53 protein-coding genes, 1 tRNA gene and 3 pseudogenes (2 of these 57 only partly in view) are annotated in these 57,316 nt (G+C 47.9%); 21 read left to right on the forward strand and 36 right to left on the reverse strand.

Annotated elements, in window-relative coordinates; translation table 11 throughout:
* The 3 genes in view from A4G20_07285 to A4G20_07295 are tightly spaced (at most 9 nt apart) and all read left to right on the forward strand, a layout consistent with a single transcriptional unit that may run on beyond the window.
* Positions 1-1,110 carry the 3' portion of a hypothetical protein gene (locus A4G20_07285; GenBank protein ID QIW16146.1) on the forward strand. 609 nt of this gene lie to the left of the window's left edge, so the window shows 1,110 of its 1,719 coding nt (coding positions 610-1,719); its start codon lies beyond the left edge, outside the window; its stop codon occupies positions 1,108-1,110.
* Positions 1,111-1,119: 9 nt separating this feature from the next.
* Positions 1,120-5,067 carry a tubulin-binding protein gene (locus A4G20_07290; protein QIW16147.1) on the forward strand — a complete coding sequence of 1,316 codons (3,948 nt, stop codon included), beginning with the start codon at positions 1,120-1,122 and terminating at the stop codon, positions 5,065-5,067.
* Positions 5,067-6,806 (forward strand): thiol reductant ABC exporter subunit CydD, encoded by a 1,740-nt coding sequence (locus A4G20_07295; GenBank protein QIW16148.1) that lies wholly within the window; start codon positions 5,067-5,069, stop codon positions 6,804-6,806. The genes A4G20_07290 and A4G20_07295 overlap by 1 nt, the downstream gene beginning before the upstream one ends.
* A gap of 75 nt (positions 6,807-6,881) precedes the next feature.
* On the opposite strand, the gene A4G20_07300 is transcribed toward A4G20_07295, so the two are convergent.
* The 4 genes from A4G20_07300 to A4G20_07315 all read right to left on the reverse strand — a co-directional run bounded on the left by A4G20_07300 (position 6,882) and on the right by A4G20_07315 (position 10,801).
* The gene (locus tag A4G20_07300) at positions 6,882-7,967 is read right to left on the reverse strand and encodes a lytic transglycosylase (GenBank protein ID QIW16149.1); all 1,086 of its coding nucleotides are present in this window, start codon (positions 7,965-7,967) and stop codon (positions 6,882-6,884) included.
* A 104-nt stretch (positions 7,968-8,071) separates the two neighbouring features.
* Complete coding sequence (locus tag A4G20_07305; GenBank protein QIW16150.1) at positions 8,072-8,977, reverse strand: ribosomal protein S6 modification protein; 906 nt, start codon at positions 8,975-8,977, stop codon at positions 8,072-8,074.
* Positions 8,974-9,696 carry a nitroreductase A gene (locus A4G20_07310; GenBank protein QIW16151.1) on the reverse strand — a complete coding sequence of 241 codons (723 nt, stop codon included), beginning with the start codon at positions 9,694-9,696 and terminating at the stop codon, positions 8,974-8,976. Before A4G20_07310 ends, A4G20_07305 begins: the two co-directional genes overlap by 4 nt.
* Positions 9,697-9,781: 85 nt before the next feature.
* A complete protein-coding gene (locus A4G20_07315; GenBank protein ID QIW16152.1) occupies positions 9,782-10,801 on the reverse strand; it encodes a fructose-1,6-bisphosphatase, class II in 1,020 nt (339 codons plus the stop codon).
* A 172-nt stretch (positions 10,802-10,973) separates the two neighbouring features.
* Here A4G20_07315 and A4G20_07320 point away from each other — a divergent pair, with 172 nt between their 5' ends.
* The 4 genes and pseudogenes from A4G20_07320 (at position 10,974) to A4G20_07335 (ending at position 13,194) form a co-directional block, all read left to right on the forward strand.
* Positions 10,974-11,222: a bifunctional antitoxin/transcriptional repressor RelB gene (locus A4G20_07320; GenBank protein ID QIW16153.1), complete on the forward strand. Its 249-nt coding sequence runs from the start codon at positions 10,974-10,976 to the stop codon at positions 11,220-11,222.
* 337 nt (positions 11,223-11,559) lie between these two features.
* Positions 11,560-11,778, forward strand: coding sequence for a cell division protein ZapB (locus A4G20_07325; GenBank protein QIW16154.1), 219 nt, complete (start codon positions 11,560-11,562; stop codon positions 11,776-11,778).
* A gap of 53 nt (positions 11,779-11,831) precedes the next feature.
* Positions 11,832-12,416, forward strand: a complete 585-nt coding sequence (locus tag A4G20_07330; protein ID QIW16155.1) for a thymidine kinase — start codon at positions 11,832-11,834, stop codon at positions 12,414-12,416.
* A pseudogene (locus A4G20_07335) lies at positions 12,413-13,194 on the forward strand (tRNA pseudouridine(38,39,40) synthase TruA). The gene A4G20_07330 and the pseudogene A4G20_07335 overlap by 4 nt, the downstream one beginning before the upstream one ends.
* Before the next feature lie 108 nt (positions 13,195-13,302).
* Here the strand turns inward: A4G20_07335 and A4G20_07340 are convergent.
* The gene (locus A4G20_07340) at positions 13,303-13,635 is read right to left on the reverse strand and encodes a hypothetical protein (GenBank protein ID QIW16156.1); all 333 of its coding nucleotides are present in this window, start codon (positions 13,633-13,635) and stop codon (positions 13,303-13,305) included.
* 157 nt (positions 13,636-13,792) lie between these two features.
* Here A4G20_07340 and A4G20_07345 point away from each other — a divergent pair.
* Positions 13,793-14,588 (forward strand): annotated as a pseudogene (locus A4G20_07345) (transposase).
* Positions 14,589-14,922: 334 nt separating this feature from the next.
* On the opposite strand, the gene A4G20_07350 reads toward A4G20_07345, so the two are convergent.
* The 4 genes from A4G20_07350 to gpmA form a co-directional block, all read right to left on the reverse strand.
* Positions 14,923-15,255 (reverse strand): hypothetical protein, encoded by a 333-nt coding sequence (locus A4G20_07350; GenBank protein ID QIW16157.1) that lies wholly within the window; start codon positions 15,253-15,255, stop codon positions 14,923-14,925.
* Positions 15,256-15,286: 31 nt separating this feature from the next.
* Positions 15,287-16,948 carry a cysteine/glutathione ABC transporter ATP-binding protein/permease CydC gene (locus A4G20_07355; protein ID QIW16158.1) on the reverse strand — a complete coding sequence of 554 codons (1,662 nt, stop codon included), beginning with the start codon at positions 16,946-16,948 and terminating at the stop codon, positions 15,287-15,289.
* 99 nt (positions 16,949-17,047) lie between these two features.
* Entirely contained in the window at positions 17,048-18,238 is a 1,191-nt protein-coding gene (locus A4G20_07360) for a sugar transporter (GenBank protein ID QIW16159.1), read from the reverse strand.
* Positions 18,239-18,427: 189 nt separating this feature from the next.
* A complete protein-coding gene (gene gpmA / locus A4G20_07365) occupies positions 18,428-19,111 on the reverse strand; it encodes a phosphoglyceromutase (GenBank protein QIW16160.1) in 684 nt (227 codons plus the stop codon).
* A gap of 148 nt (positions 19,112-19,259) precedes the next feature.
* Between gpmA and A4G20_07370 the strand changes: the two genes are divergently transcribed.
* From A4G20_07370 to A4G20_07380, 3 genes are all read left to right on the forward strand, one after another.
* A complete protein-coding gene (locus tag A4G20_07370) occupies positions 19,260-20,468 on the forward strand; it encodes a hypothetical protein (protein ID QIW16161.1) in 1,209 nt (402 codons plus the stop codon).
* A gap of 1 nt (position 20,469) precedes the next feature.
* Positions 20,470-21,315, forward strand: a complete 846-nt coding sequence (locus A4G20_07375; protein ID QIW16162.1) for a hypothetical protein — start codon at positions 20,470-20,472, stop codon at positions 21,313-21,315.
* 441 nt (positions 21,316-21,756) lie between these two features.
* Positions 21,757-22,368, forward strand: a complete 612-nt coding sequence (locus A4G20_07380; GenBank protein QIW16163.1) for a transposase — start codon at positions 21,757-21,759, stop codon at positions 22,366-22,368.
* A gap of 287 nt (positions 22,369-22,655) precedes the next feature.
* On the opposite strand, the gene A4G20_07385 is transcribed toward A4G20_07380, so the two are convergent.
* The 12 genes from A4G20_07385 to A4G20_07440 form a co-directional block, all read right to left on the reverse strand.
* Entirely contained in the window at positions 22,656-23,183 is a 528-nt protein-coding gene (locus tag A4G20_07385; GenBank protein QIW16164.1) for a hypothetical protein, read from the reverse strand.
* Between the two features lie 97 nt (positions 23,184-23,280).
* Positions 23,281-24,270, reverse strand: a complete 990-nt coding sequence (locus tag A4G20_07390; protein ID QIW16165.1) for a hypothetical protein — start codon at positions 24,268-24,270, stop codon at positions 23,281-23,283.
* An 89-nt stretch (positions 24,271-24,359) separates the two neighbouring features.
* Entirely contained in the window at positions 24,360-25,202 is an 843-nt protein-coding gene (locus A4G20_07395; protein ID QIW16166.1) for an undecaprenyl-diphosphatase, read from the reverse strand.
* Between the two features lie 11 nt (positions 25,203-25,213).
* Positions 25,214-26,311: a histidinol-phosphate transaminase gene (locus tag A4G20_07400; GenBank protein QIW16167.1), complete on the reverse strand. Its 1,098-nt coding sequence runs from the start codon at positions 26,309-26,311 to the stop codon at positions 25,214-25,216.
* A gap of 152 nt (positions 26,312-26,463) precedes the next feature.
* Complete coding sequence (locus A4G20_07405; protein QIW16168.1) at positions 26,464-27,543, reverse strand: phosphoserine transaminase; 1,080 nt, start codon at positions 27,541-27,543, stop codon at positions 26,464-26,466.
* Between the two features lie 29 nt (positions 27,544-27,572).
* Positions 27,573-28,709, reverse strand: coding sequence for a cystathionine gamma-synthase (locus A4G20_07410; GenBank protein QIW16169.1), 1,137 nt, complete (start codon positions 28,707-28,709; stop codon positions 27,573-27,575).
* Between the two features lie 168 nt (positions 28,710-28,877).
* A complete protein-coding gene (locus A4G20_07415; protein ID QIW16170.1) occupies positions 28,878-29,690 on the reverse strand; it encodes a 4-hydroxy-tetrahydrodipicolinate reductase in 813 nt (270 codons plus the stop codon).
* A 210-nt stretch (positions 29,691-29,900) separates the two neighbouring features.
* Positions 29,901-30,206 (reverse strand): hypothetical protein, encoded by a 306-nt coding sequence (locus A4G20_07420; GenBank protein QIW16171.1) that lies wholly within the window; start codon positions 30,204-30,206, stop codon positions 29,901-29,903.
* Positions 30,193-30,621, reverse strand: a complete 429-nt coding sequence (locus tag A4G20_07425; protein ID QIW16172.1) for a nucleotidyltransferase — start codon at positions 30,619-30,621, stop codon at positions 30,193-30,195. The genes A4G20_07420 and A4G20_07425 overlap by 14 nt, the downstream gene beginning before the upstream one ends.
* 8 nt (positions 30,622-30,629) lie before the next feature.
* The gene (locus tag A4G20_07430; protein ID QIW16173.1) at positions 30,630-31,322 is read right to left on the reverse strand and encodes a tRNA N6-adenosine(37)-N6-threonylcarbamoyltransferase complex dimerization subunit TsaB; all 693 of its coding nucleotides are present in this window, start codon (positions 31,320-31,322) and stop codon (positions 30,630-30,632) included.
* A 124-nt stretch (positions 31,323-31,446) separates the two neighbouring features.
* Complete coding sequence (locus A4G20_07435; protein ID QIW16174.1) at positions 31,447-32,514, reverse strand: 3-deoxy-7-phosphoheptulonate synthase; 1,068 nt, start codon at positions 32,512-32,514, stop codon at positions 31,447-31,449.
* 178 nt (positions 32,515-32,692) lie between these two features.
* Positions 32,693-35,134 carry a DNA gyrase subunit B gene (locus tag A4G20_07440; GenBank protein ID QIW16175.1) on the reverse strand — a complete coding sequence of 814 codons (2,442 nt, stop codon included), beginning with the start codon at positions 35,132-35,134 and terminating at the stop codon, positions 32,693-32,695.
* Between the two features lie 173 nt (positions 35,135-35,307).
* On the opposite strand from A4G20_07440, the gene A4G20_07445 reads away from it, so the two are divergent.
* The 3 genes and pseudogenes from A4G20_07445 to A4G20_07455 all read left to right on the forward strand — a co-directional run bounded on the left by A4G20_07445 (position 35,308) and on the right by A4G20_07455 (position 36,759).
* The gene (locus tag A4G20_07445) at positions 35,308-35,667 is read left to right on the forward strand and encodes a histidine triad nucleotide-binding protein (protein QIW16176.1); all 360 of its coding nucleotides are present in this window, start codon (positions 35,308-35,310) and stop codon (positions 35,665-35,667) included.
* Complete coding sequence (locus A4G20_07450) at positions 35,667-36,020, forward strand: hypothetical protein (protein ID QIW16879.1); 354 nt, start codon at positions 35,667-35,669, stop codon at positions 36,018-36,020. The genes A4G20_07445 and A4G20_07450 overlap by 1 nt, the downstream gene beginning before the upstream one ends.
* Positions 36,017-36,759: pseudogene (locus A4G20_07455) on the forward strand (hypothetical protein). The gene A4G20_07450 and the pseudogene A4G20_07455 overlap by 4 nt, the downstream one beginning before the upstream one ends.
* 152 nt (positions 36,760-36,911) lie before the next feature.
* Here the strand turns inward: A4G20_07455 and A4G20_07460 are convergent.
* Entirely contained in the window at positions 36,912-37,733 is an 822-nt protein-coding gene (locus A4G20_07460) for a short-chain dehydrogenase (protein QIW16177.1), read from the reverse strand.
* A complete protein-coding gene (locus A4G20_07465) occupies positions 37,733-38,302 on the reverse strand; it encodes a nitroreductase (protein ID QIW16178.1) in 570 nt (189 codons plus the stop codon). Before A4G20_07465 ends, A4G20_07460 begins: the two co-directional genes overlap by 1 nt.
* A gap of 86 nt (positions 38,303-38,388) precedes the next feature.
* Here A4G20_07465 and A4G20_07470 point away from each other — a divergent pair, with 86 nt between their 5' ends.
* The gene (locus A4G20_07470) at positions 38,389-40,254 is read left to right on the forward strand and encodes a signal peptide peptidase SppA (protein QIW16179.1); all 1,866 of its coding nucleotides are present in this window, start codon (positions 38,389-38,391) and stop codon (positions 40,252-40,254) included.
* A 55-nt stretch (positions 40,255-40,309) separates the two neighbouring features.
* On the opposite strand, the gene A4G20_07475 is transcribed toward A4G20_07470, so the two are convergent.
* The 4 genes from A4G20_07475 to A4G20_07490 all read right to left on the reverse strand — a co-directional run bounded on the left by A4G20_07475 (position 40,310) and on the right by A4G20_07490 (position 43,172).
* Entirely contained in the window at positions 40,310-40,585 is a 276-nt protein-coding gene (locus A4G20_07475; GenBank protein ID QIW16180.1) for a hypothetical protein, read from the reverse strand.
* 5 nt (positions 40,586-40,590) lie between these two features.
* On the reverse strand, positions 40,591-41,076 hold the full coding sequence (locus tag A4G20_07480) for an acetyltransferase (protein QIW16181.1): 486 nt from the start codon (positions 41,074-41,076) through the stop codon (positions 40,591-40,593).
* Positions 41,077-41,157: 81 nt separating this feature from the next.
* A complete protein-coding gene (locus A4G20_07485) occupies positions 41,158-42,525 on the reverse strand; it encodes an adenylosuccinate lyase (protein ID QIW16182.1) in 1,368 nt (455 codons plus the stop codon).
* Between the two features lie 17 nt (positions 42,526-42,542).
* On the reverse strand, positions 42,543-43,172 hold the full coding sequence (locus A4G20_07490; protein QIW16183.1) for a lysogenization regulator HflD: 630 nt from the start codon (positions 43,170-43,172) through the stop codon (positions 42,543-42,545).
* Positions 43,173-43,368: 196 nt separating this feature from the next.
* Here A4G20_07490 and A4G20_07495 point away from each other — a divergent pair.
* Positions 43,369-43,454: transfer RNA gene (locus A4G20_07495), tRNA-Leu, on the forward strand.
* Positions 43,455-43,759: 305 nt separating this feature from the next.
* On the opposite strand, the gene A4G20_07500 is transcribed toward A4G20_07495, so the two are convergent.
* The 6 genes from A4G20_07500 to A4G20_07525 form a co-directional block, all read right to left on the reverse strand.
* Positions 43,760-44,374 carry a hypothetical protein gene (locus A4G20_07500; GenBank protein ID QIW16184.1) on the reverse strand — a complete coding sequence of 205 codons (615 nt, stop codon included), beginning with the start codon at positions 44,372-44,374 and terminating at the stop codon, positions 43,760-43,762.
* Positions 44,375-45,337: 963 nt separating this feature from the next.
* Entirely contained in the window at positions 45,338-45,760 is a 423-nt protein-coding gene (locus tag A4G20_07505; GenBank protein QIW16185.1) for a hypothetical protein, read from the reverse strand.
* Positions 45,761-45,932: 172 nt separating this feature from the next.
* Complete coding sequence (locus A4G20_07510) at positions 45,933-46,511, reverse strand: hypothetical protein (protein ID QIW16186.1); 579 nt, start codon at positions 46,509-46,511, stop codon at positions 45,933-45,935.
* A 59-nt stretch (positions 46,512-46,570) separates the two neighbouring features.
* A complete protein-coding gene (locus tag A4G20_07515) occupies positions 46,571-46,765 on the reverse strand; it encodes a hypothetical protein (GenBank protein QIW16187.1) in 195 nt (64 codons plus the stop codon).
* 140 nt (positions 46,766-46,905) lie between these two features.
* A complete protein-coding gene (locus A4G20_07520; protein ID QIW16188.1) occupies positions 46,906-47,298 on the reverse strand; it encodes a membrane biogenesis protein in 393 nt (130 codons plus the stop codon).
* 60 nt (positions 47,299-47,358) lie between these two features.
* Positions 47,359-48,360, reverse strand: a complete 1,002-nt coding sequence (locus A4G20_07525) for a nucleoid-associated protein YejK (protein ID QIW16189.1) — start codon at positions 48,358-48,360, stop codon at positions 47,359-47,361.
* A gap of 145 nt (positions 48,361-48,505) precedes the next feature.
* On the opposite strand from A4G20_07525, the gene A4G20_07530 reads away from it, so the two are divergent.
* The 4 genes from A4G20_07530 to A4G20_07545 all read left to right on the forward strand — a co-directional run bounded on the left by A4G20_07530 (position 48,506) and on the right by A4G20_07545 (position 52,927).
* Entirely contained in the window at positions 48,506-49,048 is a 543-nt protein-coding gene (locus tag A4G20_07530) for an adenine phosphoribosyltransferase (GenBank protein QIW16190.1), read from the forward strand.
* A gap of 162 nt (positions 49,049-49,210) precedes the next feature.
* Positions 49,211-51,253, forward strand: a complete 2,043-nt coding sequence (locus A4G20_07535; protein ID QIW16191.1) for a DNA polymerase III subunit gamma/tau — start codon at positions 49,211-49,213, stop codon at positions 51,251-51,253.
* A gap of 8 nt (positions 51,254-51,261) precedes the next feature.
* Positions 51,262-52,161 carry an ABC transporter gene (locus A4G20_07540; protein QIW16192.1) on the forward strand — a complete coding sequence of 300 codons (900 nt, stop codon included), beginning with the start codon at positions 51,262-51,264 and terminating at the stop codon, positions 52,159-52,161.
* A 1-nt stretch (position 52,162) separates the two neighbouring features.
* Positions 52,163-52,927 (forward strand): ABC transporter permease, encoded by a 765-nt coding sequence (locus A4G20_07545; protein ID QIW16193.1) that lies wholly within the window; start codon positions 52,163-52,165, stop codon positions 52,925-52,927.
* Between the two features lie 263 nt (positions 52,928-53,190).
* Here A4G20_07545 and A4G20_07550 read toward each other — a convergent pair whose 3' ends face one another.
* Together A4G20_07550 and A4G20_07555 are read right to left on the reverse strand one after the other, a co-directional pair.
* Positions 53,191-53,727: a disulfide bond formation protein B gene (locus A4G20_07550; protein ID QIW16194.1), complete on the reverse strand. Its 537-nt coding sequence runs from the start codon at positions 53,725-53,727 to the stop codon at positions 53,191-53,193.
* Between the two features lie 13 nt (positions 53,728-53,740).
* Positions 53,741-55,282 carry a Na+/H+ antiporter NhaB gene (locus A4G20_07555; protein ID QIW16195.1) on the reverse strand — a complete coding sequence of 514 codons (1,542 nt, stop codon included), beginning with the start codon at positions 55,280-55,282 and terminating at the stop codon, positions 53,741-53,743.
* A 167-nt stretch (positions 55,283-55,449) separates the two neighbouring features.
* Between A4G20_07555 and A4G20_07560 the strand changes: the two genes are divergently transcribed.
* Positions 55,450-56,169 carry a fatty acid metabolism regulator gene (locus tag A4G20_07560; GenBank protein ID QIW16196.1) on the forward strand — a complete coding sequence of 240 codons (720 nt, stop codon included), beginning with the start codon at positions 55,450-55,452 and terminating at the stop codon, positions 56,167-56,169.
* 350 nt (positions 56,170-56,519) lie between these two features.
* On the opposite strand, the gene A4G20_07565 is transcribed toward A4G20_07560, so the two are convergent.
* Positions 56,520-57,316, reverse strand: the 3' portion of a protein-coding gene (locus tag A4G20_07565) for a 2-isopropylmalate synthase (protein ID QIW16197.1). The gene runs 742 nt beyond the window's last position; the window shows 797 of its 1,539 coding nt (coding positions 743-1,539); its start codon lies beyond the right edge, outside the window; the stop codon is at positions 56,520-56,522.

Consider the following 57,316-nt stretch of genomic DNA (forward strand, 5'->3'; position numbering starts at 1 on the left):
ATCCTGCGTATTCACACCGATGAAGACTATTTAATGAACGATTTAAGCAAGATCACCAGCGACTACTCCTCCAGCAAGTGGTTTAGCTCGGTCTTGGTTGAACCTCATTTAAACGAGCAGGATAAAATCGTGGACTTGGATTTACTCTTTGTGCCACAAAAACGCAATTTGGTCGAGGTCGGGATTGGTTTTGCCACCGATGATGGCCCTCGCCTGCAACTTAACTGGAAAAAGCCCTGGCTCAATAACCGTGGCCATAATATTGAAAGTGCCACCTATATTTCCAAGCCTGAACAGCGTTTTGAGTTCGCCTACAATATTCCCATTAAGGAACAGCCCCTTAATTACTACTACCAATTTTCAGGCAGCCTGGAGCGGGAAGACCGTAACGACACCAAATATACGGGGATTTCTGCCGCTGCCCAACGCTTTTGGACCCACGAAACGGGCTGGTCTTTTTCAGGTGGTTTGAAAGCCCGTTACGATGCCTTCCAACAGGGCAATCAAGAAAAACAGAAGACCCTCTTGGTCTATCCAACTGCCTCCCTTAACCGCACCCGCACAGACGGCAACCGCTACCCACTTTGGGGCGACAGCCAAAAACTGACGGTGGACTATGGCACAAAATTGGTGGGATCGGATGTGGATTTCTACCGCATCAAGGCCTCCAGCGCTTGGGTACGCACCCTGGCCCAAAACCACCGTTTCTACCTGCGGGCAGAAGTGGGCTATCTTAATTCCAAAAACTTTGACCGCATCACACCTGCCCTACGCTACTTTGCCGGCGGAGATATGAGCGTGCGGGGCTTTGGCTACCGAGACATCTCGCCACGGGGCAGCGATGGCAAACTCACAGGCGGCTCCCACCTCATGACCAGTGCAGCCGAATACCAATACCAGGTTTACCCCAACTGGTGGGCAGCGGCCTTTTATGATACCGGCCTGTCCGCCCGAGATTTCAAGGGGGCCAACCTCCATTCTGGCGCAGGCCTGGGCGTACGCTGGGCCTCGCCCATTGGGGCCATCAAGCTAGATATAGCCACTCCTGTGCGTTCGCCCAATAATGAAAAGGGCATTCAGTTTTACATCGGCCTCGGCTCAGACTTATAGAAGGTGATTATGACAGAAACCACCCCAGTAACCGATCAAGAAAGCACAACGACAAGCACACCAAGGCCCACCAAAAAGAAAAGCAAACTGCGTTGGCTGGGCTATTTCTTGCTTGTGCTTTTAATTTTAACCCTCGCACCCATCATTTTCTTGGCCACAGGCTACGGCCAACGCACGGCCTTGGGCTGGGCAGACAAGTGGGTTGATGGCCTGGCCATTGGTCAAATTGAAGGCAGCCTGCAAGAGGGCTTGAGCCTGAAAAACACCCAATTTGTGACTGAGGGTGTGAATGTTAATGTGGCCGAAGCTGATTTGCATATCGGCTTTGCCTGCCTGCTGGACAAACAGGCCTGTGTAGAAAATCTAGCCCTGAAAAACCCCAAAATCATCATCGACACCAGCAAGCTGCCGCCCTCCCAAGCCAAGGAAAATTCCGAGCCTTTGGGTGAAATCAATCTGCCCATTGGGGTTGCCCTTAAAAACCTGTCTGTTGATAACCTCCAGCTTCAAGTCGATCAGATGGATCTAAGCCTGGCTCATTTCCGCTCGGGCGTGTCTGGCCAGGGTAAGCTCATTACCCTTGCCCCAACCGAAGTCCAGGGCCTGACCCTATCACTTGCTCCTAGCCAAACTGCCGAAGAAGCAGTCCAACAAGCGGCTGAAAAAGCCCAAAAACTTGCAAATCCACCCAAGCGGGAGCCGATTGACTGGGCGGCCATCAAGGCACAACTGGCCCAACCCCTCTTAAAGCCCCTGGAGCCTATCGTCCTGCCGCTTGATTTTGCTATTCCGCAATTCAGTGCCAAAGACATCAACATTGAACAGAAAACCCGTGATGAAAAGGGCGACTTGATTGCACCGACTAGCCTTGTCAAGGTTGCTTCAGCAGACTTGGTTGCCCATTCTAATGCCCAAGAAATCAAGCTGGACACCCTTGAGGTCAAGTCCGACCGAGGCAATCTGTCTGGCCAGGGTTTGCTAAATTTAAGCGGAACCTACCCGCTTGCCTTTGAGATCAAGGCTGATTCGCCTGCCTTCCCAGAGCAAAAAATCCCGGCCAGCCAGGCCGATTTAAAGCTGTCGGGGGAACTCTTTGGCAGTACTCAACTGACCCTGGCCAGCCAAGGGGCAGTCAAGGCCGACCTTAAAGGCCAGGTTCAGTTAAGCCAGCCTAAAACACCTTTTACGCTTGAGCTGACAAGCCAAGAACTGGCCTACCCTTTTATGCCTGAAAAGGGCCAAGACCGGCTGAAACTGAGCAATTTAGACCTAAATTTATCAGGCAACCTGCTTAACTACCAACTCAAGGGCGGCGTCAAGGCCGCAGGTATGGGCCTGCCGCCAAGTAGCCTAAGCATCAAGGGCCAGGGGGAAATCACCCACTTCCAAATTGAAGATCTGACCCTCAAGGCACTAGACGGCCAGGGCCAACTGGCAGGCCAAGTGGATTGGACAGACGGGGTTGAGTGGCAAAGCGAGGTAAAGCTCGACAGCCTCAACACCAAGGCCATCCTGCCAGACTGGGCTGCCACTCTGTCAGGCAAGCTAGCCACCCAAGGCTTTGCTGGCCGAGGCGATCAGGGCGAGGCCTGGTCGGTTGAGGTCGGCCAAATGGACTTAAAGGGCACACTCATGCAAAAAGCCTTGCAGCTGCAAGGCCAGCTGACCGCCAACCACCAAACCCTGCTCAATGTGCCAGGTGCCACCCTGATTTATGGGGAAAACCGCATTGGGCTGAAGGGTATCTTAGGCGATAAATCTGACTTTCAGGCCGACATCAAGGCGCCTAATTTGGCTGGCCTGGTGCCTAATCTGAAAGCCAGTGCCAACGGGCTTATCAAGCTCTCTGGCAAGGTGACTGAACCCAATTTAGATTTGGATCTCACCGCTAGCAATGTCAGCTATGATGATCTTAAGCTGCAAAACCTAACTGCCAAGGGCAAGATCACCACCCAAAAAGAAATCCTAGGCGATCTGGAAATTGGCCTCAAGCAATTTAGCCTGGGCGAGATCAAGATTGAACAGGCCAATCTGACGGCTTCAGGCGGCGAGAAAAACCACACCCTCAAGCTGACCTCCAAGGGCCAGCCTGTGGGGGCAAATTTGCAAATTTCTGGCAAATTTGACCGCTTGCAAGAGCTTTGGCAGGGCCAGCTCAGCAATGTGGCCGTCCAATCGCCAGTGGGCGAGTGGAAAAACAGCCAATCGGTTAATGTCAGCTATAACAACAAGCAGATTATGGCTGATATTTCTGCCCACTGCTGGAATAATCCGAAACTGGTCAATATCTGCTTCCCGCAGGCCTTTAAGGCAGGTGTGGAGGGCAAGGTTCCCTTTGAAATCAAGGCCTTTGATCTGGCCAACCTCAAGGACTATCTAGAAAATAACACCCAAATCAGTGGCCTGGTCTCTGCCAAGGGCGATGCGGCCTGGTTTAAGAACAAGGCTCCTGAAGTCAATGTGGAGCTAAATTCCCAGGCCATCAAGGTGGTTCAAAAGCTGGAGGGCAAGATCTTCCCGCTTAGCCTGACCCCAGTCAAAATCAAGGCCAATATGGCCAATAACGAGTTAAGGCTCAACACTGATATTCGCATTGACAACAATGGCAAGATTGACACCGATGTCCAAATTAAAGACCTGGCCCAAACCCGCCAACTTTCTGGCAATGTCAATATCGACAAGCTAGATTTGAAACTCTTGGCCCCTCTGCTCACCCCAGGCGACCGCGTCAATGGCTTCCTTAATGCCCGCCTGCGCTTGGGCGGCAATGCCACTGCCCCTCTACTCTTGGGCAACTTGAGTTTGAGCCAGCTTAGTGCCCATTCCAATATTATGCCCTTTGAGGTGATTGGCGGCGGGCTGAGTGCCGACTTCCACGGCACCAGCTCCACCCTGACCGGCAGCATCAAGACCAAGGAAAGCGAGCTGAAACTCAAGGGCAATGCCGACTGGAAACGGCTGGATGCTTGGCACACCCAAATCAGTGCCGAGGCCAACCGCTTTAGGGTAGATGTGCCTAATATGGCTAAGGTGGATGTCAGCCCCAACATTCGGGTGACGGCCACCCCTAAAGAACTGCTCTTAGAGGGCAAAATTGATATTCCATGGGCCAGAATTGAGGTGGAAGAACTGCCAGACAGCGCCGTTGCAGTCAGCAGCGATGAGGTGATTATGGACAGATCGGTCACCAAACGCACCGCCGCCCAAATTGCCCAAAGCCTGCCGCAACCTAATACCGGCATGGCCGTGCGGGGCAATGTGGAAATCAATATCGGTGATGATGTCAGACTGGCAGCCTATGGCCTTAAAACCGAGTTGGTCGGCAAGATCAACGTCCGCCAAGGCTCACGAGGCCTAGGCTTGTATGGGCAAGTGAACCTGAAAAACGGTAGCTTTGCCTCCTTCGGCCAGGATTTGGTTATCCGCAAGGGCGTGATTTACTTTGCCGGCCTGCCATCCCAGCCAAGCCTTAACATTGAGGCCATTCGTAACCCTGAAGCCATTGAAGATCCAAATGTGACCGCAGGGGTACGGGTGACTGGCTCTGCCGATTCGCCTGAGGTCAAGATCTTCTCTGAACCGGCCATGTCGCAAAATGAAGCCCTGTCCTACATTATGACAGGCCGCGGCCTAGACAGCGATGGTGCGTCCAGCAACTCCATTGCCGCCGCCCTCATTGGCCTAAGCCTGTCGAAAAGCTCCAAACTGGTGGGTGGGGTTGGTTCGGCCTTTGGTATTAACGACTTGAGCGTAACCACCGCCGGGATTGGCGATAATACCAAGGTGGTGGTCAGTGGCAGCCTTAACCCAAGATTTAGGGTAAAATATGGCGTGGGGATTTTCGCCCCGCTGACTGAATTAACCCTACGCTACCGCCTGGCTCCAAGCCTTTATTTACAATGGATGTCCAGCGTTAATCAGGCGGTGGATCTCTTCTATAGTTTTGAGTTTGACTAATGGATAAACAAAGACAAAAACACCTGCAAAAATGGCTGAGAGGCCAACAAAAAATCGTCAAAAAATGGCTCATGCTCAATGTGCTGTTGGGCAGTATCAGTGGCGGCCTGATGATTGCCCAGATGGGGCTTTTAGCCACCATCTTGCACCGTATGATCATGGAAAACCAAGGCCCCAGCCAATTTATGGGCCTGCTTGGCCTGCTCCTGGCCTGTTTTGCAGGCAGAGCGCTTCTGACCTGGCTGCGGGAACGTGCTGGCTTTAAGGCAGGCCAGACCCTGCGGCTACATCTGCGGGAGCAGGTTATCAAGAAGTTAGCCCAAGTCGGCCCTATGACCATTAACCAAAAGCCGGCCGGCTCCTGGGCCACCATTATGCTAGAACAGGTGGAAAACCTGCACAACTTCTATGCCCGCTACCTGCCACAACAGTTTCTGTCCCTGATTGTGCCGATTCTGATTCTTTGTGTCATCTTCCCGCTTAACTGGGCAGCGGGTATCATTCTCTTCGCCACCCTGCCGCTTTTGCCCCTTTTTATGGCCCTGGCAGGGATTAAGGCAGCCGAGGCCAATCAGCGTAATATCGGGGTGCTTTCCCGCCTAAGTGGCCAATTCCTAGACCGCCTCAAGGGCCTGGAAACCATCCGTCTCTTCGGCCAGGCAGAAAGCCAAACCCAGCAAATCTACCAACGCACTGAGGAATTTCGCCAAAGCACCATGGATGTGCTCAAAATGGCCTTCCTGTCCTCGGCCGTGCTGGAATTTTTCACTGCCATTTCCATTGCGGTTATGGCCGTTTATTTCGGCTTTACCTATTTGGGCGACCTGGAATTCGGCTCCTACGGCCTGCCGGTCAGCCTCTTTATCGGCTTCTTCGCCCTTATGCTGGCTCCAGAATTTTACCAGCCCCTGCGGGAACTGGGCGTTTACTACCACGACAAGGCTGCCGCCGTGGCCGCCGCTGATGCCCTAGAAACCTTCTTAAATGAAGACATCATCACCCAAAACCAGGGCTTGCAAGATTTTGACCCATCCCAACCGCTTGTGATTGAAGCCAAGGACTGTGTGATTCTCTCGCCCCAAGGCAAGGCCCTGACTCAGGCCCTTAACTTCCGCCTAACCAACCAAAAACAGGTGGCCCTGGTCGGCCAAAGCGGGGCGGGCAAGACTTCACTCATGAATATGCTTCTGGGCTTCCTGCCTTATGAAGGCAGTGTATTAGTCAATGGCGTGGAATTACGAGATCTAAATATGAAGGCCTGGCGGGCCAACTTAGCCTGGGTGGGGCAGAACCCCCAACTCATCAAGGGTAGCCTCAAGGACAATATTCTCCTGGGCAACCCAGAGGCCAGCCAAGACCAAATCGCCCAGGCCCTGGCCCTGTCTAAGGCTGATGAATTTGTCTATCGTCTAGGCCTGGATCACCAAGTGCAGGACAGCAATGCCGGCATTTCCGGCGGCCAGGCCCAGCGGATTGCTATCGCCCGTGCCCTGCTCCGCCCTTATCAACTGCTTTTACTAGACGAACCAACAGCCAGTTTAGATATGCAGTCTGAACAGGCGGTGCTGGAAGCCCTGCATAACTTAAGCGGCGGGCACACTCGGCTCATGATCACCCACCGCATTGAAGACTTGAAACAGTGCGATGAAATTTGGGTCATGAAGGAGGGGCAGATTGTCCAGCAGGGCAGGTTTGAAGGGCTGGAAAAAGAAGGATTTTTTGCGGAACTTCTAAATTAAAGCATAATAAATAAAAGCCTTGCTCATGCTTCTTTTCGGAATATGAGCAAGGCTTTTTATATTGCCTGCTAGGCCTTACAAACCCACACCCGCCTGAATACGGTCTGCAAACTTACCAATACTAATAGCAAAATTGTTGGAGCGGTTCCAGTCAATTAAAGTACGGTAATTATTGGACACCAAAAAGGCTCGGCCTGCTTCCTTATCTGGGCGAACTAGCCAGAGCTTGGTGCCGTTTAGGGCTGCCAACTTGGTCATTTCTTGACTGGTTGGATAAGCCACATAGAGGCCCAAGGCCTGCCACTGGGCCAGGCTCTTGGCCTTGTTGTCTTCAATGCCTGACAGGCTCAAGTCCATCGGTTGGGCCAGTTTAACCTCCACGCCCCAAGGGCGGGTTTTATCCCAGCCCACAGTGGAGAGGTAATTGGCAATGGAGGCAAACACATCGTAATGCTCCTTCCAAATATCCTTTCTGCCATCACGGTTCCCATCTTGGGCATATTTGAGATAGGAGGTCGGCATAAACTGAGTTTGGCCCATGGCACCCGCCCAAGAGCCCTTCATTTCCTGCCGGGTCAGGGTTTTATTATCTAGCATCTTCAGGGCATTAACAAACTCACCAGCAAAAAGCTTTTCTCGACGGCCGTCAAAGGCTAGGGTGGCCAGCACAGACAGAACATCAAAATTGCCTTGATAGCGGCCGAAGCTGCTCTCCATGCCCCACAGGGCCATCAAATATTCCCGAGGCACGCCATATTTTTGGCTGGCCTTGGTTAGTTGCGGCTGATATTGCCACCAGAGTTCCACCGCCTTATTGACCTTGGCCTGGGTTAAGACCTTGTTAAGATAATTAGTTACCCCATTAGGATTAGGTGGAAGCGGAGGCAGGCTAGGATCACGCCGTCTGCCAGCCTGTTCACGGTCTAACTGCACCGCCCGATAAATATAGTTAATTTGGCCCTGCTGATTAAGGGTAGAGGCTGATACCCCCTGGCCCGCAGCCTTGCTTTTGAGAAAGTTTACATAGTCGTTAAAATGCTGGAGATCCCGACTTTTCGGATAGGTAGCCGACATATCAAGCGCATCAAAACGGCCATTATCACTGGAGCAGGCGGTTAATAAGAGGCTGCCAAACAGGGCAGCGAAAATGTTTTTTTTCATTTCGTTCTCGTTGGGTTAAAAAGATAGCGCCAGCCTCTAGGCTGGTGCTGGATAATACTTAAGGGCTGAGGGAGGCAATACTCCCTAAGCACAAGCGGTTCGCTTTAGTCAATTTTTTGCAAGAGATGTTCAATCATAAGCCCAGCAATATCCACTTTGCTAACCTGCTCTATCATCTCAAGGCCAGGGCTGGCATTGACCTCCAGCACCATGGGCCCATGATGGGAACGAATTAAATCTACCCCCGCCACATCCAAGCCGATTGCCTGGGCTGCTCTTAAGGCGATATTTTCCTCTTCCCTACTCAAAATCAAGGCCTCTGCCGTGCCGCCCTGGTGGATATTGGCCCGAAAGTCGCCTGCCTGTCCAATTCGCTTCATGGCCGCCACCACTTTACCGCCCACCACGAAGGCCCGAATATCCTCTCCTTGAGCCTCCTCAACAAAGGCTTGGACTAAGCAATCTACCTGGGCCTGTTTCAGGGTGTCTAATATACTGGCCGTACTTGATGGACGTTCACTTAAAATAACTCCAACCCCCTGGGAGCCTGATAAGGTCTTGATCACACAAGCTTCTCCCAATCCCTCAAGCCCTTGGGCAGGGTTAAAGAGGTCGCCCATCAAGGCACTTGACGGCACGGGCAAACCAGCTACCACCAAGGCTTGCAGGCTCTGCCATTTGTCCCGAGCCAAACCAAAGGCTTGAGCGCCATTCAAGGCAGGAATGCCCTGCCCTTCCAAATGACGCAGCACATTCAGGCCCATTTGGGTACTGGCCGTGCCAAAGCGGGGCAAGACCCCAGTATAGCCCTGCAAGCGGTAGGGTTGGGGGCGATTTTTGCAAAACGCCTCGCCCTCTTGGTAGTAAAGGGCTAGCTGACCTTCTTGAAGAAGCAACTGGCAGCGGTTAGGATCCAGAATATCCATATCCCAACCACGTTCAGCCGCCGCAGCCTTTAAACGTTGGCAACTATAAAGGCGAGGTTCTCGGCAAAGGGTTAGCAGTTTCATTTTTTGAGCAAGCCTTGCTTGTGGAAGAAGGGCAAAATATGGGGGCGAACCGGCTGGTTCAAAGCCTTTTCCAGGCCCGCTTGCCAGACTAATGCTGTGCCTGTTCGCTCTAGGTAATATTGGCTCAGGGTTTGGTTGTAGCTATCCAAAACCTGCTCGTCCAAGTTTTCAGGATAGGCATTTTCATAGCAAAAAAGAGCCTGAGGCAAGCGAGGTTTAAGGGCAGGATCGTGAGCGGGATAGCCCAAGCACAAGCCCACCAGCGGCACACAATATTGGGGCAGTTTGAGCAGATCTGCCACCTGCTCAATTTGGTTACGCAGGGCGCCAATATAGACCCCACCCAGACCAAGAGATTCTGCCGCCAGCAGGACATTTTGGGCAAAAATCCCCGTATCCACCGCCCCAATCAGGCTAACCTCAGCCCAATCTAGTTGGGCATTTGGGCAGATCTGCTTGTGCTTTTGAAAATCTATGCAGAAGACCCAAAATTCGGCACACTCGGCCACATATTTCATCCCCGAAGCAGAGGCCAATTCTGCCCGCAGGGCTGCATCTGTTACTCGAATAACCGATACGCATTGCAGATTATTGGAAGTGGACGCCCGACTACCCGCCTCTAAGAGGGTTTGCATGATATTTGGTGCAATGGGTTTGTTTGTAAACTTACGGATGGAACGGTGGGCAAGAATGGTGTCTAGGGTTGGTTTGCTTTGCATGATTTTCCTCTTGGAATAAGGTGCCAATACTGCACCTTTTCGCTTCAATAAATGATTTAAAATATCTGATGGCAGGTTCTAGCCCCTACAGATCCAACAAATCCGCCAAATCCGTATCCTTGCGATCTAAATAATGGAAGGACTGCAAGCGGCGAATGGTACGGCTCTTACCCCGAATAAGTAGGGTTTCTGTGGTGGCCGTGTTATCTTTGCGGTGGATGCCCTTGAGCAAGTCGCCATTGGTAATGCCTGTAGCACAGAAAACCAGATTATCATCTCGCACCAGCTCTTCTAGTTTCAAGACCTGATTGACCGCCACCTGCATGGTCTGACAGCGAGCCAGTTCTTTTTCAGCCAGGGCCAAGTTCTCTGGGGAGTTGCCCTTAACCTGATTACGAGGAAGCAAGCGGGCCTGCATATCCCCGCCCAAGGCCCGCACCGCAGCGGCAGCTACCACGCCCTCAGGCGCACCACCAATGCCGTAGAGCAAATCCAACTCTCCATCTGGCAGGCAGCATTGAACGGCTGCCGCCACATCGCCATCAGGAATGGCCATGACCCGCACACCCAAACGCTGAATATCGGCAATCACCTTTTCATGGCGGGGCTTGGCCAGGATTGCCACAGTCAGTTGAGACAGGAGCTTGCCCTTTTTAGAGGCCACTCGGCGCAGGTTTTGTTCCAAAGGCAGGCTTAAATCAATCATGCCCTTGGCCTCAGGCCCCACCACCAGTTTTTCCATATACATATCGGGGGCTTGCAAGAAGGTATTTTTCCCGCCTGCAGCCAAGACTGACAGGGCATTGGCCTGGCCCATGGCGGTCATACGGGTGCCATCAATGGGATCAACCGCAATGGTCACCTCCTCGTCTTCAGGGGCTGAACGGCCGATTTTCTCGCCGATATAGAGCATAGGTGCCTCATCAATCTCCCCTTCGCCAATCACGACTTCACCACGAATTTCCATCTGATTAAGCAAGAGCCGCATGGCCTTGACCGCTGCGGCATCTGCTGCATCTTTATCGCCCCGCCCCAACCAACTATAAGCCGCCAAGGCTGCTGCTTCAGTGACACGGGAAAACTCAAAAGAAAGTGTACGTTTCATTTTTTACCTCACATTAAATTTTTTCTATTTTATCAGGCTGGCAAACGGTTGCGTTAATGATTTTTTTGAATTTGCAGATTTTTGTAGAAAAATGACCGCTTGTTCTTCATTGAATATCGCTTGCAGCTGTTTTACGTTTGTTTTACACTAGAGAAAAACTTTAGGAGATAATATGGCAAACTTAAATATCCGTGTTGATGATAGAATTAAACAAGAAGCTTTTTTAGCCTTTGATAACCTGGGTCTTAGTCCGTCTGACGCTATTCGTAGCTTTTTAGCTTACGTTGCTGATACGGGAAAAATGCCTGTAAAGCAGGTCATTATGACGGATGAAGAAGCAGAGCTTTATATCTTGGTTAAAAAACGTTTGAGTGAACCACATAAAATCAAAGATACCACCCTTGATGATTTATTCTCATAGCCCTTACACGGATTTAGGGTCTATTGATGTTTCCAGCATAAAATCAATCTATTTATTGCCTAGCACGGCAGAGCCGTACTAGGTTACGCATAATTCAGCCCCTTTGGGGCTGTGTACTGAAGAGCAGCAAAGCTGCTCAACCATGCTTAACCCAGTACGGCTCTGCCGTGCTGGGGATAAAAGATTAGATAACTTTTCTTTTTTATATATTTAAAACATCAACAGCCCCTAATCCCAGGCCAAATTTTTTGTCAAAAATGCCAAACTTTTCGATGAAAAGCCTGTCTGACTTAGGTATAATCAACCCACTTCATACAATTTTTTAGAGGAACTCCTTATGTCAGTTGAAATTTTAGACCAACTCGAGAACAAAATTAAACAAGCTGTTGAAACCATCCAATTACTTCAACTCGAAATCGAAGAATTAAAGGGCAAAAACGATGACGCCAACCGCTCAAATGAGGCCCTTCGCCAAGAAAATGATCAGCTCAAGGCCGAGCACCACAACTGGCAAGAGCGTTTACGTTCACTTTTAGGTCAAATCGACAACGTTTAATCTTTTTTGACGATAAACGGCTAATCACAAGTTAGCCGTTTTTCTTTTAGGCTATGGCAAAACTTTACTTTTACTACTCATCCATGAACGCAGGCAAGTCCACTACCCTGCTGCAATCATCTTATAACTACCAAGAACGGGGCATGAACACCTTAGTTTACACTGCGGCTATTGACGATCGCTATGGCGTAGGCAAGGTAGCCTCTCGCATTGGGATTTCGCAAGAAGCCCTGCTTTTTAGGGCAGATACCGACTTGTTTGCCGATATTTCCCAGCATTTAAGCCAGCAAACCCTGCACTGTATCTTGATTGATGAAGCCCAGTTTTTAACCAAGCAACAGGTCTCTCAATTAAGCGAAGTGGTGGATAGGCTCAATATTCCTGTGCTTTGTTATGGTTTACGCACTGACTTTCAGGCAGAACTCTTTGAAGGCAGCCGCTATCTCTTATCCTGGGCCGATCAGCTAGAAGAACTCAAAACCATCTGCTATTGCGGCCGCAAGGCAAACTTTGTTATTCGCATGAATGAAGAAGGCCAGGCCATTGCCGATGGCGATCAGATCCAAATTGGCGGCAACGACACCTATCTTTCAGTCTGCCGCCGTCACTACAAGGAAAAATTGGGTAAATTGCTATGAAAATCGCCCTAGGCATTGAATACGATGGCAGCCAGTACTTTGGCTGGCAGCGGCAGGAAGCCGTTTCAAGCGTACAACAAAAACTGGAAGAGGCGCTTTCTATTGTGGCCAACTCTCCTGTTGAAGTCTTTTGTGCCGGCCGCACCGATGCAGGTGTACACGGCACAGGCCAGGTAGTGCATTTTGAAACAGCGGCCATCCGCCCCCTGCAAAGCTGGTGTTTTGGCACCAATGCGCATTTGCCTGCGGATATTGCCGTCAAATGGGCGGCTGAAGTGCCTGAAGATTTCCACGCCCGCTTTAGTGCGACAGCCCGCCGTTATCGTTACATTATCTATAACAACAATCTACGTTCGGCCATCCTACCCGAGGGGTTTCCCACTACCATATTCCGCTTGACCATGAAAAAATGCACCAAGCAGGGCAAGACTTATTGGGCGAAAATGATTTCACCTCCTTCCGTGCTGCCAAGTGCCAGTCCCACAGCCCTTGGCGCAATGTTCACCACCTTAATGTCACCCGCCAAGGCAACTATATTATTGTCGATATTCAGGCCAATGCCTTTGTTCATCACATGGTACGCAATATTGTCGGCACCTTGATTGAAATTGGTGCCGGCAGACAGCCCATTGAATGGGCCAAGTGGCTGCTGGAACAAAAAGATCGCACATTGGCTGCGCCTACTGCCAAGGCGGAAGGTTTGTATTTGGTGGAAGTGCATTATCCAGAAACCTTTGGTATTCCTAAAATGGAGCTTGGGCCGTTATTTCTTTTATAACTTCTTACCGACAGCAACTTCATCATAATCGATACGAATATTCAAGGGCATTGCCCCCTGTAAATTTGGTATATAGGACAATTTTTCTGGTAAATTTATTTGAAAATATTACAAATTATCACTTTTCAAGGAGCTGTTTTGTGCTTTGCAGGCCGCTTCTACAAGAGCAAAAAAATCGTTAAAGTCATTAAAAAGTACATAAATAAGTACTGGATCATTTTCTTCATCAGAAGAAGATATTGGTACTTTTCGTTCTTTATTTGAACTATACTCGTGAAGAAAGGTTCTATTCCAATAATAAACTTTGCCTAACTTGTCTAATAAAAAGAAATTCCCTCCTGAATCTTCTGCGATAATAATGCAATCAAGGTTATTCTTAATTTCTTCTGGCATAGTAGACAAAATAGTTGCTAAAAAGTGGCTTAAAGCCTTATAGTACAAGGCTTTAAGCCCCCTTTTTGAAAAATGAACAAAAAACTGCCCTTTCTGCCAAAGCACGAATATCAAGAAACATGGCAAACAAAATAATATTCAGCGTTATTATTGTAATCAATGTAATAAAACCTTTACCCATCATAAGAAATTAGATCCAATAAAGATCTGGGATGATTACACTTCAGGAAAACAAACCTATCAACAGCTTGCCAATAAGTATCATTGTTCGGTTAGAACAATCCAAAGATATATTGATAAAGCCCCTAAAACATTATTACATCCACCTCAAAGCACATCGCTTAATATAATTATGGACACTACCTTTTTTAAGCGTAATTTCGGCGTATTAGTGTTAATGGATTCTCATACAAAGAAAGTGGTATTTCACTGTTTTGTAAGAACAGAAAAAGACGTTTACTATAAGCTGGCACTTAATAGATTGAGAGAAAAAAGCTATATAATACAATCCATTACTTGTGATGGTAGGCGAGGCCTGATGAAGGACTTGTTCAATGCACCTGTACAGATGTGTCAATTCCATATGGTTGCAATAGTGATGAGAAAACTCAGGAAGAAGCATCAATCACAAGCGGGAAAAGAATTAAAAATTATTGCAAAAACACTGGTAGAGAGTTCAAAAAATGAATTTTACAAACGCCTTCATTATTGGCATTTAAAACATGAAGAGTATTTAAAAGAAAGAAGTGATAAGCCAAATGAAAAGGGATATTTACCTTATAAGCATCGTAGTGTTAGAGGGGCTTATGCAAGCCTTAAATGGTATATGAAATATTTATTTTACTTTTGAAGAACGGTCAGATTTAAATATAGAAAGGACAACAAATAGGCTTGAAGGGCTATTTAAACATATGAAGCGACAGTTAAATAATCATAATGGATTAAGCAAAAAACATAAAGCCATGTTTATAAAGGATTTTTTGAATAAAAATAGCTGCTAACATTTTAGAAAATAAACATTAGCAACTATTTTGTCCACTTGGCATAGTTTTTGACGAATCAGCAACTATTTTGTCTACTATGCCTTTCTTCTAAATATTCTGCATTGTAGTCAAGCAAAGAGGGGATATCAAAGATGGTAGAGATATCAATAAGATTATCATCAAGAAAATCTACTGTAAACTCAGCGTAGCTTTGCTTTCTTCTCTAACCGCTAAGCCACCATACGTTAATAAAAATTGCTTATAACCGAGAGAGAACAAAATTCAAATCTTGCTCTAACTGAAGAATACTCGCTTACGTGTTTGAAGGATAAGTATAAAACATCTGTTGCCTCTATAAAAAATCATCAAATTCTCTATAAAAATTTATTCCTTTTATAAGGCTATCAATATCCTTATCACTTTTTTCATAAATATGAGCCAAATCCCCCACCGTCATCCAAGTGCGTAAATGTAAGTTTTTAACCCTTAGTGGCATTTCAAGATCTTCATCATCTAAATAGATCTCATATTCCTCTAAGCTATCTATATAATCATCGCTAATATAATAAAAAGCACAGTTTTTGGGATCTGTATTCCATACATCTATGTTGGCATAAAGCCATTCTGATGAAGAAAGCGAATTTAATTCACTCAAAAGCTGAGATAAAGAAGCGTATTCTTGCATAACAATCCTCATTTAAATAAACATATAAGGGCTACACCAATTCGCCCTTATCCACCCTTAAAACCTGATCAAAGGCGTCCAGCCCATTTAAGCGGTGGGTAATCATCAAGAGGGTTTTACCTTGGCTGTGGGCTAAGATGAGCTTGAGGATCTGCTGTTCCGTTTCTCTATCCAAGCCCTCTGTGGGTTCGTCTAAAAGCAAGATCTCTGCTGAACTCAAGAGCAGGCGGGCCAGGCCCAGGCGGCGTTGTTCCCCGCCTGAAAGCGGTCTGCCACCCTCGCCCAGCCATAAATCTAGGCCAGTTTCTTGGTTGAGGTAACCCAGCCCCACCTTTTCTAACATTGCAACCAATTCTTGATCGGAGGCCTGAGGCTTGCCCATCTTGAGATTATCCCGCAGGCTGCTGCTGAAAATATGTACCCGCTGGCTGAGGGTGGCCGTATGTTGGCGCAAGGTGGCTTCAGGGTAATCGCTAATTTTGCAAGAATTGAGCCAAATTTGGCCGCTTGTTGGGTCGTAATTGCGGGTTAAGAGCTGGAAAATGGTCGATTTACCGCTGCCCGTCTTGCCCAAAATAGCTACTTTTTGACCTGCTGTGATCTGAAAGTTCATTTTATGTAAGACCTGCTCGCCCTGGGGATAGGCAAAATCAACATTCTCAAAAACCACAAGCGCTTGATTTTCCTTGATTTCTTGCCAATCTGCCCTGCCCTCAAATTTGACTAATGGCTCTTGTTCGGTAATTTCACTCAAGCGTTCTGCCGCTGTAATCACCTGGCCTAAATGCAAGAAGGCAATCCCAATGGGCATAAGGATCTCAAGTGAGGCCAAGACACAAAAGACCACCAGGGCAATCAGGGCTTCAGGGTTGTCCGCACTTGGCACATTGATGGAAGTGGCCGCCAACCAAATGGTTAGGCAGACCAAAATACCATTGGCCAAAATCAGCAAGGCATTGGACAGGCCAGATAGCTGGCTTTCCTTGCTTTGAGCAGCTAACCATTCTTGTTCAGTTTGGCGAAGTTTATCACTGGCCTTTTCTTGTAGGCCAAAGAGCAAAAATTCGGCATTAAGCTGGATCCACTCAATAAATTGGCTGCGGTAGGCTGCTCGAGCCTGCACCACGGTCTTGCCCGATTTCTGGCCTAGGCGGTAGAAAAGGGTCGGAAAAATGGCCAGCAGGAGCAAGAGGCTGCCGCAAATCACCAAGGCAAGCTGTGCGGAAATAAAGCTCAAGCCCAGGCCCATAAAGGCAATGACGGCAAAGGCGCTTATAAAGGGCGACATAAGGTTGAGATAGAGAGTGTCGAGGGTATCGACATCGGCCACCAATCGGTTAAGCAATTCGCTATTGCGGTAGCGGTTTAGGCCTGCGGGGCTAAGTGGAATGAGCTTGCGGAAGACAGCCACCCGCAAATTGGCCAGGACTCGGAAGGTGGCATCGTGGGTGACCAAGCGTTCAAAATAACGGGACACCGTCCGCCCAATGGCCAGGCCCCGCACGCCTGATGAAGGGTAGAAAAAGTTAAAGAGTAAACTCGACCCCACCAAGGCAGAAGCCGCCAAGAACCAACCCGACAGACTAAGCAAGCCGATACTGGCCGCCAGACTGGTGATGGCTAAAATAATGCCTAGGCTCAAACGCCCTAGGTGGTTTTGATATAAGCGTAAAAAAGGCAAGAGAGAACGCATTGTTTTTCCTTTCCATTTTATGATAGCGCCAGCGTCTTCGCTGGTGCTAAGGTTTTAAGCGATAAGGCACAAGCATGGGCGCTTGCGCCATCAAGAAATTTATCTTGAGTTAATCAATACAGGCGGCCTCACCCACACCTTCAGCCCCACAAAAATCATCAGAGCCAAGCAGGCCAAGCCCCCGCCCACCAGGCCAATTTGGGGCAGGCCCAAATGCTGCATAACCTGGTTACCAATCAGCGCCCCGCCGCCAATGCCGATATTAAAGATACCTGAAAAAATAGCGGTGGCTACATCGGTGGCATCAGGGGCCAACTGTAGCACACGGATTTGCAGGGACAAATAAATGCAAGACAAACACATTCCCCACACAAAAACCAGGGCAAAAATGGCCGCCATGTATTGGCTAAAAGGCAAAAGCGCTAACTGGCATAAGGCCAGGCCTGCCAGGGCGCTGATAAGCAGGCCATTAGGGAATTTTGGGCTGAGTTTGCTAAAGAGCACACTAGCCACCACGCCAGACAGGCCAAAAACCAAGAGCAAGAAGGTTGCAGTACTGGCTGCCATTTGGCTGACCTGCAAGACAAAAGGCTCAATATAGCTATAGGCCGTAAAATGGGCCGACACAATCACCATTGTCACCCCATAAAGGCCCAGCAGCATAGGCCGTTTGGCCAAGACTGGCAGGCTGGCCAGCGATCCTGCATTTTTGCTAGGCAAATGAGGCAGGAGCTTGATCATCAAGATCATAACCACAAAAGCAATCAGCCCAATTAAGCCAAAGGTGGCCCGCCAACCGAGCTCCTGGCCAATAATCCGCCCCAGCGGCAGGCCCAGCACCATGGCCAAGGCACTGCCCAAGGATAGCAGGGCAATGGCCTGTTGTTTCTTATCTTTAGGCGCCACCCGCACCACCAAGGAGACCGTAATGGCCCAAAAAAGCGAGTGAGTTAGGGCCACACCAATTCGAGCCAGCAGTAGCACCCAGAAATTCCAGGCAAAAACGGTTAAAATATGGCTGGCGATAAAAATGGCAAAGAGCTTAATCAAGAGGCTCTTGCGTTCTAATTTGGCGGTGGCCAGCATAAAGGGCAACGAGGCCAGGGATACCACCCAGGCATAAACCGTAATCATCAGGCCCGTGTGGGAGACGGCCATATCAAAGCTCTGGGCGATGTCTGACAAGAGCGCCACAGGGATAAATTCTGTTGTATTAAAAATAAAGGCGGACAGGGCGAAAATCAGCACCCGTAAAAAGGCAACCGTCCGCTGGGTTTGTCGAAGCGACATAGGGGTTCCAAGTAAATAAACCTAGGGTAACAAGTTACCCTAGGTTAAATATAATTCCGCCCCTTTGGGGCAGCGAATGAAATAAGAACAAGGCTTCACTGATGACGCTAGCCTCCAGGCTGGTGCCTTATATATCAATGAATTATCAGCACCAGCCTGGAGGCTGGCGCTATCTTATGTTAGGTTTGCTTATAAATAAAACTTCTCAATAAAGTTTAATTTATCGTCTAATTTTAAGACTAATGGCTGGCCTGTTGGGATTTCAAAATCCATGATTTCTTCATCAGAAATACCGATGATGTGTTTGGCCAAGGCACGAAGTGAGTTACCGTGGGCGGTGACTAAAACACGTTTGCCTGAAAGCAGGGCTGGGGCAATTTGATCTTCCCAGAATGGCAACACACGCTCAAGGGTGATTTTGAGATTTTCTGCGTTTGGCACCACATCTTTTGGCAGGTTGGCATAACGACGGTCGTTATGGGCAGAATTTGGATCGGCTGGATCTAAATCTGGAGGGGATACATCATAAGAACGACGCCAAATGTGGACTTGCTCATCGCCGTATTTTTCAGCAGTTTCTTTCTTGTCTAAGCCCTGTAAAGCACCGTAGTGACGCTCGTTTAAACGCCAGTTTTTGACTTGTGGGATCCAAAGTTGGTTGGACTCTTCAAGCACGATGTTACAGGTTTTAATGGCACGGGTTAAAACAGAGGTGAAAGCGATGTCGAACTCATAGCCCGCTTCTAATAATTTCTTACCCGCAGACTTGGCTTCTTCCACGCCACGCTCGGTTAAATTCACATCACGCCAGCCTGTAAATAGGTTTTTGGCATTCCACTCACTGAAACCGTGACGAATAAAGACTAGTTCCATAAAAGACTCCTCATTGGATGGTTGAAAATAAAACTGCCCCAATTCTATACCAAAATCAGGGCGGTTTTGAATATATTTTTGATAAAAGCTGATCTTTCGCAAACAAAATAATACAATAAGGCCAGTTTCAAGATTTTGGAAAACACAGATGAAAAAAATTGCCCTCTATTCTCTTATCTTAGGCCTTGTGGCCGCAGCCCCCAGCCTGCAAGCCAACGACCTAAACAAGATTCAAGAACAGATTAAAGCCCAGCAGAGCAAGATTGCCGAGCAGCGTAAAAAGCGTGATGCCCTGCAATCCACCTTAAAGAGCCAAGAAACGGAGATGAATAAGGTTATCAACCGTTTGAAGGAAACCGAACTTTCCCTTAGCGAGATCCGCAAGACCATCGCCACCACCGAAAAGGAAATCAAGGCCCTTGAAAAGCAGGAAAAGGAGCAGAAAGAGCGGCTCAAGGAACAGCTAGACTCGGCCTACCGCTCGGGCATCCACCCTTCCATTTTGGAGCGGCTCTTGTCTGACGATGCCAAGGAGGCCGACCGCATGGGGGCTTATTATGAGCATATCAACCAGATTCGGGTGGAAACCATCCAAGCCCTACGCCGCACCCAGGCCCAGCTTAAGGAGCAGCGTGATGCCCTCAAGGCCCAACAAGCCGGCAAACAAACCCAGCTCAATGCCCAGAAAAAACAGGAAAAGGATCTGAAAAAGGTGCAGGCCGAGCGTGAAACCACCATTCGTTCCATCGACAAAACCCTAGAACGTGATGCCGACCGCCTTGATGCCCTGAAAAGCAACGAGGCCGCCCTACGCAACCGCCTGGCCCAGGCCGAAAAAGAGGCCAAGCAAGAGGCCGAACGCCAAGAAAAACAAGCCCTGGCCAACCTAGAAAAGAAAAAGAACAACGAGGAAAAACGAGCAGCGACCGAGAAGGAAAAACAAGAAGTTAAGCAACAGGTTCGGGCACAAACCAGCAGCGGCACGGGCTTGGGCAAAGCAGCTAAACAATATCCAATGCCTGTGAGCGGCAAAATCGTCACCCAGTTTGGTGGCTACTGGCACGGGATTGTGATTCAAGCCCCAAGCGGCACGCCTGTGCGAGCCATTGCAGACGGGCGGGTTATTAACACCGAGTGGATCAATGGCTATGGCCCGCTGGTGGTTATTTCCCATGGGAACGACTATTTGACCTCTTATGGCTATAACCAGGCGGTTCACGTCCGCAAGGGCGACAGGGTGAAGGCAGGGCAAGTTATTGCCTCTGTGGGCAACTCAGGCGGCCAACGCCAGTCGGGGCTTTATTTCGATATTCGTCATAAGGGCGTGGCTCAAAATCCTGCTAGGTGGTTGAAATAAGATGTACAAGCGGTTATTTTTAGCGATTTTTTTGCAAATTTTTGCCCTTTTAAGCCCGCTTGCCTGGGCGGGCAAACTGGCCATTGTGATTGATGATATTGGCTATCGGGCCAAGGAAGATGCGGCTATTTATGCCCTGCCCAAAGAGGTATCGGTGGCCATTATTCCTGTTGCCCCTTCTGCCACAGCTCGAGCCAAAGAGGCCTATGCACAGGGCCGAGATGTTATCATCCACCTGCCCATGCAGCCCCTCAAAGATCAGCCCATTGAAGCAGGCGCGCTTAAGGTAGGCATGAGCCAGGAGCAGGTCAGTAACCTTATTCAGGCAGCCCAAAAGCTGGTTCCCCATGCCATTGGCCTAAACAACCACATGGGCAGCCGAGCCACCGCAGATCAAGCCCTGATGAACCATTTAATGGCCAGCCTCAAGGCAGAAAACCTGGCCTTTTTAGACAGCAAGACCAACGGCAAAAGTGTAGCCTACCAAACCGCTAAAAACCTGGGGCTAAAGGCCTTGGAGCGGCATATCTTCCTAGACGACATCGACACCCTTGTCAACACCCAGGCCCAGTTTCAGGCTGCCGTTAATTACGCCCGAAAACACGGCACGGCCATTATGATCGGCCATCCCCGCAAGCACAGCATCAGCGCCCTGCAAGCCGGCATCAAGAACCTGCCTAAAGAAGTGGAACTGGTCTCCCTCAGCCAGCTTTGGGATGCCCAAAGCCCAAGCCAGGTTGAGCCTAAGAAACCCTTTATTATGCGTTTCGACCTAGCACCCGCCCCAACTTCACAAGCGCCCTTTGATAATGCAACGCCCTTGTTAAGGGGCGTGCCGAGGGAGTAGCTACCGCTTTGATGGCGCCAGCGTCCTCGCCACAAGTGTTTCAAAACAGGCATATAGGACAAAATAGTTGGTAAAAAGTGGCTTAAAGCCTTATAGTACAAGGCTTTAAGCCCTCTTTTTGAAATATGCACAAAAAACTGTCCTTTCTGCCAACATTCCCCGATCCAGAAGTATGGCAAACAAAATAATGTACAGCGTTACAAATGTCTTAGCTGTAATAAAACATTTACCTTTAAGAATAAATTAGATCCTGAAAAAATTTGGCTTGATTATTCATCTGGAAAACAAACACAAGTACAGTTAGCAGAAAAATATTCTTGCTCTTCTCGAACTATTCGAAGATATTTAGAGAAGCACCCTAAATCCTCCTTAAATAAACCTCAAAATACATACTTGAACTTAATTATTGATACAACATTCTTTCACCGAGATTTTGGTGTAATGGTGTTTATTGATAGCTCTACAAAAAAGGTGGTTTATCACCAAATAGTCAAAACAGAAAAAGATATCTATTACAAGAAGGCCATGAACCGTTTAAGGGAAAGAAATTATATTATTCAATCAGTTACCTGTGATGGGCGTAGAGGCCTCTTAAAAGATTTGTTCAATACACCAACACAGATGTGTCAGTTTCATCTTGTAGCAATCGTAATGAGGGCATTGAGAAAAAAACATCAATCACATGCAGGAAGAGAATTAAAAAGTATTATTAAGACGCTTAAAACCAGCTCTAAAAATGAATTTTATTTAAAAATATATGAATGGAAGAGAAAACACCAGGAGTTTTTAAGTGAACGGTCAGATAAACCAAATGAAAAAGGGAAATACCCTTATAAACATCGAAGTGTAAGAAGTGCTGCTGCGAGTATTAAGCGTTATTATGAATATATTTTTACTTATGAGAAATATCCTGAATTAAATATTGAAAAGACAACAAATAGGATTGAAGGTTTATTTAAGGAACTAAAAGACAAATTACGTCCGCACAGCGGTTTAACAAGAAAGCATAAGATCTTGTTTATACAGGACTTTTTGAACAAAAAGAGTTGGTAAGGATCTGTTAAAATAATCTTTACCAACTTTTTTGTCCTATAGAGGCATAAAGTGCAAAAAGACCAACTATTTTGTCCTATATGCCTCAAAACATTAGAACACAATTAAACGTGAATGGTAGGGACGCATTGCATGCGTCCGTCTCTATTTCAAAGCCTCATAAAAATCAATCAGTTATTTTTATATCGCAACGGACGCATGCAATGCGTCCCTACAAAAGGTTATTTAAGATCAAGGATAAAAAGTTTTGAAAACTTGTAGCCTATAGGCTAGCGCTATCTGGAGCCTTACTTCCACATTTTTTCTATAATTTCCTCTTCGGAAAGTTGATACCATTTGCCGTTTTTATCTTGTTCTCTGTAAAAATAATTGGGTTTATACGTTTTTTTAAAGTTTATTTCTAGAAATTGGTGAAAATATTGATGTTGATAAAACATAAACGGTTTAAATTCCTCTTGAAAGTCACTTTCGCTTTCAAAATCCTGGGTGCAAATAATATGCACAAGGGCGAGTAAATCTGCTTTAGTCAAATCGGTATGTTTTTTAGGAGCAGGTAATGCCACATCAAAAGCCAACACTTCAATACCGTTATCTTCCCACCATTCCCAGAGCCATACATCGGATAAATCCTTGCCTGTGAACTGGCTAAGTTCCTGTTCCATTTTTTTATATTCAGTGTTAAAAACTTCCTCAGGCGTCTCTTCGCTTTGAGCATCCCAAAATACCTCATATTCTTTTAACCGCCTTAAAACAAGTGGATACAAGCGCTCGGCTGTTTCCCAATCAGGCTGAATTGCTTTGCGTAACGTGTTCATTTTATTTTCCTTATTTAAGATTAAACATACCAAGCCCCAAAGACACAAGCGGTCAATTTTGCAAAAAAATCTGCAAAATCAACCGCTTGTGCTTTATTTAATCATCTTCAGAAAAATCCAGATTGTCGTCTTCTTCCTCAAAAACCTCTAGGCTGACACGTAGAAGCTTATTGGTAAAGTTGCTAAATAACACTCTGAGGCTAAAGTCTTCAAAATCCCACACTGCATAGCCATCATTCACTTCGGAATCAAATATCCTTGGTTCTTGTGCGATTTTCTCCTCTAATACCCTTGGGCTATCATTAAAATCTAGCCCCAAGGGCAGCGCTCCTTGCCAGCCGATGGAATCCATTTCTCGATTGGCATAAAGGGTTACTCCCTGTAAGAACAGTTCATCATCTAAACTCATGACCGCTAAAGTTACACCATAAGTTTTTAAAAGATCGATTTGGTTATAGTCGTATTCGATAGCTTCTTCTAACATCTCCTGCGTGAAATGCCCTTGCCAAAGGGCCATAAAATCGCTCTTGATAGGCTTATCCAAATATTGTGCCAAGACTTCCCACGAAGGCAGGGTCTGCTTTAAAGGAGGCGGCAGGAGGTGGATAACAACCCGCTCGGCCAGTTGGCTGGCTTGATTGTAATTCACGGTGATCAGATAACCATCAAACTCCCAAACATCCGAATGTTCAGACTGGCGGAGCTGGCCTGTTGCGGCCTGCATTTTTTTCAATACAGCCGCCCTATCGTCCTGCCAAGTGATGTCGTAAGGTAAGGCACCTTCATAGGCCTCAATATCATCAAAATGGCAATAAAAATAGAGCTGGGACAAGATTGCCCCGTCTGAAAACCAGGCACAATCAGGCTTACCATCAAAATAGGCCTTATCGGTAAAACCCAGCTCCAGGCCCTTGTCGGCCACTAGCACCCAGGCATAGACATCTGGATTGTCGTCTTCGTCCTCAGGTTCAAAGCTCGGAAAATCTTGGCTGCCCAGGCTATCTCGCAGCAGGGATTTAAAACTAGGGCTATCGGTTGATGTGCCTAAGTGTTTAAATAAGAGAGGGTAAAGATCTTGTTGAGCCATGCTTTTCTCCTTAATCGTGCTTGGTTATGTTGATGCTATTTTCAATTTACCATTTTGCAAAAAAATCGGCAAATTCAACCGCTTGTGGCCTAGCCTTGGAACTGGTAGTTAAACAAGCCCCAGCCTGCCAGTACAATGACGCCTGTAATAATCCGCAAATAAGCGAAGATCATAAAGTTTTTTTTGCTGACCCAGGCCACCATCAGGCGGATACACAAGAGGGCGACGATGAAGGAGACCGCCGTGCCGATAGCCAGAATAATCCAATCTTGGCTGGTTTGCAGGACATCACGCTTGTCTAGCAGATCCAGCAGGGCTGCACCAATAATAACGGGAATGCCCAGGAAGAAGGAAAATTCTGTCGCCGCCTTGCGGGAAACGCCCAGCCAGAGGGCGCCGATAATGGTGGAGCCTGAACGGGAGGTGCCGGGAATGAGGGCTAAACATTGGCAAAGGCCGATGGCCAGGGCGGTTTTGAGGCTGATCTGCTCGGCCTCATGGGCTAGAATGGGGCTAGGGCGTTTTTCTACATAAATAATGAGCAAAGCACCGATAATCAGCATACTGGCCACCACCAGCGGGTGGAAAAGCACGCCAGTGATGAAGTCCTTAAAAATCAGGCCTGCGGCCATCACGGGAATGGTAGCCACAATCAGGGCCAGGCCCAAGCCTCGTGGGTTAGCCATGCCTTCCGCTCGGCCTGTGATCAGGCCCATCAAGGCATTCCAGAGCCGGCCCCAGTAATCATAAATGACAGCCAAAATCGCCCCCAACTGAATAAAGACAATAAAGAGATCTTGCTTTTCCTTGTCCCAGAAGTTCATCAGATCGGCGGTTAAAATCAAATAACCTGTGCTTGAAATGGGTAAAAATTCGGCAATGCCTTCCACAATACCCATAATTACCGCTTTAATCATCAATAAAATATCCATCATCTCCCCTCTTAGGCGGCCAACACCTTGGTGAGGGCGACGAATAAACGATCATTTTCTTCAGGCAGACCAATGCTAATGCGTAAATGATTTGGCATACCGTAACCTGCGATAGGGCGAACGATAACGCCTTCTCGTAAAAGTGCCTCGTAAATCGGGGCGGCTGGGCGGGCAAAGTCGATGGTGATAAAGTTGCCCGTGGAAGGAATGTAATCTAGCCCCTGTGCTTGGCAGAAGACCTCATAGCGGGCCATTTCCGTGCGATTGTTTTGGGCCACCTTTTCCACAAAGGCATCATCATTCAGCACAGCAATGGCTGCGGCCAAGGCCAGGCTGTTGCAGTTAAAGGGCTGGCGGACACGGTTGAGGAGGTCGGCAATCTCAGGATTAGATACGGCATAACCAATCCGCAAACCTGCCAGGCCATAGGCCTTGGATAAGGAGCGGGAAACAATCAAATTCGGGTATTTTTGCAATAATTTGAAGGAATTGACCCGCTTGCTGGCCTCGGTAAATTCAGTGTAGGCCTCATCTAGCACCACCAAAACCCGCTCAGGCACTTGGGCCAGGAAGCGGTCGATTTCGGCTTCACTTAAGAAATTACCTGTTGGGTTGTTGGGGTTGGCTACATAAATGAGCTTGGTTTTGTCGTTGATGGCTGCTAAAAAGGCCTCCAGATCGTGCCCCCAGTCCTTGGCAGGGATTTCCCGAGCCTTAGCACTGATGGCCTTGGTCACCAGCGGATAGACAATAAAGGCATATTGGGAGTAGATGATTTCATCGTCCTGGCCTGCAAAGGTGTGGGCGAAAAGCTCAAGCAAATCGTTGGAGCCATTACCTAGGGTGATTTGGGCAAGGTCAAGGCCGAACTTGCGGGCCAGAGTGGCCTTGAGTTCAAAACCGTTGGCATCAGGGTAGCGGGTTAAATCATCAAGCTGCTTGATAATGGCCTGCTTGGCACTTTCAGGAAAGCCGAAAGGGTTTTCGTTGGAGGCTAATTTGATGATGTTACTGATGCCCAGTTCCCGCTCCAGCTCCTCAATGGGCTTGCCAGCTTGGTAGGGAGAGAGGGTTTGTACGCCTGGGTTGGCGAGGGAGAGGTATTGCATATAAGATCCTTATTTGGGGAACAAGCGGTCAGTTTTTGCAAAAAAGTTGCAAATTCTGGCCGCTTGTAGGACATTATGGTTTAAGGCTTGATAGCGCCAGCCTCCAGGCTGGTGCTGAAAATAGGCACAAGCGAGGGCGCTTGCGCCATCACTTAGAAGTTTTCCTGCTCAAACTTCTGCATAAAGGCAATCAGGGCTTCTACGCCTACCAAAGACATGGCGTTATAAATCGAGGCTCGCATCCCACCCAAGACCTTGTGACCCTTGAGGGCTTGTAGGCCACAAGCGGTTGCCTCGGCCACAAATTTTGCATCCAGCTCTGGGCTGCCGGTAACAAAGGTCACGTTCATGGTCGAGCGGTTTTCCTTGGCCACCACATTGCGGTAGAGCTTGCTGCTGTCGATATAATCATAGAGTTTTTGCGCCTTGGCGGCATTGCGTTTAGCAATTTCAGTCAGGCCGCCGATGGCCAACATATGTTTGAAGACCAGGGAGCAGAGATACCAAGCGAAGGTTGGCGGGGTGTTGATCATGGAGTCTGCATCACGCTGGACGGCATAGTTCCAAATGGATGGCGTTTCCTTGCGGGCATGGCCGATTAGATCATCACGCACGATAACTAAGGTAATGCCTGCCGGGCCAAGGTTTTTCTGGGCGCCTGCGTAAATCACTCCGAACTTGCTGATGTCAAGCTGGCGGGAAAGAATGTTAGACGACATATCCGCCACTAGCACGGCATTGCCCACCTTCGGCAGGTCAAAAATTTCAATGCCGCTGATGGTTTCATTTGGGCAGTAGTGGACGTAGTCGTAGTTTTCAGCAATATCGCTGAAATCCAGGCGGGTCACTCGGCCCTCTTCAACAATATTGATTTCATCAATTTCAGCAAAGTTACGGGCTTCCTTGGCAGCAGTAGCCGACCAGTGGCCGCTGTTCAAATAAAGGGCCTTGCCCTTACCCTTAATACCAAGCAGGTTCATGGGCAGGGCCGCAAACTGCCCTCTTGCCCCGCCCTGTAAAAAGAGGATGTGATAGTTGTCTGGAATAGCGTAGAGCTGGCGCAGGTCTTGCTCGGTTTGCTTAATCAGCTCCATAAAATACTTGCCACGGTGGCTGACTTCCATCACCGATGTGCCTTGGCCTTGCCAGTTGGTCAGCTCGGCTTGAGCCTGGGCCAGCACTTCTGGGTAGATCATGGCTGGGCCGGCACTAAAATTATAGACTTGTGACATGTTGTGTTCCTTTTATTCTAAGTTACGGCCTATTTCATAAGGTCAAGGGCTTGGCGTAGATCTGCCTTGATATCTTCCACATGTTCCAAACCAACCGAAAAACGCAGAAGCGTATTAGTAATCCCACGGGCAATTCGCTCGTGCTCTGGAATATCCATATGGGTTTGGGTGGCTGGATAGGTAATAAAACTTTCCGTCCCACCCAGGCTTTCGGCAAAGGTGATGAGCTTGATGGCCTTGAGGAATTTCGGCACCCATTCTTCCTTTTGCAAGCGGAAGGAGAGCATTCCGCTCTTGCCTGAATAAAGCACACTGTCGATTTCTGGCTGATCTGCCAAGAACTTGGCCAGTTCGGTCGCATTAGACTGGTGGCGTTCCATTCGTAGGGCCAGGGTTTTTAGGCCACGGACGGCCAAGTAGGCATCAAAAGGCGATAAGACCGCCCCTGCCCCGTTTTGGATATAGAAGAGGCGTTCTGTCAAGGTTTGGCCTGCTTCATTTTTAGTTTCCTCCGAATCCTTGGCTACAATTAAGCCTGCCAGAACATCGTTATGGCCTGAAAGATATTTGGTGGCACTGTGGATGACAATATCGGCCCCATGTTCCATCGGGCGGAAAAGGACTGGGGTAAGGAAGGTATTGTCCACGATTAAGATTAGGTTATGCTTTTTGGCAATCTTGGAAATAGCCGCGACATCGCATTCTTCCATCAGCGGATTAGACGGGGTTTCGATAAAAATGGCCTTGGTGTTAGGCGTAATCGCCCCTTCAATGGCGGCCAGGTCTGCCGTATTGACATAAACAGGCTTGATGGTGTGGTTGTTCTTATAGCAGAAGTCAAAGAGGCGGTAGGAGCCGCCATAAACATCGCTAGAAATAATCCACTCATCTGGTGCCTTAAAGAGGGACATCACCAGCTGAATGGCCGCCATTCCCGAAGACATAGCAAAACCTGCATCGCCACCCTCAAGATCGGCAATCCCCTGCTCTAGCACGGCACGGGTTGGGTTTTTGGTGCGGGTGTAATCAAAGCCCGTGGACTCGCCCAGGCCATCACGGCCATAGGCAGTCGATAAAATAATGGGCGTGGCCACTGCACCTGTGCGTGGGTCGGTACGGTTGCCCATTTGGACAAGGGTGGTTTCAATGTTGTTGAATTTGGTCATATATATCCTTTTTTAAATTTTTTATTAGATTAATAACTCATCTAGCTCACTAAAGGCTTCTTCACTTGTGCAGTAATATCCATTTTCCAAATATTCAAGTCCTTGCTTAACTTGTTCTGCAAGATATTGGTCATAGCCTGCTTCTTTTTGCGTAAACATAAGCTCTCCCTAGAGGTTATTCAGATCTAACACATCCGTCATATCAAACAAGCCTGTTTGCTTGCCCTGCAACCAGCTGGCAGCCCGCACGGCACCGTTGGCAAAGGTCATACGGCTGGAGGCCTTGTGGGCAATTTCTACCCGCTCGCCCTCATCGGCAAACCAGACACTGTGTTCACCTACTACATCACCAGCTCGAATAGTGGCAAAGCCGATTTCATCCCGCTTGCGTTCGCCCGTAATGCCATTACGTTCAAACACACCGTGGGTTTTCAGATCTCGACCCAGGGTTTTGGCAATATGCTCACCCATTGAAAGGGCCGTACCAGACGGGGCATCCACCTTATGGCGGTGGTGGGCTTCAATTACTTCAATATCGCAGTAATCCCCCATCACCTTGGCGGCCTTTTCCAAAAGTTTAAAGACCAAGTTTACGCCCACGCTATAGTTAGAAGCAAAAACAATGGCAACCTGCTCCGCCGCCGCTTGAATGGCTGCTTTGCCTGCATCATCAAAGCCGGTTGTGCCAATCACCATTTTTTTCTTGTGAGCCACACAAAAGGCAATATGCTCCAGCGTGCCTTCAGGGCGGGTAAAATCAATCAATAAATCAAAATGATTGGCTTGAGAGGCTAAATCATCTGTCACGATAACACCCAGCGAGCCCACGCTAGCTAATTCGCCTGCATCCGCCCCGACTAGGGATGAACCCTTACGCTCAAAGGCTGCACCCAGTGCAACATTTGGATTATTATGTACCGCTTGAATAAGCTGGCGACCCATTCGCCCGCCTGCACCGACGATGCCGATTTTTAATGTCATATTCTGTCCTTTTTGTTTTGATCTTGTGTTTGGAAATGTGTTCAACCTTACTAGACTCGCTTGCTTTTTGCAACCCCACACGAGCCGTGTGGGGCTACTTATTTGAGCTACTCCGTAGCTCTTTATAGATCTTGCTCAAAAAAGCATACCTTTAGAGCCGTGGAACGGCTCAACTAAGTAACCTAGCACGGCTCGTGCTAGGTTAGAATGTCACTGTAAAACAATATAATCCTGCTCAATATTCCGCTTAAAGCTCTCGGGCAAACTGTCCCAGCGATGGACATCAACCAATATAGGCAAGAGACTGTCCTGCAAACGCACCCTTAACCTAGCCAGCTCCTCTGAGCTGACATCAAAAACGGCCAAATCCAAATCTCGCCCATCATAGGCAGTGCCCTTTACTCGGCTGCCATAAGCCCAAACTTTAGCAAGCGGTATGGTTTCTTGAAAAATTTGCAAAAGCATTTCAAGGTGGTGGGGCTTGAGATAAAGTTGGCTTAAATCACGTCTGGGCATCGAAGACCTCTTGCATTTTCTGGCTTAAGGCCCGCAAATCCTGCAAATAATCTGGCAAGAGTTGTAGGGTTTCATTGGCAAAATCCACACCATAGTCGTGGGCAGTATTATTACGATTGGCTCGATAATTTAACCAACGCCCGACAGCCCCTTCATCTAACAGTTCATACTGGCCTGCATAGCGAAAGAGATCATTAAAAACCAAACGATCAATTTCTTTGGGGCTGCCTACATAAAGTTTGAGGAGCTTTCTCAAAAGCTTGCCCGTGGTTTCAAGGGATAATTCAAAGCTCTTAATCGCCGCGTTGCGAAAGAGATCGTAAAGAATATCATCAGGCTCAACCTGGGCAAGTTTTTCGATGGCTTGCTCAAGTGTATCTGCAGTACGTTGTAGATGTTCGATACTCAGCGACATGTTATCCCCTACTGTTTATGCGGCAACTTCTGCCAAGTCACCTCATTACGTAAGTAAACCGGCTCCACCTCAAAAATAGATTGGGCCTTACCTTGTGCGAAATCCGCCTGGGCAAGGCTTAACATATACTTGGCTGAAGGCAGGGTAATCTCACTTATAGCTGCTCCCAAATTAGCCTCTTCAAATTGGGAATAGGCCGCCCAGCCCGTGCCAACAACTACACAATTTTCAGGCTCTACAAACTGTGCTATTGCCCTTTCAGGCGAACAAACCTGCTCAGCAACAATCTCAACCCAGCCCGCTTCTGTGCGTTCAAACTGGGCAAAATAAACCTCATTCATCCGGGCATCAATCAGGGCAATCACCTTAGTAGCTTGTAGTTCTTGGTAGGCCTGCTCTGCCATGGTTTTAAGGTTAGAAATAGGTAGAACAGGCAAGTTAGCCCCCATAGCCAGGCCCTGGGCGATACCAATCCCTACCCGAACGCCCGTAAAACTGCCCGGGCCACGGCCAAAGGCTAGGGCTTCAACCGCTTGTAGGCTAATTCCCGCTTGGCTGAGGAGTTCATCAATCATGGGTAAAATACGTTGAGTATGGGAACGAGGGCTAAGTTCGTCTAAAAAGGTAAGTTTATTTTGGTGGAGCAAGGCCACGGAACAGGCTTCCGTGGCGGTATCTAGGCATAAGAGGGTGTGAGTCATAGTCGCTGAATAAGAATGAATAATCGCAACATTCTATCGAAAATCAAGGCGAGCAACAAGGCTCGTTGGGCCAATAAAAAACGGTAAGATTTGCAAGAAAACTTGCTCATCTTACCGCTTGCACTTATGCTCGAGATTTACGACGCTGCTCCACCGCCTCTGCCAACTGGAACAGCACTTTTTCGCTGTCTTCCCAGCCGATGCAGGCATCGGTAATGCTTTGGCCGTAAACCAGTTCCTTGCCTTCCACGAGATCTTGACGGCCTTCCACCAAGTGGCTTTCGATCATTACACCTGAAATCAGGTCTGAACCTGCGGCAATTTGTTCACAGACGGAATTACATACATCTAATTGGCGCTTGAATTGTTTTTGGCTGTTGGCATGGCTGAAGTCGATCATCACATGTGGGCGGCGGCCAGATTTTTCGATGTCGGCGCAGACCTGTTTAACGGATTCAGCATCATAGTTGGTCGCCTTGTCGCCACCACGCAAAATAATGTGGCAGTCTGGGTTGCCTGTGGTGGAGACAATAGCAGAATGGCCAAATTTGGTGACTGATAAGAAATGGTGTGGAGCTTCAGCCGCACCGATAGCATCTAGGGCGATTTTTACGCTGCCATTAGTGGCATTTTTAAAGCCAACTGCACAAGAAAGGCCTGAAGCCAGTTCACGATGAACCTGAGATTCAGTGGTGCGGGCGCCAATAGCGCCCCAGCTCATAAAATCGGCCACATATTGTGGGGTGATCATATCCAAAAACTCGCCTGCGGCTGGCACGGTTAAATCGTTAATATCAGAAAGCACCTTGCGACCAATGCGTAAGCCATCATTTAAGGCGAAGGTTTCGTTGAGGTATGGGTCGTTAATCAAGCCCTTCCAGCCCACCGTCGTGCGTGGTTTTTCAAAATAAACCCGCATAACCACTTCAAGGTTTTGGTTGATTTTAGGATTAGCTCGCATTTCCTTAATTTTGTGTGCATATTCAAGGGCGGCCTTAGGATCGTGAATAGAACAAGGGCCGATAACCACCAAGAGGCGATCATCTGCACCGTGTAGAATTTTATGCACGGCCGCACGGGTGCTACGCACGGTTTCAGCAGCAACATCGCTGGCAGGAAAACGCTCTAAAAGGGCCACAGGGGGTAAAAGTTGTTCAATATTTTCAATGCGTAAGTCGTCGTTTTGGTACATAGTGCTTTCCTTCGTTATTCAGACCTCAAGTAAGTGGCTCTAAGGTAGAAGAAAGCCCTACTAAAGTCAATAAAAATTTGTACTATTTTACTAGTACAGTTTTATTTGATTAAAAAACAATCTCCTTATACAAACAAAAAGCGAACCCTCAGGTTCGCTTAAGTCAAAAGAAAAAGGGTTAAACATCCAAATTAGCATTGAGCGCATTGGTTTCGATAAACTCTCGGCGAGGTTCTACTTCGTCTCCCATGAGGGTGGTAAAGAGCTTGTCGGCCACAATAGCATCAGTAATTTTCACCTGTAGCAGCTTACGGGCGGCTGGATCCATGGTGGTGGAGGAAAGCTGTTTGGCGTTCATTTCACCCAATCCTTTATAGCGTTGAATCTCCAGGCCCTTGCGGGATTCTTTAACCAGCCAATCCAAGGCCTCTTCAAAGCTGGCAACCGTTTGTTTATTAGCTCCCCGCATCACATAGGCGGTTGGTTCTAATAAGTCCTTGAGCTGATTACCTAGGGTGGTAATGCGGCCGTATTCGGTGCCTGTCATAAAGTTAAAATCAAGGCGATAGGTGGTGTCTGAACCATGGGTGGTCACAATAATTTCTGGCTCATAAATTTGGCGTTCGGCATTAAAGACGGCCTGGCCACGGTAGAAGCTGTTACCTGCATCCTTATGGTTGAGGGTTTGCAGGAAGGCCTCCGTCCAAGCGGTCATATTTTCCTGATTTTTTGCAAATTCAGGCGAAAGCACAGGCTGATAAATCAGCTCGTTTAAAATAGCTAAAGGATAACGGCGAGACAAGCGTTCAAACAATTTTTGTACATTGCGGTATTCGCCAATCAGGCTTTCCAGAGCCAGGCCGCTCAGGGCTGGTGCAGTGTCGCTCACATAAAGAGCGGCACCGTCTAAGGCCAGAGAGATTTCATATTGGGCCATTTCGTCATTGTCTTGAATATACTGCTCCTGTACCTTGCTGCCACGCTTGGTGCTGACCTTATAAAGCGGCGGTTGGGCAATATAAATATAGCCGTTTTCGATCAGCTCTGGCATTTGACGGTAGAAGAAGGTCAAAAGCAGGGTACGAATATGGGCGCCGTCCACATCCGCATCGGTCATGATGATGATCTTGTGGTAGCGGAGTTTTTCGAGCTTATATTCATCTCGGCCGATGCCTGTACCCAGAGCCCGCACCAAGGTGGCCACCTCTTTGGAAGATAGCATCTTGTCGAAACGGGCCTTTTCTACGTTAAGGATCTTACCCTTGAGCGGCAAAATAGCCTGATTTTTCGGGTTACGGCCGCCCTTGGCAGATCCACCCGCAGAATCCCCCTCCACAAGGAAGAGTTCAGAAAGCTCTGGGTTTTTCTCACGGCAGTCGGTCAATTTGCCTGGCAAGCCGCCTAGGCCTGAAGCACTCTTACGACTCACATCACGAGCCTTGCGGGCAGCTTCCCTAGCACGGGCAGCAGAAATCACTTTATTTACAATGGCTTGGGCATCGTCTGGGTTTTCCAAGAGGTATTCAGACAGGCTCTCATTCATGGAACTTTCCACCGCACCCCGCACCTCAGAAGACACCAATTTGTCCTTGGTTTGGGAGGAGAATTTCGGGTCTGGCACTTTGACAGAAATCACCGCCACCAAGCCCTCACGGGCATCATCGCCTGACGCATCAATATTGGCATCGGCCTTTTTAACCTTACCGCTGTTGTCCATATAGGACTTAAGGGCACGGGTCAGCGCACCACGGAAACCAGCCAAGTGGGTGCCGCCATCACGCTGCGGAATGTTGTTGGTAAAGCAGAAAACCTTTTCATTGTAGGAATCGTTCCATTGCAGAGAGACCTCCACGCCAATCCCGTCTTTTTCGGTGGAAATATAGAAAGGCGTTGGGTGAATTGGGGTCTTGCCCTCGTTGAGAAATTCCACGTAGGCCTTGATCCCGCCCTCGTATTTAAAGTGCTCTTCCTTGCCATCACGTTCATCAACCAGGCGAATAGACACGCCTGAGTTAAGGAAGGAAAGCTCCCGCAGGCGTTTGGATAAAATGGCGTATTCAAATTCAGTATTGTTTTTGAAGATGTCGTAGCTTGGCCAGAAACGCACGGTTGTTCCCGTTTTTTCCGTATCGCCAATAATGGCCAGCGGCGCTTGCGGCTCGCCCAAGGAATAGAATTGCTCATGCACATGGCCTTCACGGCGAATGGTTAGTTGAAGCTTTTCTGACAGGGCATTTACCACCGACACGCCCACGCCGTGCAAGCCGCCTGATACCTTATAGGAATTATCGTCAAACTTCCCGCCTGCGTGCAGGACGGTCATGATCACCTCGGCTGCCGACACGCCCTCTTCAGGGTGAATGCCCACAGGAATCCCACGGCCATCATCTTGGACGGAAACCGAATTATCCGAATGAATGGTAATGACAATGTCCTGACAGTGGCCTGCAAGGGCTTCGTCAATGGCGTTATCCACCACCTCAAAGACCATATGGTGCAAACCCGTGCCATCATCGGTATCGCCAATATACATGCCAGGGCGTTTACGCACCGCATCCAATCCCCGCAAGACCTTGATACTCGATGAATCATAACTATTTGTTTGATTTTGTTCAGACATTGTTATTCCTATTACTTAGCTAACATGGCCACAGAGGCCGAAAAATTGGGACAAGTATAGCAGAAAATCGCCCCCTTAGCTATTTGATAAGCAGGGAAAATCGCAGATAAGCCTTTGCAAAATGGCTGAAAAAAGGGGAAAATTAGGTTGCTTTTTTTCAATAAGGACAAATCATGATAACCGACTACCAAGAAACCATTTTCAGTAAGATTATCCGTAAGGAAATCCCAGCCAGCATTGTCTATCAGGACGAACTGGTCACCGCCTTTCGTGACATTGCCCCCCAGGCCAAAACCCATATTCTCATCATTCCCAATAAATTTATTCCAACCGTCAATCATGTGGAAGCGGAAGACGAGCAAGCCCTGGGCCGCCTCTTTACCGTGGCCCGCAAACTGGCTGCGGAAGAAGGCATTGCTGAAGATGGCTACCGCCTGATTATGAACTGCAACAAGCACGGCGGGCAAGAAGTGTTCCACATCCACCTCCACCTTTTAGGCGGCGAGCCGCTGGGCAAGATGGTCTGCAAATGATGTCGAAAGTCAGTCTTTTTGCAGGTTTTGCCCTGTTTTTAACCGCTTGTTCCAGCAACCCAGCCAGCTATTTGCCCGCAGGCTCTAAGCCGCTTGTTAATGTGGAGGCTGACCTTGCCCCTCAGCTTGAGGTCAAGGCCTGCCCTGAAAAATTGGCCGTGACCAACATTTCTAATCAGGCTCTGGCCTTGAGCTATAAGCTCTTTTGGTATGATTTGGACGGTGTGACTCAAGGCCATTCAAGCCCTTGGCAGTCTCTTTGGCTAGAAGCCCAGCAAACCCAGTCCCTGGCCCTCGACAAGCCCACGGCCGAAAGCGCCAAATACCGCTTTTACGCCCGCAGCCCCAAATGAGTTTATTAGCCTGGTTGGAAACTGCCTCTCAACAAGCGGTCCTTTCTGTGAAAAAACTCACAGGCCTGACCGCTTGTAGCCACCTCATCACCCTGGAAAAGGGCGAGCGATTTGTCCTGCGTAGCCAAAGCCCACGGGCCACCCGCCTAGGCATAAACTATCAGCAAGAAGCCGCCATTTTAGAATTCATCGCCCCCTTGGGCTTTGCCCCCAAGGTCTTGTTTAGCAACCACACGGGCGAGCTGCTCCATTGGCAGGAAGGACAAGTGCCAAGCGCCTTTAGCCTGCCCTTACTTAGCCAACTGGCTACACACTTGGCCAAGTTACACACACAAGCGGTCGAAAACCTGCCTAATCTTGCAAAATTGGATCTGGCTGAACGTTGCCGTTTCCTTTGGCACAACCTGCCGCCTGATCTTCAAGCACAAAAACCCTGCCCAAGACTGGCTCCCATCACACCCTTCGCCCAAGCCCTCTGCCACCATGATTTACACTTGGGTAATTTGATTGAGCATGAAGGCAAGCTCTTTATTATTGACTGGGAATACGCCGCCCTGTCCGACCCTGTACTTGATGTTGCCATGTTTATGGAAGCTAACCCACTTAGCCCCAAGAACAGGCGCATTTTCTAAAGCAGTATTTTGAAAGAACAGGGTTTGACCGCATCGCCTTTCATCAAAAAATGAGTGAATACAAGGCACCGATTAAGTGCTTGAGTGATTTGTGGTATTTGCTCTAATCTCCCCCCTCCGCCTTCGGCACCTCCCCCGCAAGCGGGTGGAGGGAAATATATTACAAATAAGCAAAATATCTATCTTTCGCTCCCCCTGCTTGCGGGGGGAGCTGCCGAAGGCTGAGGGGGGGACTTATCAATCACTTTATTTGATTGCTCTACCCACCCGACTTTCGGCAAATAAAATCAAACACCCTTGTCGGCAAAATCCGTTTTAAGATCCAAAAGAGCTTGGTTGGAAAAGTCACTTGATAGCGAGCCTTGGGCCTGCGGGCATTGAGGGCCTGAAGGCAGGCTTGGGCCACGGCTTGGGCGGGCAGGGCAAAGGGGTTGTCGTTTTTAGCACGGCTTAAACGTTGTATCTGCTTTTGGTAAAAGGCCTTTTGGTGGACTTGCTCAACATCAATATATTGATGGAGCTTGGCCAAGGAATTAGCCCGAAACTGGCTGACAATGGGGCCTGGTTCAATCAGGCTGATGTAAATATTAGAGCCTGCCAGCTCGCAACGCAGGGTATCGGCCATGCCCTCCACGGCATATTTGGTCGCATTATAGGCGCCTCGGAAGTGCATGGCGGCAAAGCCCAAAATGCTGCTGGTCACCAAAATACGGCCATGCCCCTGCTGGCGAAAGATTTTCAGGGCCTGGTTCATAATCTCCCACACACCAAAAACGTTGGTTTCAAAAATCTCCCGCAGGGCTTCACGGGGAATGTCTTCAACGCAACCTGGCTGGCCATTGCCGGCATTGCAAAAAACCGCGTCTAACCCACCGCTTGCGGCAATCTGCTCAAAGGCTTGGTTAATCTGGGCTGAATCATTTACATCCAACAGCAAGGCCTTAAAGCCGGCCTGCTCTAGGCGGGCCTTATCTTCAAGCTTGCGACAAGAGGCCCAAACCTGCCAGCCCTGCGCCTTGAGCAATTCTGCCGTGGCCAAGCCAATGCCTGTGGAGCAGCCCGTGATTAAGATGGTTTTCATCAGCGGATAACACTCACATAATCTTCAGGGTTTTCACTGCGGGCAGATTTTTTCGGCTCATCGTGTACTTCAGGCGGGGAACCGATCATAATCAGACCGATGACCTTATCGCCCTCCTCACAGCCAAAGGCTTGACGCAGGGCTGCGCCATCCACCCAACGCTTGCTGATCCAAACCGTATCAAAACCCTGAGCATTGGCAGCCAGCTGCATGGCATAGGTGGCACACCCTGCCGTAACCATCTGCTCCCAGGCCGGCACTTTGGGCGAGTTATGATCAATTTTAGCCACCACACCAATCACCATAGGTGCTTGTTTGCAGAGCTTGGCCGCTTTTTGCTGGGCGTGTTCATCTAAGCCAAATTCTGCAACAGCTGCACTTAAATACTGGTGCAACTGGCCCATGCCGCTTTTTTCGATAACCACAAAATGATAGGGCTTCATCCGCCCGTGATCCGGCGCACGCAGGGCGGCTTTTAGGATATTATTTAACTGCTCGGCATTGGGCGCTAGGTCGCCAAACTTCTTGCTGGAACGGCGGTGGTGCAATAGGTGTAAAATATCGCTCATTTTTTCTTCCTCACTGGTTTAAGGTGTAAAAGCATAGCATATTTTGCTAGAATTCCCGCTAATTTTTGCCAGATTAAGGAAGTGCCATGCTAGAAGCCCTAAAAGTCCTGTGTAAGATCCTGCGTTGTATCCGAGAAGGGGTAATGAGCCTCTTTTTTATTCTCTTTGTGATGTTCTGCTTTTCCCTGGCCAGCCTGTTTGGTTCAGACGAGGGCGGAGCCTCCAAGCGTCCTGCAGGCTTTAGCCAAGGGGCCTTATTGCTGAATTTAGACGGCTATTTGGCCGATAATCACGATGAATTTGGCGATTTTCGCCGCCTTTTGAAGTCCGAACTGGGCGATGATGAGCCTGCTAAAATCTCCACCTTTGATGTTGTGCAGGCTCTGGCTCAAGCCAAATATGATGATCAAATCACGGGCCTGGTGCTGGATCTCAGCCGCTTTAAGGGCGGAGACTTGGCCTCACTGACCTTTCTTGGCAAGGAAATTCAAGATTTCAAGAAGGCCAACAAGCCCGTGATTGCCATCGGTGAGGCCTACAGCCAGGCCCAGTATTACCTGGCCAGCTTTGCCGATCAAATCCTGCTCAATCCAGCAGGTTTTGTCGAACTGGAAGGCCTCAACTACTCCACCCTCTACTTCAAAAGTTTGCTGGATAAGATTGAGGCCGTGCCGCATATCTTTCGGGTCGGCACCTACAAGTCAGCCGTTGAACCTTTTATTCGGGACGATATGTCGGCCGAAGCCCGTAAAAACACCAGCCTCTGGGTCAATCAGCTCTGGGCCAATATGAAGGAACAAATTGCTCAAAACCGCCAGCTCAAGCCTGAAGACCTTGTGCCAGCCCCAGCCCGCTACCTTGAACTCTTCAAGGCAGCCCAGGGCGATACGGCCCAATATGCCCTCAAGCAAGGCTTGGTCAGCCGCCTGGCTGGCTACCAGGCCATGCGCCAAAGCCTGATTGAGCAATTCGGCGAAGATGACGAGGGCGAATTTAAGCACATTGATTTCAATGACTACAGCAGCCAGCTCTCCGATCGCTTTAAGGTGCGGGCACCGCATAAAATTGCCATTATCAACGTGGAAGGAGCTATTATTTGGGGCGAAAGTGATGAAGGCAGTGCAGGCAGCGACACGGTAATCAGCCTGCTGCGTCAGGCCCGTGAAGACGAAACCGTGAGAGGGGTTATTTTACGCATCAACAGCCCAGGCGGCAGTGCCATGGCTTCTGAACTCATTCGCCAAGAAGTTGATGAACTCCAAGCCGCAGGCAAGCCCGTGGTAGCCTCTATGGGTGGAACGGCAGCCTCGGGCGGCTATTGGATTGCGGCCACCAGCGATAAGATCATCGCCAGCCCCAACACTATTACAGGCTCTATCGGCATTTTCGGCCTGATGGTGACCTTTGAGAAAACCGCCAAAAACCTGGGCATTCACCAAGATGGCGTGGCCACCTCGCCTCTGGCTGGCACGAGCGTACTGAAAAGCCTCAACAAGGAACAGGGCCAGATTATTCAGGTTAGCATTGAAGAAGGTTATGACCGCTTCTTGAACCTGGTCAGCCGTGGGCGGAACATGAGCAAGGCCGAGGTGGACAAGGTGGCCCAAGGCCAGGTTTGGACAGGCCAACAGGCCTTTGAACTGGGCTTGGTGGACAAACTAGGCGATTTTGATCTGGCCTATCAAGAACTGAAAGACCTCATCAACCAAGCACGCAAAACCCAGGGCCAGCCTGACATTGAACAGTTCCGTCCACAATGGTTTGTGGAACAAGACGACTCGCTTTTTGGTGGCCTGATGCGGGGCTTAAAACCAAGTATCCAGCTAAGTTTGGCCAACTTGCTTGATCTACCTCTTGCCCAAGCGCTAGATAAGCAGACACAAACACTCAAACAATTTAATGATCCAAAACAGACCTATCTGTATTGTCTAAATTGCGGAAGAATGGAATAATCAAGCTACAAGCGGTTCAGAATTTGCAAAAACTTGCAGGTTTTGAGCCGCTTGCTTATTCCCCTGCCAAATGCCAAAGCCGCTCAAGCAACAATCCCCAACCAAGCGCCGAAATCACCACCGCTGCCATAAAATAGCCGTGCTTGGTTTTGTGGCGTACATATTTCATGGCCAAGTAGGTGCCGATAAAACCGCCTGCCAAGCACCAGGTCAGCAGGGCATTTTCTGAAATCCGCCACTGGTTGGCTCTCGCACGTTTTTTATCCAGGGCCACCAGAGAAAAACTGATGAGATTAACGAGAAGGAAATAGCTGAGGATCCAATAAAGCATATATTTTACGAAAAGTTAAGGGTAAGTATCTCGCCAGGTAAACCATCAAAATCCTTAAATTCTTTATGTTGAAAGCCTAACTTTTCAAGAATTTTACGAGAAGCAAGATTTTTCGGATCAATAATCGCAAATAATCCATTTAATTCTGCTTTTTGCTTGGCAAGGTTCAACAGCTGATTGGCTACTTGGCTCCCGATTCCCTGCCTCCAATATAGTGGCAAAAGCATATAGCCTAGTTCAGCCTCGAGGCTATTTTTATTCAGTAAACACAGCTTCGCCAAACCCATAAATTTACCTGAATGTTCGATAATTTTGAAATGGCCTAAATCCGAATGAAGGGAATTCTCTGATAGGAGCTGAGCAAAGTCAGCCCTCGCTTCAGCTTCAGACAAAGCCCGCTCTGTAATCATTGCCATCACATCAATATTACTTACTAATTTGAAATAATCGTCAAAATCAGTGTCAGTAAATTTTTCCAAAGTAAACTGCATATTCTTCCCTTAAATTACATAAAACAAGCGGCCCAGCCCTTGCAGATTTTTGCAAAGGCTGAACCGCTTGCAGGTTAAGGCTTAGAGTTTTTCAACCAACTCCACCGCATAGCCAATATAGCTAGCTGGGGTCATTTCCTTGAGGCGGGCTTTTTCCGCTTCAGGCAGAGCCAGGCCATCAATAAAGGCACGCATGGCTGGGCCGTCCACCCGTTTGCCACGTGTGAGTTCTTTGAGTTTTTCATAAGGCTTTTCAATCCCGTAGCGGCGCATAACCGTTTGGATTGGCTCAGCTAGCACTTCCCAGTTCTGATCCAACTCATCCAATAAGTGCTGCTCGTTCACTTCTAGCTTGCTTACGCCTTTCAGGGTGGAAGCATAGGCAATCAGGGCATAACCCAAGCCCACGCCAAGGTTACGCAAGACAGTGGAGTCAGTTAAATCACGCTGCCAGCGGGAGATTGGCAATTTTTGGCCTAAATGAGCCATCACTGCATTGGCCAGGCCTAGGTTGCCCTCGGAGTTTTCAAAGTCGATTGGATTAACCTTGTGCGGCATGGTGCTGGAGCCGATTTCGCCGGCAATGGTGCGTTGCTTGAAGTGGTTGAGGGCAATATAGCCCCACATATCACGGTCGAAGTCGATGATGATGGTATTGAAACGAGCTACGCAATCGAAGAATTCAGCGATGTAGTCGTGCGGTTCAATTTGGGTGGTATAAGGGTTCCAGTTCACCCCCAAAGAGGTCACAAATTCCTGGCTAAAGCTGTGCCAATCGATTTCAGGATAGGCTGATAAATGGGCGTTATAGTTGCCCACTGCCCCGTTGATTTTGCCTAGGATTTCCAGGTTCTCTAGCTGCTTATATTGGCGTTGCAGGCGGTAAACCACGTTGGCCATTTCCTTACCAATAGTGGTTGGGCTGGCTGGCTGGCCGTGGGTGCGGGAAAGAAGGGGGATGTGCTGGTAGCGTTTGGCCAGTTCGGCCACGGCATCAATCAGTTTTTTCCACTCAGGTAAAAGTACCGCTTCACGGGCGGTTTTGAGCATCAGGGCGTGGGAGAGGTTGTTGATGTCCTCAGAAGTACAGGCAAAATGGATGAATTCGCTGACCGCTTGCAGCTCTGGCAGGGCTTCACTCTTCTCTTTCAGGAAATATTCCACCGCCTTCACATCGTGGTTGGTGGTGCGTTCAATGGTTTTAATCCGCTCGGCATCTTCCAAGGAGAAATTGGCCACAAGAGAGTTGAGGTAATCGTTTGCTTTTTCAGATAAAGCAGAAACTTCGCCAATTTGTGGGTGAGAGGCCAATTTTTGTAGCCAACGCACTTCCACCTCAACACGGAATTTTAGTAGGCCAAATTCACTGAAAATCGGACGAAGGGCGGAAGCCTTATCTTGGTAGCGGCCGTCAATCGGCGATAAGGCGGTTAAAGCATTGAGTTGCATGTAAAATTCTCCAAGGATTAGATAGATTGGTAAAAAGATTGGGCCTGGGCCAGGATTTTCTTGCGGGCCAGAAAGAACTGCCAGCGGCTGCCGCCGACCTGTTGCCATAAGATGCCTGCCCGAATGCCGGCCAAGAGAGCAGCACGAATGCGGTTTTGAATATCGACCCGAGAAAGGGTATCTCTGGCTCCAAAGACCTGAATTTGGCTGCCCAGCGGGCTGATGATGTCAGAATAAATGGAAGCGATGTTAGAAATCATCTGCTCGCTTAAAATATCGTTTTCATAAAGGGGCAATTGGCGTTCAATTTGGGCCAGGCGTTGCACCAGTTCAGCCTTGGCTTCTGGGTTCTTATCCAGCTTACGGCTAAGGGCCAGGAGGCTAATCCAGTAACGCCCAATTTCGGTGTCCAACTTACCCGAGCCGCCACCAAACTGTGCCAGCATGGTTTCAAGCCCCTGTTTGAGATTGGCAAGATTGTCGCCATAAACCGCTAGGCTGGAATCGGGCTGGGTGACAAGAAGGCTTTCTAGGAGGGTGCGAAAGGCATCACGGTCGCCCGTGCCCTTGTGGGCAAACTGCTGAACTAAACTCGCCGACTGGCAGACACCTGCCAAAGCAATAGAAATATCGTAATAATTGGCCATTTTGGGTTAAATCAGAAAAAATTGGGGCAAATCATAGCATTTTTTCCCTCTTTTTTGAATGCATGATTAAGCAAGCGGTTAAATTTTTGTGAAATTTTGCAAAAATGCCCAAAATTAAGGCACTCAATGCAGTTTTGGCAAATTTTGCTTGCGAGCCTGGGTTTAAGCCCCTATAATTCTCCTCGTTTTCTACGTTGCCTGGGTGGCGAAATCGGTAGACGCAGCGGATTCAAAATCCGCCGCCCATAAAGCGTGTCGGTTCGAGTCCGACCCTAGGCACCAACTAGAAAACACGAAAGAGAGCCTTTAAGAAGCTTAAAACTTCTTAAAGGCTTTTTTGTTATTTAGGCATACGATCGTTAATCATGAATGCGAAACCCTTGGTTACATTGAGCATGATGTAGAAATGTTAAGGGATTCAGTGAATTTGCTGTAGGAGGAAAAAGGATGGGGAGCTAAAAGCTCCCCGTTGTTAGCCGTTGCCTAACTTGCCAATCTTTCTCATTATAAGCTGGCCTGGCAGCCTTACGGATCTCTGCTATGTTTAACGACCGAGGAGACATTTACCCTGTCGATAGAGAATATGATTATTTATTTTCTATTTCGTCCTTGGGAAAATAAGTAATAACTGATTTATCTTGTAAATGAATAGATTGTATGCCAACCACATTATTTCCTCTAGGGAAATTCTTCATAAATTTCAAATTAAGTAAAGATTGCGGTATAAATACATTATCTGCATCAATTAATGTTAATGCAATAATTTCTTTCTTCGTTCGTAATGCTTTATCAAATGACAAGTTTAAATATATAGTTCCTTCAGATAAGCTAATGTCTTTTTGAAGGAGAAACTCAATAGAGTTCAATGCAGATAACTTTTGAAATGTTGTACCATCTTTCTTAATAAAAACCTTATCAAAATTTATTTGCTTCCTTAAGGCCAAATTAAAAAACTCTGCTGCTCCATCTTCATATTTAACGCCACAAAGATGCATAAAGTTAGTACGATTAAAGACAATAGAAACTTCTTCGTTCCTAGTCTTATAAATCACTTCTTTGTTGAGAAAATGAATATTGAAGAATGATGCGGCATTTTCAATAGCTTTTAAGTTATATTCAAATTTTTTTGACTCATTAAAGTCTAATCTTTTATATCCATCAAATTTATTAGCCATACTATTTTCTTTTACACTATAAAGCATTAAGCCCACATAAAGTGGGCTCAAATTGTTGGTTTATTCTGGTGTCTGCCACCGCTAGGCCTTTACATCCTAGATCAATATCAGAGTTTTCTGGTGCCTGCCACCGCTAGGCCTTTACATCCTAGATTAATTTCAGATTGACGATGAGCCAACAACTCATTGCGTTATTAAGGCTACGCTACCTTTTTACTTATACTATGATCTTATGACTTAAAAGTCAATAAAGATCATAATATTTTAAAGCCAGTAATGACACATTCATTATACACCGTTAAACAGCGAAAACTGACCCTGAACTTAGCTTAACACAAATACTAATAAATGCAATCGCAAATGTTGAGAAGTTCTGTGAATTTGCTTTTTAAGAGTGTGGCTTAAATATCGCCCTAACCAATCTAGCTTGGTTAGGGCTCAGCTACAATCGAAAATACCGATTGTAGGGCAGGACGCTATTGCTATGCTCTGGACAAACTCCATTAATCTGAAGTAGCGGGGTGCGACTCTATGGTAGAGTCCCTGTATCCACCCTGTAGGATTATTGTAAGGATATTATATTTTTATTCAAGCCCTATATGTCATTTTTTACTCTCTCAAAGCGTATTCTATCAAGAAATGAAACCACTCCACTATTTTTAGAAGCTGATCACATTTTTACACATGAGGCCTGAAGTTTTCTATGTTCAGGCTTTACAAACTTGAAAAAGTGTGTAGGATCGTTGTTGTCGATTATATGTTCGACAGAATATTCTTGGATGTATTGGCTAGGTACACCTAGAGTTGGAGGCGTTTTGGTCTATTTAGGAAAATATACCCCTGCACATTTGATTCAAAATCCGCCGCCCATAAAGCGTGTCGGTTCGAGTCCGACCCTAAGGCACCAACTAGAAAACTCAAAAGAGAGCCTTTAAGAAGCTTAAAACTTCTTAAAGGCTTTTTTGTGCTTATAAAGCAGACCACCACCTCTTACACATAGTCCAATTCATAATATTCCCCATAACTTTCATCCAAGACTTCTTGTAATTTTAGAGCAAAAGAATTTGGGGTTAATATATTTAATTCATCTAGGTCAAGGCTTGGGAAGATAGAAAAATGAGCCTTATGTTCATTTAAGAAAGGCACCAGCTCATAAAAGAATTCTCCAATTTCAAAGGTAACAGGTGTCGTATCTGACCATTCATTGGTTTGATATAATTGGGCAAATTCTATCTCCGGAAAAAGAGGAAAGAGAATACGGCCATCTTTATCAATATACTGCACAAATTTCCCATCTTTATTAGACTGCAAGGCCCATATTTCTCCGCTGTCGCAAAATCTGTTTATGGTAAAATCTATGCGTTTTTGAGGCTCTGCCTTAAGCAGGCCTTCCGTTCGTTTTTGTAAATTCATTCTAGTTCTCCGTTTTTATCTTATTTATCTCTAATATTGCCAGCGTTCTCGCTGGTGACAAATATAAGCGGTAAAACTAAGGCTAAAAATTGCAAAATATTAAACATAATTTTCCGCTTGTATTACAAATATCCCCACACCAGCTTGGAGGCTGTCGCTCTCGAGAGAAAAACTAAGCATATTTATTTAATAGTTCAAAAAAATCCTTATACTTTGGATCTTTCCCCTTAAAATCTTTTAATTGTTCTAGCAAATACCCTTCTCCATTAAAATAATGAACATTACCGCCACTTTTTAGCATTAACTCTAGTAAATCCAATCTATCTGGATAACGGATACACATTCTTAATGGTATTAGGTTATCCTGATTAGGAATATTAGGATCAGCTCCAGCCTCTAACAATACTTTTGCTGCCTCAATATTTTTTGAACGCATTGCGTAATGCAAGGGCGTCATTCCATATACATCTTGAGCATTGACCTCTACACCATTACTTATAAAAAAACTTACTACGTGTTTAGACGGGCTATTCGCATCAAATCCTAATAAGATTTTATGTAGCCAATTCCATTTCTCAGATGGAGTTATATCTAAAAATCCCACTTCTTTATTTATAAGGAATATCTTGTCTAAAAAATTCAGATCTCCATCTAAACTTGCGTCCAAAGCTCTTAGACTGGGATTTCTCTCGTAAATCTCTTGATATTTATCAAGAGATTTTTGTGTTTCTTTTGACGGTTTGTTTTTCATTATTTATTTCTCCGATTCCGCCAGTATTCTCACTGGTAATAAACCATAACCCAATAACATCAAGAATGATATTTCTTGTACCAAAGAGACAAAAATATAGTTATACATAGCATAGGCGTAAGCTCTAATAAAAAGCGAATTAACTCACCAAAATCTGCCTTAACAACTCCTCTTACCCAAAAAATAAGATACATAAAAAGAGAACCTAATATAGACAAAGTTAAAACCTTTATAAATAAAATGATTACTTTCATTATATATCCCTCAAAACAAAAAAGCCCATTCCGCTCTCTTTAAGCAAAACAGGCCTTGAATAACAGCATATACAAGCGGCTAGATTTAGAGGGAAATTTGCAAATTTCCTGCCGAATTTGACCGCTTGTTTAAGTTCACGCTACCAGAACTTCCACCAGCTCTTTTTACTTTCTAGCTCAACTGGCTCTGGCATGGCTTCTTTTTCAATGGGTTTGTCGAGCTGAATGTCGCTGACCAAGCCTTGTTGGTTAAAGTAGACCAAAAGCGTGCGTTGGATTGGCTCTTCATGGCCCTGGCGTTTGATAAAAACGTAATCCCAGCGGTTAGGGGCGAAAGGGTCTTTTAAGAGAGGGGAACCCAAAACATAGAGCACCTGTTCTTGGTTCATGCCAACCTTGAGCAAGTCCACACGGTCTTGTTCAAGATAGTTGCCTTGCGGCACGTCAATGCGATAGACCACTTTTTTTACCGTTGAACAGCTGCTGACACCAAGGGCGAGTAATGCGATGGCTAAAACGGACTTCATTTTCATTATTATCAACCTTCTTTTAAAAATTGTGCAAATCATACCGAAACTTGCTGAAAAATGCCATTATTTATTGCGTTCTAACTGGTCACGCAAGTTGGCCGGCAATCCTTTGATGGTTAATGTATCATTTAGTTCGTCCCAAATGATACGTTGGCTCAATAATTCAGCATCAAAGCTGATGGTGACCCCCTTGCCCGAGCCTGAAAATTTGGTCAGGGTTTTCAGGGCATTGCGTACAGGCGGAATGCTTTCTTCTAGGCCATATTCTTGGCTTTCGGTGAACTGGGCGAAGTCCTGTTCATTCAGGGTTGGCAGGGCAGCAGACAGCTCGCCCAAGGCAATTTCTTCCCCGCTGTTGATTTGCCCCTTGCAGTAGTCAAAGGCCTGCTTTTTCACGGCCTGTTTTTGTTCTTTATTGAGTTCGCCCTGTTCGCAATAATCGCTAACGGCTTGGAGCAGGGTTTGGTTTTGCAGTTGCGGGTTCAGCCCCTCTTCTGCGCCGAGGAAATCCATAAAGAAATCGGCAATCTTACGCCCCACTCGGCCCTTGATAAAGGTTAAGTAACGGTTGGATTGGGCGTTGATTTTAAGCTCCGTTAAGTTAATGCGGCAGGCAATGTCGTATTGGGTGATGTCTAAATATTGGGTGCGTTTGACCTCCAATTTTTCGTCCACCAACATGGAAGATCGGCTGTCGATCAGGGCGATAAAGAGGTAGTCAGTGGCCAAGAAATTGTAGCGACAAAGAATAAAAGTGCCGCCTGCGGCAAAGGGATATTTGGCCAGTTCAGTGGCCAGCATTTTGGCACAACTGTGGCTGAAGGGCAGGAAGTCGTTTTCCCCTTCCAAAAGGCGGTTGAGCCGCTGGGCAAAGACCGAGGTTTCTTGAAAGAGGCCGTAAGCCTTGGCCTTGCTTTGGTAGGCCTGGTGGAGCTGCAACATCATTTGCTCGACTTCAGGGCTAATGGCCAGCAGGTCTTCACGCAAAATGGTGGTCAATGTTGGGGTTTCCGCCTCTTCTTGGTGAAGCTGGTGCAGCACAATTTCAGTAACGTTAATACTCATTTTCTTATCTCAAACTTGGCAAAAATAGGCGACTATTTTGCGTGAAATCTTGCCATCTGACAAATAAATTTGCCCTTTGCCCTTGAAATTTCCCCCAATTTTGCTACATTCCTCAAGTATTTTTCTTTGTTTTTAGGTACCTCCAATGACTCAGCAACTTGAGCTAATTAAATCGTCTATTAAATCTATTCCAAATTACCCGAAAGAGGGCATTATTTTCCGTGATATTACCTCTTTACTCGAAGTCCCAGCCGCCTTCCAAGCCACTGTCGATGCCATTGTGGCCGAATTTAAAGACAAGGGCATTACCAAAATTGTCGGCACAGAATCCCGCGGTTTTATCTTTGGTGCGCCTGTGGCTTTGGCCCTTGGTCTGCCTTTTGTGCTGGTGCGTAAGCCGAAAAAACTCCCTCGTGCGGTGATTTCTCAATCCTACTCGCTTGAATATGGTGAAGACACCCTTGAAATCCACACTGATTCAGTGCAAGAGGGCGATAAAGTCTTAATTATTGATGACCTCTTGGCCACAGGCGGCACAGTGGAAGCCACCGCAAAACTTATCCGCCGCTTGGGTGGCACAGTGGAAAATGCCGCTTTTGTGATTTGGTTGCCTGCCCTTGGTGGTGCTGAACGTTTAAGCCAAAGTGGGATTGAGTCTTTCACGCTGGTGAGTTTTGACGGGCATTAAAAACAAGCGGTATTAATTTGCAAAAAACCTGCAAATTTACCCCGCTTGTTAATAGATTAGGATAGCGCCAGCCTCCAGGCTGGTGCTTTAATCTCGCTTATGAGCACCAGCCTGGAGGCTGGCGCTATCATCATAAGTTTCAATAACTGAAAAAAGGTAACTATGTCCTATCAAGTTCTTGCTCGCAAATGGCGGCCGCAACGCTTTTCTCAGGTTGTGGGGCAGGGCCATGTTCTGTCAGCCCTTGAAAACGGCTTGCGTGAAGGCAGGCTGCACCATGCTTACCTTTTTTCAGGCACACGAGGGGTGGGCAAGACCTCCATCGCCCGCCTTTTTGCCAAGGGGCTGAACTGCGAAAACGGCATTACAGCCGACCCTTGCGGCGAATGTGCCAACTGCAAGGCCATTGAAGAGGGGCGATTTATCGATCTCATCGAGATTGATGCCGCCTCCCGCACCAAGGTGGAAGACACCCGTGAGCTCTTGGACAACGTGCAATACAAGCCCACGGTCGGCCGCTTTAAGGTTTACCTGATTGACGAGGTGCATATGCTCTCTCGCCACAGCTTTAATGCCCTGCTCAAAACCTTGGAAGAGCCGCCAGAGTATGTCAAATTCCTGCTGGCCACCACCGATCCGCAAAAGCTGCCTATAACCATTCTCTCCCGCTGTATGCAGTTCCATTTGCGTGCCTTGGAGGCGGGGCAAATTCGCAGCCATCTTGAATTTATTTTACAAGAAGAACAGATCCCCTTTGAGCTGCCAGCCCTTGAAAAATTAGCCAAGGCCGCCAACGGCAGTGTGCGGGACGCCTTGAGCCTGACCGATCAGGCCATTGCAGTGAGCAATGCCAACATCACCCTGCCCACCGTGCAGCAAATGCTGGGCTTGATTGATGATCATCAGCCGCTGGAACTTGTACAAGCCCTGGCCCTGGCCGATGGCGAAAAGGCTATGGCTGTTCTACAAAGTGTGGCGGAAAAGGGCGTGGACTGGCAACAGCTGTTAAGCGATGTGGCCCAAACCCTGCACCAAATTGCCCTCTTGCAGCTCCTGCCTCATAGCCATGAGGAGGAAACGCCCCTGCACTTCTTGGCCAAGCAGATTGCCCCTGAAGATGTGCAATTTTTCTATCAGCTTATGCTAACGGGCAAGAAAGAGCTGCCTTTAGCGCCAGATCAGCGTTCCGGCGTGGAAATGACCTTTCTGCGAGCCTTGGCCTTCCACCCTAAGCGGGTGATTGAAATGCCACTTGCCCCGCCAAGCCCTGTTCAGCCGCCTGCCCCAAGCCAGCCTGTGGCTAATCCTCAAGACAATATTGCGGCCATTCGTGAACGCTTGGGAGCGACACAAGCCCAGCCTGAACCACAGCAAGCGGGGCAAAATGCGGCAAAATTTGCAAAAAAACCGCCTGAAGCCACCGCTTTAGCTGAACAAAAAAACACCGCCACATCGCCTGCCTTGGAAGCCCTAAAGGCTCGCCAACAGCTCCAAGCCCAGCGTGAAGAATTGGCCCAAAAGGCTGAAGAAGGCGAAAAAAAAAAGCCTGAGCCACTAAACCCAATAAGCTCCAAAGCGCCTAGCAAAAAGGCCGACAAGCTCAACTTGCAGGAACGCTTTGCTGCCCTGGCTGCCCCAGCCGAGGAAAAGCCTGCGGCCAGCCACCGCCCTGCCCCGCCACCAAGCGATGAAGAATACCGCTGGACCTGGCTCAATCCCGAATTAGAACACGAGGTCGAGGAAGAAAAACCCTCCGACATCAAGCAAGCCATCTTGCAGGAACGCACGCCCGAGCTGGTTCGCAAAACCATCGCCCTTTCTTGTGAGCGAGATGAATGGAGCCGGCTCATTAGTCAGCTCAACCTAGGCGGCCTGCCCCGCCAGTTGGCACTCAACAGTTATGTCAGCCAAAAATCCGACAAGCACTTAAATTTGGTCCTCAACCCTTCCATGGCCCATTTGAATAATGACGACACTCGCCAAAGCCTGGCTCAAGCCCTGGAAAAACAAGGATTTGACTACCAATTAAGAGTGGGCGAAGCCAATGCAGATAAAACCCCGCTTGAACTCCGCCGCCAGATTTTTGAGGAGCTGACCCAGCAGGCCAGAACGGCCCTTCATGCCGATCCTAAACTGGCCCTGCTTAAAAAAGCCTTTGGAGCCGAGCTGGATGAGTCCACCATTCGGGCCGTGGCCGAAAAATAAGGAAACCTATGTACGCACTTGAAATCAAACAACTGGTCAAGCAATACCCCCGAGGGGTTCAGGCGGTCAAAGGCATTGATTTGACTGTTGAAGATGGGGATTTTTACGCCCTCCTAGGCCACAATGGAGCGGGCAAGTCCACCACCATCGGGATTATTAGCTGCCTGGTCAATAAAACCAGCGGCTCGGTCAAGGTTTTTGGCTTTGACTTGGACAAGCAAAAAGTCCAATTAAAACAACAGATTGGCCTGGTGCCGCAGGAGTTTAACTTTAACCAGTTCGAGCAGGTTATTGATATCCTCATTTATCAGGCTGGCTATTATGGGATTGGCCGAAAAACAGCACTGGAGCGAGCCGAATACTGGCTTAAGCGGCTGGAACTCTGGGAAAAACGCCATGCCCTGATTCGGGAACTGTCTGGCGGCATGAAGCGGCGGGTGATGATTGCCCGCGCCCTCATGCACAACCCTCGCCTGCTGATTTTGGACGAGCCAACCGCTGGCGTGGACATTGAACTGCGCCGCTCCCTCTGGGATTTCTTGCGGGAGCTTAACCAACAAGGCACGACCATTATTCTGACCACTCACTATTTGGAAGAGGCCGAAAACCTTTGTCGCCATATTGGCATTATTCAAAACGGCAAATTGGTGGAAAACACCTCCATGAAGGCTCTTTTAGCCAAACTGGAAAGTGAGACCTTTGTGCTAGATTTGGCCCAACATAAACCGCTTGTAATTGAGGATTACCCCCTTGAATGGCTGGACGACACCACGATTGAGGTGGAAGTTCAGCGGGAGCAAGGGCTCAACAAGCTCTTCCAACAACTTAGCCAACAAGGTGCGGAGGTCTTGAGCCTACGCAACAAGTCCAACCGCCTTGAAGAACTCTTTATGAAGATGAAAGATTGATATGCAAAACTGGATCGGATTTTATACACTGGCCATCAAAGAGGCCAAACGGGTACTTCGGATCTGGCGCCAAACCTTGGTTCCACCTATGATCACCACCACCCTCTACTTCCTGATTTTCGGCACCTTGATAGGCAAGCGGATCGGCGAGATGAACGGGGTCAGCTATATGCAGTTTATCGCCCCAGGCCTGATTATGATGTCGGCCATCACGGCCTCCTACACCAACACGGCCTCCTCCTTCTTCCTCAGCAAGTTTGTGCGTAACATTGAAGAAATGCTGGTTTCGCCCCTTTCCACCCATACCCTCATTTGGGGTTACATTGCAGGCAGCATCACCCGTGGCGGCCTGGTGGGGATCTTGGTCACCCTGATTACCTTGAGCTTTGTGGACTACCAGATCCATTCCTGGCTTATCATCAACGCCGTTATGCTCCTGACCATCATCACCTTTGCCCTGGGCGGCCTGATCAACGCCGTCTTTGCCCGCAATTTTGACGACATCGGCATCATCCCCACCTTTGTGCTGACACCACTGACCTACCTGGGCGGGGTCTTCTACTCTATCTCGCTTCTACCTGATTTTTGGCAGTCAGTCTCCAAATTCAACCCCATTGTTTATATGATTAACGGCTTCCGCTATGGCTTTTTAGGCCAAAGCGATGTGGATATTGTTTATACCTTTGCCGTGCTGGGTGTGTTTTTTGTGATTTTATATAGTATTGCCTACCGCTTGATTGAAAAGGGTGTGGGGTTGAGATCCTAGGATTATTGGTAATTTGAGTACTTTGAGTACTTTGAGTACTTTGAGTACTAAATTGCCCCCCTCCGCCTTCGGCACCTCCCCCGCAAGCGGGTGGAGGGAAGTTTCATCAATATTTTGTATAACTTTCGCTCCCTCCGCTTGCGGGGGGAGCTGCCCGAAGGGCTGAGGGGGGAGTATCAATCCTCCTAGAACTTGCAAAAAACCAGAAAAAAACAACCGCTTGTAGATCTACAAGCGGTTTCTTTTTGGGTCTTTTTTGCAAATTAACGGAAGAGATCCCGTTGTTTGCTTCTGATGGCCTTAAACTGGCTAATCAACATTAAGCCCAAGACCAAAATATAGGCTCCAAAAACCACGATCAGCCATTGGGCCATGGAAAAGCCTAGGAATTGCCATTCCACCTTGCTGCACATACCGCCTGCCTCAAAGACGCTAGGCAGCCATTCATTGAGCGGCAGGGTTGAAGGGAAATCGACCTTAATGGGGCATTGGTTCCAAGGGGAGGGGTTAAGTTGGTAGTCGGTATGCTTGAGGGCAAGCGATAGGCCTTTAATGGCGCCAAATAAGCCTAGGGCCAGGGCCAGCCAGCGGATAATGAGCCAGCGGGGGGCAATTAGGCCAATCAGGCCTGCCCCCAGGACAGCAAATAAGGCTAGGCGTTCATAAATACACATCACACAAGGCACCAGCCCCATGCCGTGTTGGAAATAAAGGGCGGTGGCCTCAAGGGCAGCAGCACTGACGACCAGCAGGAACCAGCTGCTGCGCTGCATTGAAATTTGTTTGAAAAAACCTAGCATAATTCTTTCCTTCTTAACGCATAATTAACCAGCCCCAAGACCCCATCAAGGAGGTAATACTCGGCAAAATACATTCCACACCAATAAAGCCAACCAGGGCTAATACAATGGTGTAAGGCAGGGCCATATAGGCCATTTTACCATAAGAAAGGCGAATAAGGGGCGCCAATGAAGACGTTAAGAGAAAGAGGAAGGCAGCCTGGCCATTCGGGGTGGCAACCGATGGCAGGTTGGTGCCAGTGTTAATGGCCACGGCAATTAAGTCGAACTGTTCACGGCTAATCACGCCACTGGTCAGGGCGGTTTTGGCTTCGTTGATGTAAACCGTGCCAACAAAAACGTTATCTGAAATGGCAGACAGAAGGCCGTTAAAGATATAGAACAGGGCCAGTTGTGAGCTTGGTTCAGAAGACAGGACGAAATTGATGATCGGTTCAAATAATTTCAGGTCGATGATAACCGCCACAATGGAGAAGAAAACCACCAAGAGAGCCGTAAAAGGCAGGGATTCTTGGAAGGCCTTGCCGATGGCGTGTTCATCCGTTACGCCACAGAAGGCGGTGCAGATGATGATGATGGTTAGGCCGATAATGCCCACATCTGCCAAATGTAGGGCCAAGCCGATAATGAGCCAGATGCCCGCAATGGCTTGCACAATCAAGCGGAAGCGATCTTGCTGGGTCATTTTTTGCTCTCTGGAAATATTATAGCGGGCTAAAACCAGCCAAACTTTACGAGGCAAGCGGTCACCATAGCCGAATAATTTGTATTTTTCTAGTAAGTAGCAGGTGGCCACGCCGCAAATAAAGACAGGCACACTGACAGGCGCTACCCGCAGCAAGAACTCGCCAAAACTCCAACTGGCCTGTTCGGCAATGATCAGGTTTTGCGGCTCGCCTACCATGGTCATCACCCCACCCAGGGCGCTACCCACAGCAGCGTGCATAAGTAGGCTGCGTAAAAAGCCACGGAACTGCTCTAAGACCTGCTTGTTGGTGATGATCTGTTCATCATTGGTGATGTCAGTCGAATCCTCAAAATTTTTGCCTGAGGCCACCTTGTGATAGACCCCATAAAAGCCCATGCCTACGCTGATGATAACCGCAATTACCGTTAGGGCATCAAGGAAGGCGGAAAGAAAAGCGGCACTCAAACAGAAGGCTAGGGAAAGGGTCTTTTTAGAATGGATACTTATGATGAGCTTGGTAAAGAGGTGGAGTAAGAGTTGCTTCATAAAGAAAATACCTGCCACCATAAACATCAAGAGCAAGATAACCTCAAAATTGGCCATAATTTCTTCTTTAATGTGATGTGGACTGGTCATCCCAATCACCACGGCCTCAATGGCCAATAAACCGCCTGGTTGGAGGGGGTAGCATTTGAGTGCCATGGCCAGGGTAAAAATAAATTCGGCTACCAAAACCCAGCCAGCGAGAAAGGGATCCACAAAGAAAAATAGTAAAGGATTGACAATTAAAAAGGCAATAATGGCCAATTTATACCATTCAGGCGTATTGCCCAGAAAGGTTTTAAACATCACATTAAACGATGACACAGTCTATACTCCAAAAATAAACATTAATATCGTGATTGTAATATAGATTAGATTAAACGATAATAGCGTGAACTGCTTTAGAGTAATAAGTTTTTGATATTTGTTAAATACGTCACACTTTTTTAAATTATTCGCTGAAACTTTAATCAGACCATGGAATGTTTGTAATGGATAAATCACCTATTTTAAAAGCCCAAAGCCCAGCCGCCCTTGCCGAAGAATACATCATCAAGAGCATTTGGAACCAGCACTTCCCAGCAGGTTCAGACCTGCCAGCCGAGCGTGATTTGGCCGATAAAATAGGCGTGACCCGCACCACCCTGCGAGAGGTTTTACAGCGTTTGGCTCGAGATGGCTGGCTGCAAATCCAACACGGCAAGGCCACCAAGGTTAATAATATTTGGGAAACAGCTGGCCCCAATTTAATTGAAACCTTGATCCAACTAAACCCCAGCTCTGCCGCCCTGATTGTGGGCGATGTGGTTTCCCTCCGCACCCGAATGTCTGAATACTACATCACTGAAGCCATCAAACACAACCAAGCCGACAGCCTCCGCCTCTTTGAAAAATTAGACCAATTAGAAGACAACCCCGAAGCCTATATGGAATTTGACTGGTTTATCTTCCGTCAATTTACCTTTATTGCCAATAAACCTGTTTATGGCCTTATCTTTAACACCTTCAAGGGCCTTTATAAACGGGTCAGCTCGGTCTATTTCCAAAAGCCTGAAGCCCGCCGCATCAACCTCAAATTCTACAAGGAACTGCGTGAAATCTGTCAAACCGGCCAATATCAACGGGTCTCCCCCGCCATTCTAGCCAACCGCCAAGAATGCCTGCACCTTTGGGCGGAGTTGTTGCCTAAGTTGTCGGAATTGTTTGAATAATTAATTGCACCTAGCACGAGCCGTGCTAGGTTATTTATTTGAGCCACGCTGTGGCTCCAAGCCGTGGAACGGCTTATATAAATAACCCCATACGGCTCGTATGGGGTTATTCTTAGATAGCATAATCAAAAAATACTATTTCTTACCCCTAGATGGCGCCAGCCTCTAGGCTGGTGCCGCAGACCTCTCGAACAAAAAGGCACCAGCGAGGACGCTGGCGCCATCATTTTTGCTTTAAAACTTCCCTGTAAAATTCAAGCACCCTAGATGGCGCCAGCCTCCAGGCTGGTGCCGCAGACCTCTCGAACAAAAAGGCACCAGCGAAGACGCTGGCGCCATCATAAATCCTCTTACTTCTTCTTCAAACCCGCCACTCGCTGGGAGCGGTAAATGGCATTGATGGCGTGGATAAGGGCTCGGGCTGAGCTTTCCACGATGTCGGTTGCTAGGCCCACGCCGTGGAACTTACGGCCCTCGTGTTCCACCACAATGTCCACCTGGCCTAGGGCCTCAGCACCTTCGCCTTTAGCAGTGAGGTTGTAGTGGGACATGGTTAGCTCAAGACCAGTCAAGTCCATCAAGGCATTGTAGGTGGCATCTACTGGGCCGTTGCCGCCGACAGATACCTTGCTCAGTTTCTGGCCGTCTAATTCCACCTGCACAAAGGCGGTGGCTGGAAATTCGCTGGCTACGTTGGCGGAAAGTTTATCTAGCACTAGGCGGTCTTCATCGCCCTGCTGCATATCAATAAAGGCTAGGGCTTCTAGGTCATAGTCAAAAACCTGGCCTTTCTTGTCGGCCAGTTTTAAGAAGGCTTCATAGAGCTTGTCTAAATCGTAATCGGCCTCAGTGTAGCCCATATCGGCCATATGGCCTTTCACGGCAGCGCGGCCTGAACGGGCAGTCAGATTGAGTTTCTCTTTCTTCAAGCCAATGGTTTCAGGCGACATAATTTCGTAGGTATTTTTGTGTTTGAGCATACCATCTTGATGGATACCTGAAGAATGGGCAAAAGCGTTGGAGCCAACAATGGCCTTATTGGGCTGAATTGGCATATTGCAGAGCTGGCTGACCATCTGGCTAACACGATGGATTTCCTGGGTGTTAATGCGGGTGTCAATGCCAAAAAGTTCTTGGCGGGTTTTAA

It is taken from the genome of Pasteurellaceae bacterium RH1A, from assembly GCA_012221805.1.
GTDB lineage: Bacteria > Pseudomonadota > Gammaproteobacteria > Enterobacterales > Pasteurellaceae > RH1A.

What these genes read in the sequence shown, in the direction of transcription:
- A4G20_07445 (QIW16176.1), top strand. Translation starts at nt 35,308, where the DNA reads ATGATAACCGACTACCAAGAAACCATTTTCAGTAAGATTATCCGTAAG.
- A4G20_07560 (QIW16196.1), top strand. Translation starts at nt 55,450, where the DNA reads ATGGATAAATCACCTATTTTAAAAGCCCAAAGCCCAGCCGCCCTTGCC.
- A4G20_07350 (QIW16157.1), bottom strand. Translation starts at nt 15,255, where the DNA reads ATGCAAGAATACGCTTCTTTATCTCAGCTTTTGAGTGAATTAAATTCG.
- A4G20_07300 (QIW16149.1), bottom strand. Translation starts at nt 7,967, where the DNA reads ATGAAAAAAAACATTTTCGCTGCCCTGTTTGGCAGCCTCTTATTAACC.
- A4G20_07475 (QIW16180.1), bottom strand. Translation starts at nt 40,585, where the DNA reads ATGCTTTATTGGATCCTCAGCTATTTCCTTCTCGTTAATCTCATCAGT.
- A4G20_07440 (QIW16175.1), bottom strand. Translation starts at nt 35,134, where the DNA reads ATGTCTGAACAAAATCAAACAAATAGTTATGATTCATCGAGTATCAAG.
- A4G20_07550 (QIW16194.1), bottom strand. Translation starts at nt 53,727, where the DNA reads ATGCTAGGTTTTTTCAAACAAATTTCAATGCAGCGCAGCAGCTGGTTC.
- A4G20_07400 (QIW16167.1), bottom strand. Translation starts at nt 26,311, where the DNA reads ATGCAATACCTCTCCCTCGCCAACCCAGGCGTACAAACCCTCTCTCCC.
- A4G20_07435 (QIW16174.1), bottom strand. Translation starts at nt 32,514, where the DNA reads ATGTACCAAAACGACGACTTACGCATTGAAAATATTGAACAACTTTTA.
- A4G20_07370 (QIW16161.1), top strand. Translation starts at nt 19,260, where the DNA reads ATGAAAAAAATTGCCCTCTATTCTCTTATCTTAGGCCTTGTGGCCGCA.
- A4G20_07385 (QIW16164.1), bottom strand. Translation starts at nt 23,183, where the DNA reads ATGAACACGTTACGCAAAGCAATTCAGCCTGATTGGGAAACAGCCGAG.
- A4G20_07460 (QIW16177.1), bottom strand. Translation starts at nt 37,733, where the DNA reads ATGAAAACCATCTTAATCACGGGCTGCTCCACAGGCATTGGCTTGGCC.
- A4G20_07450 (QIW16879.1), top strand. Translation starts at nt 35,667, where the DNA reads ATGTCGAAAGTCAGTCTTTTTGCAGGTTTTGCCCTGTTTTTAACCGCT.
- A4G20_07535 (QIW16191.1), top strand. Translation starts at nt 49,211, where the DNA reads ATGTCCTATCAAGTTCTTGCTCGCAAATGGCGGCCGCAACGCTTTTCT.
- A4G20_07510 (QIW16186.1), bottom strand. Translation starts at nt 46,511, where the DNA reads ATGAAAAACAAACCGTCAAAAGAAACACAAAAATCTCTTGATAAATAT.
- A4G20_07390 (QIW16165.1), bottom strand. Translation starts at nt 24,270, where the DNA reads ATGGCTCAACAAGATCTTTACCCTCTCTTATTTAAACACTTAGGCACA.
- A4G20_07410 (QIW16169.1), bottom strand. Translation starts at nt 28,709, where the DNA reads ATGACCAAATTCAACAACATTGAAACCACCCTTGTCCAAATGGGCAAC.
- A4G20_07420 (QIW16171.1), bottom strand. Translation starts at nt 30,206, where the DNA reads ATGCCCAGACGTGATTTAAGCCAACTTTATCTCAAGCCCCACCACCTT.
- A4G20_07310 (QIW16151.1), bottom strand. Translation starts at nt 9,696, where the DNA reads ATGCAAAGCAAACCAACCCTAGACACCATTCTTGCCCACCGTTCCATC.
- A4G20_07465 (QIW16178.1), bottom strand. Translation starts at nt 38,302, where the DNA reads ATGAGCGATATTTTACACCTATTGCACCACCGCCGTTCCAGCAAGAAG.
- A4G20_07485 (QIW16182.1), bottom strand. Translation starts at nt 42,525, where the DNA reads ATGCAACTCAATGCTTTAACCGCCTTATCGCCGATTGACGGCCGCTAC.
- gpmA (QIW16160.1), bottom strand. Translation starts at nt 19,111, where the DNA reads ATGGAACTAGTCTTTATTCGTCACGGTTTCAGTGAGTGGAATGCCAAA.
- A4G20_07530 (QIW16190.1), top strand. Translation starts at nt 48,506, where the DNA reads ATGACTCAGCAACTTGAGCTAATTAAATCGTCTATTAAATCTATTCCA.
- A4G20_07405 (QIW16168.1), bottom strand. Translation starts at nt 27,543, where the DNA reads ATGTCACAAGTCTATAATTTTAGTGCCGGCCCAGCCATGATCTACCCA.
- A4G20_07375 (QIW16162.1), top strand. Translation starts at nt 20,470, where the DNA reads ATGTACAAGCGGTTATTTTTAGCGATTTTTTTGCAAATTTTTGCCCTT.
- A4G20_07295 (QIW16148.1), top strand. Translation starts at nt 5,067, where the DNA reads ATGGATAAACAAAGACAAAAACACCTGCAAAAATGGCTGAGAGGCCAA.
- A4G20_07430 (QIW16173.1), bottom strand. Translation starts at nt 31,322, where the DNA reads ATGACTCACACCCTCTTATGCCTAGATACCGCCACGGAAGCCTGTTCC.
- A4G20_07415 (QIW16170.1), bottom strand. Translation starts at nt 29,690, where the DNA reads ATGACATTAAAAATCGGCATCGTCGGTGCAGGCGGGCGAATGGGTCGC.
- A4G20_07525 (QIW16189.1), bottom strand. Translation starts at nt 48,360, where the DNA reads ATGAGTATTAACGTTACTGAAATTGTGCTGCACCAGCTTCACCAAGAA.
- A4G20_07360 (QIW16159.1), bottom strand. Translation starts at nt 18,238, where the DNA reads ATGTCGCTTCGACAAACCCAGCGGACGGTTGCCTTTTTACGGGTGCTG.
- A4G20_07490 (QIW16183.1), bottom strand. Translation starts at nt 43,172, where the DNA reads ATGGCCAATTATTACGATATTTCTATTGCTTTGGCAGGTGTCTGCCAG.
- A4G20_07305 (QIW16150.1), bottom strand. Translation starts at nt 8,977, where the DNA reads ATGAAACTGCTAACCCTTTGCCGAGAACCTCGCCTTTATAGTTGCCAA.
- A4G20_07515 (QIW16187.1), bottom strand. Translation starts at nt 46,765, where the DNA reads ATGAAAGTAATCATTTTATTTATAAAGGTTTTAACTTTGTCTATATTA.
- A4G20_07325 (QIW16154.1), top strand. Translation starts at nt 11,560, where the DNA reads ATGTCAGTTGAAATTTTAGACCAACTCGAGAACAAAATTAAACAAGCT.
- A4G20_07395 (QIW16166.1), bottom strand. Translation starts at nt 25,202, where the DNA reads ATGGATATTTTATTGATGATTAAAGCGGTAATTATGGGTATTGTGGAA.
- A4G20_07425 (QIW16172.1), bottom strand. Translation starts at nt 30,621, where the DNA reads ATGTCGCTGAGTATCGAACATCTACAACGTACTGCAGATACACTTGAG.
- A4G20_07355 (QIW16158.1), bottom strand. Translation starts at nt 16,948, where the DNA reads ATGCGTTCTCTCTTGCCTTTTTTACGCTTATATCAAAACCACCTAGGG.
- A4G20_07540 (QIW16192.1), top strand. Translation starts at nt 51,262, where the DNA reads ATGTACGCACTTGAAATCAAACAACTGGTCAAGCAATACCCCCGAGGG.
- A4G20_07545 (QIW16193.1), top strand. Translation starts at nt 52,163, where the DNA reads ATGCAAAACTGGATCGGATTTTATACACTGGCCATCAAAGAGGCCAAA.
- A4G20_07520 (QIW16188.1), bottom strand. Translation starts at nt 47,298, where the DNA reads ATGAAAATGAAGTCCGTTTTAGCCATCGCATTACTCGCCCTTGGTGTC.
- A4G20_07470 (QIW16179.1), top strand. Translation starts at nt 38,389, where the DNA reads ATGCTAGAAGCCCTAAAAGTCCTGTGTAAGATCCTGCGTTGTATCCGA.
- A4G20_07480 (QIW16181.1), bottom strand. Translation starts at nt 41,076, where the DNA reads ATGCAGTTTACTTTGGAAAAATTTACTGACACTGATTTTGACGATTAT.
- A4G20_07330 (QIW16155.1), top strand. Translation starts at nt 11,832, where the DNA reads ATGGCAAAACTTTACTTTTACTACTCATCCATGAACGCAGGCAAGTCC.
- A4G20_07500 (QIW16184.1), bottom strand. Translation starts at nt 44,374, where the DNA reads ATGCTTTATAGTGTAAAAGAAAATAGTATGGCTAATAAATTTGATGGA.
- A4G20_07315 (QIW16152.1), bottom strand. Translation starts at nt 10,801, where the DNA reads ATGAAACGTACACTTTCTTTTGAGTTTTCCCGTGTCACTGAAGCAGCA.
- A4G20_07320 (QIW16153.1), top strand. Translation starts at nt 10,974, where the DNA reads ATGGCAAACTTAAATATCCGTGTTGATGATAGAATTAAACAAGAAGCT.
- A4G20_07505 (QIW16185.1), bottom strand. Translation starts at nt 45,760, where the DNA reads ATGAATTTACAAAAACGAACGGAAGGCCTGCTTAAGGCAGAGCCTCAA.
- A4G20_07290 (QIW16147.1), top strand. Translation starts at nt 1,120, where the DNA reads ATGACAGAAACCACCCCAGTAACCGATCAAGAAAGCACAACGACAAGC.
- A4G20_07380 (QIW16163.1), top strand. Translation starts at nt 21,757, where the DNA reads ATGGTGTTTATTGATAGCTCTACAAAAAAGGTGGTTTATCACCAAATA.